The organism is Actinotignum urematis (assembly GCF_051264595.1).
GTDB classification, from domain to species: domain Bacteria; phylum Actinomycetota; class Actinomycetes; order Actinomycetales; family Actinomycetaceae; genus Actinotignum; species Actinotignum timonense_A.
Genome location: NZ_JBOZBG010000017.1, coordinates 1 through 45,490 on the forward strand (window position 1 = coordinate 1; position 45,490 = coordinate 45,490).

Sequence of the window (45,490 nt, forward strand, 5' to 3'; positions counted from 1 at the left end):
GGTGAGGAGGTAGCGGTCCCGGCCCACCTGGATTAGGAGACAGGCCTACCTGCGTCGTCGTACCTTTAAAGACGGCCGCGAAGCCGCTTGTTCCCGCAAGCAGCCTTAGCTACGCGGGTGGCAGCGCTCGTATTCCGCCGTGTATGCGGCAATAAGGGAACGCAGCCGGGGGTGTTCGCCCAAATCCTCGGTAAGGACCACGGATTCGGTGCCGTCGGCCAGCGGGATCTTCCAATTCGGGTACTCGGTATCGGTCCCGGGCTGGTTTTGGGTGCGCCGCTCGCCCACCGCGTCCACCAGGGCGATGGCCTGGAGCTGGGCGGGGGTGCGGGCAATATAGCAGTGCATCGCCTCGATGAGCTCACGTTCGGTGGGATCGTGGCTCTCCAATAGCCCGCAGCCGCACAGGGTGTCGATAAGCACGCTGCGCTCGCGGCGGGCTTCTTCGCGCACCTGCTCGACCGGCTCCACCAGGATATTCAAGGATGCACGCAGGTCCACGTGTTCACCGGCCAGGTAGCCGGCCAGCGGGGGCAGGTCGTGGGTATCCACCGTGACCAGGGAGGCGCTGCGGTAGTGTTCGGGAGCCCGGAAAGCCTCCCCTTCTTTTTCGAAGAGCATGACGGAGGTGCCGAAAATCCCGCGTTCGGTGAGGAAATCACGCACCCAGGGTTCCACATTGCCCAGGTCTTCCCCGATGAGGAAGGTGCCCGAGCGCACCGCTTCCAGCATGAGTACGCCGATGAGGGCTTCGTGGTTGTAGTAGACGTAGGTGCCGTCCACCGGCTTATTGCCCGTCGGGATCCACCACAGTCGGAAGAATCCCATGACGTGGTCGATGCGCAGCGCACCGGCGTGGCGCATGACGGTGCGGGCCATATCGCGCACCGGTGCGTAGTGCTGGCGGTCCAGCTCCACCGGGTTGAAGGGCGGCGGGGACCAGTCTTGGCCGAGCTGGTTGTACATATCGGGCGGGGAGCCCACGCTCACGCCGCTGGCGAAGGCATCCGGGTTGGCCCAGGCATCCGCCCCGCAGGCCTGCACTCCCACCGCGAGGTCGTGCACCACGCCGATGCCCATACCGGCATCGCGCGCCACCTTCTGGGCGGCTTCCAGCTGTTGGTCCATGACCCACTGGCACCAGCAGTAGAAATCAATGCGTTCGCTTAGTTCAGCGCGTTCGCGGCGCGAGGCTAGGGTATCGGGGCGCTCGCATCCGACCGGGAAATGCTTGCCGTAGCGCTCAAACATCGCGCACCAGAACGCGAAATCTTCCAGGCCCTGCCCTTCGGCGGCCCGGAACGCATCGAAATCGGCTTGGCGGGCGTGGCTGCGAGGTTCACGGTAAATCACTTCGAGGGCGCTGCGTTTGGCTTCCCAGCAGGCGCTGCGATCCAGCAGGGTGTTGTGCAGCGAGGATTCCTTGGGTGCCTGCCCCGCCCACGTAACCATGGAGCGCTTGCCGGACTCCATATACGCCACTTCGCGGATGTCTTCTGGGCGAATGTAAAGGGGGTTGAAGAAGCGGCGCGACGTGGGCAAATACGGCGAGTTCGTGAGCTGCCCGCACGGTTCAGCGGCGTGCAGCGGGTTAATGAGAACGAATTGCGCCCCCAGCCCGCCGAAGAGCGAGCCGAGTTCGGCCAGGTCCGCGGTGTCCCCCGTCCCCCAGGAATCGCGCGAGCGCACCGAGTAGAGCTGGCTCATCACGCCCCAGCCGGCCACGCCTTTTTCTGCGGGGGCGGGAAGGCGTGCGGGCACCACGATAAGCGCCCCGCTATGCCAGGTGGCGGCTTCCTCCCCCGCTGCCGGCGGGGTGACCTTGGCGCGCACCGTGTGGTAGCCCAGCGGTAGATTGCCCGGGATGATGAAGGCGGCGCGGCCGATCATGGCGCCGTCGATGAGGCGCGGCAGTTCGAAATCTTCGGCCTGTACTGCGGGAAGTTCTCCGCCGTCTTCTAGTTCGTAGGTGAGGGTGACGGCCGCGCCGTGGGGCACGTGCACGCGGATGATCTGCTCGTTACCTTCGCGCACCACCGTGGTGGCGGGCAGCACGTGGCGCCATTCTCGGCTATCGACCGTGTCCAGCGCCGCCTGCGCCGCTTCCGGAGTGGAGGTGTCAATCCCCATGGCCGCGAGCACCGCGACAAGCGTATCGGCCTCCACCGTCACGTATTCGCCCGCGAAACTCCAATAATGCGTTGCCACTCCGTATGCATCAGCGATGCGGTTGAGCATATCCTGCGGTGGTGAACCCGCCATGGTTCCCTCCTTGTGTCTCCCCGTGTGTCCCCGGTTGCTCGCCTCCGGTGGCGAGCCCGGTTACTAGAATATCTGCTCCGTTGCCTTTGCGTGGAATCTGGCGCCACGGTGGGGATGGTGCGACGACGACGGCGCAGCTGGCGCGGGCACCCCGCCGCGCGCCGTTGGCACCGGGCCGGGCACCGTTACCACCCCACAGCTGCGGAAATTCGCTCCGCGGGTAGCTATGCCCTTCGCGCGGGCTACGCTGGATACGCGGGATGAGCGGGATACGTGTGCCGGAGGTAACCGAAAGAGAGGAAAATACTCACCGCGATAAGCAGCCAGGTTATTCCGTAGGGCAGCGTAGAAACTCCATCCCCCGATACGAAAGCCAGGGCCACGATGGAGGTGGTCAGCGGGATGAACATCGTGGATGCCAGAGATTCCACGATCACCGCAGAGCTGGCCATCTCCTCAATGGTGATGCCGTCGGGTTCATCCGGGTCGTCGAAGAAAATATTGAGAGTGTCCAGGTACGCGATGCCTATACCTATCCCGGCAAGGGTCCACGCGATGCAGAAGACAGGCGTAGCTGATACCGGGCGCCACCCGGAGAAAATCCACGCCGCGAAGAAGAGCGCCGCGAGCGCGATGAAACCGAGGCTAAAAATAACACGGAGCTGATATCCGCGCCGGGTGGTGGCCGGTTTAATACCGCAGACCACGCCCACAACGGCCCATCCGAGACCACCGCCCATAATAATGACGCCCAGGGCATCCGGGCCGGCCTGGTAGAGGTCGTGCGCGGTGAGGGAAACAAGTTCATTTCCCGCAAAATAGCCACCGGTCAAGAAGAGCATTCCCGCCAGTGCGGCGCGGCGGGGTGTTTTTTGCGTGAAGGTGCCCTGCGGCATGAGGAGCACGGCCACCCGGCCCAGTACCGCCACCCCGATGACCATGAGCACGATCTTGAGCGGGCCGGCCGCGGGGATAATCGTTATTCCCACGCCCGCCACGATAAGGAGAAGCGCGGTATAGGAGAAAGGTGATTCTTTGCGTTCCCCTGCGGTTTGAAGATTGAGGGCGATAACGAAACGGACTACCAGAAGGAGCGGGAGGTAGAGGAGCATGGCCCAGCGCCAGGACAGCAGGTGCGTCACCCATGCCGCATAAGCCGGGCCTACCACGGAGGAAACCACCCAGCTCGCGGAGGAAAAAGCTAGGGTGAGGCGCCGGGCACGCCCGGAAAGGCCGAGTGCCACCGCACCGATGGAGGTCATCGCCAGGGTGGAGCCGGCCAGGCCTCGGATCACCGCCCCGAGAAGATAGATCGAGATATGGGGCGCCGCGGCGCTGGTGCACGCACCCAGCACCAGGAACACGGTGGCACCCATGAGGAGGCGCGGTAGCCGCATCCGATTCATCAGCGCCGCGCCGATGGGCAGCCCCGCCATGGAAGCGATCGCGGATACTCCCATAATCACGCCGTAGAGGTTTTGCGCGTGCAGGTCCTTCGCCAGGATCGGCAAAATCAGCTGGTTGAGGTAGGTCTGCATTCCCCCGATAAGTTCGAGGATAATGACGGCAATAGCAATAACCAGCCCGGCGCTACGTTTTTTCATGGTTTTACTGTAGCGGGGTCGAAAGTCCTAAAAAATACCCGAGCCGTCACAAGATCTCACCCTAAGGTCCTGTCTCAAAACGCCACCAAAAAGACGCCCCGCGCGCGACCGCACACCGCCGTCTCAAAATATGGACATATATGCTATGGTGGCTTCGTTCGACCAAGCACGCATCTTGACGCCCACCGCTATAAAACAGCGCGATCGGTGCGAAACAGCACTATTTGCGCGCCACTCTCTCCACGTATGCGCGATACGGCCTGTTCAGATGCTGAGATTGTGAAAGGTTTTTGTGCCCACTTTTATCACGCATCTGCGTTCCCTGCTGCCCTGCGCCGATGACCTGCGTGCCACCAAAAAATATTGGCGCCAGGATATTGCCGCGGGCGTCACGGTGGGAATCGTAGCCCTCCCCCTCGCCCTCGCTTTCGCTATTTCCAGCGGCCTGAGCGCGGAAGCCGGCCTCATTACCGCGATCGTGGCGGGAATCATCGCGGCAATCTTCGGCGGCTCTAATTACCAGATCTCCGGGCCCACCGGCGCCATGGCCGTTATCCTGGCGCCCATCGTCACCACGCACGGTGCGCGAGTAGTGCCGCTCCTGTGCCTCATGGCGGGGCTCATGATTCTGCTGGCCGGAGTGCTGGGTTTGGGGCGCGCCGTCTCCCTCATCCCCTGGCCGGTTATCGAAGGTTTCACGGTGGGCATTGCCGCCATTCTTTTCTTCCAGCAGGTCCCGAATATTATCGGCGTGGAGGCACGCGCCGGGCTAAGCACCCTCCCGGCCGCCTTCGAAGCCCTCACCCGCATAGCTCCCGCAACGGCGCTCACCACGGGGCTGCTCTGCCTGACCGCCATCATCATTATCGCGGTGTGCACGAAGATCTCGAAGAAGCTCCCCGGTTCCCTCATCGCGGTGCTGGTGGTGAGCATTATCGCCTGGGCCGCCGGCCTCACGGTGCCCACCATCGGCACCATTCCCTCCGCTCTCCCCGCCCCGGTCGTCCCCGAAATCTCCGTTGCCCTGCTCAGCGCGCTGGCGCCGGGCGCGCTCGCGGTTGCGGCCCTGGCGGGTATTGAGTCGCTGATCTCGGCCCGGATCGCGGCGGGGATGGTGCGCGGCGGTAGCTATTCTCCGGATCGGGAACTGGTGGGCCAGGGCCTGGCTTCGGTGGGCTGCGGGCTTTTCGGCGGTATGCCCGCCACCGGCGCCATTGTTCGCACCGCCGTGAATGTGCGTTCTGGTGGGCGCTCGCGCCTGGCCGCGATTATTCATTCCCTGGTTCTTATCGCGGTGGTCTATCTGGCGAGCGCCGCGGTCTCAGTCATTCCGCTCTCGGTTCTTGCCGGTGTGCTGGTGGTGACCTGCTACCGCATGATTAATCCGGATACGGTGCGCCAGGTCATGCGTTCCAATCGCTCGGACGCTTCCGTTTTCGTGATTACGGCGATTATTACGGTGGGTCTGGATATTATTTGGGCGATCACCGTGGGAATTATTATTTCCGGGATTCTGGTGTTGCGGCGCATGGCGAACCGTTCGGGTATTTTCCGTGAGGATCTTCCTTCCGATCCGAAAATTGCTATTTTGCGGGTGGATGGCACCATGTTTTTCGGTGTGGGTGACCGGATCGAGCGCGAAATCCCGCGCCTGGCGGGCGTGGATGTGGTGATTTTGCGTCTCTCCCGCGTCGGAATCGTGGATGCCACCGGGGTGCGAGCCCTGGCGCAGGTGGTGGACCGCCTGGTCGATGCCGGCAATACCGTACTGGTCAAGGGCCTCCCCAAGCAGGTGCAGGAGATGGCCCAGCGCATGGAACTGGGCCAACTCAGCATCGATGACTATCTTTTCGCGGATATGGACAGCGCAATGGCGCAGGCCCGCCATATCGTGACCGCGAATGGCAGTTCCACCGCTACCGGCCGTTTCCGCGCGGTGGAAGAATAAGTACGACGCCGCCGCCTCCCCCGCTACTGCCTAAACGAGGGATGCACCGCACTCATGAGAATGCCCAATGCCAGCAGCACCACGCACACCGCAATCGGTAGCCACGGCGCGATGCCATAGAGCGCCGTGGAAGCAACGGGGGCCAGCACATAGGCCATGCCGTTATTGGCGTTGATGAGTCCGGCCATGCCGCCTTGCTCATGCGGCTCCATCTTCAGGGTGGGCGCGGTGTTATAGCCCGGCATCGCTAAGCCGGAGCCGAGCCCCGCTAAAACGCAGGCCAGCACGAAAATCCACAGGTGGGTCGGATGAAGCAGCAGGGCTATCGCTACGAAGAAGATCACCAGGCCGCGGCGGAAGAGCTGCACCGCGTTCCAGCCGAGCCGGGGCGCCAGCGCGGCCTGGGCGATAATCATGACCACTCCCATAATGGACATGCACAAGGCCGTGAACCCGGCGGTGGCCGCCGCTTCCAGTCCCAGTGCGTCTTGGAGCAGGAAGCCGAACACGGTGGTCAGGGTGGAAAATACGGTGAACATGAGGAAGCCGCAGGCCAGGAAAGCGAATGCCCGCGGGTCGAAATAGCTGACTTTGGCGGGCTTTTCCACCCGTTTTTCGCCCCGGGTGGGTTTGAAGGTCACCAGCAGCACCACAACCCCGGCCAGGATCATGAGCGGCATAACTACCAGTGGCAGCATAAATCCGCCGAGGGCCGCCAGGCTCCCGCCCACCAGTGCGCCGAGGATGGTCGCGAAGCCTTGTGCGGCGCCCAGCATGCCCACGCCTTTGACTCGCTGCCCCTCACTGTAGGTGTGGGTGATGATGTAGGTCTGTGCAGCGGGCGTGATCGCGGCGATGGATCCGCCGTACAGCAGGCCGCGGGTGAACACCACCCCGATCACCAGGGCGCTCCCAACCAGCGCGCCTTGGAGTCCGAACCAGGCCACCACCGCGAAGGCCGCGAGCGCGGTGGCCGCGCCCAGCATGCCGGTCACCAGAATGGGGCGGGTGCCCCGCCGCAGGGAGACTCTCCCCCACGTGGTTGAGCTGAGTGAAAGCACGATGGCAGCCAGGGAGATCGTCGCCCCGATATGCCATTCTTGCAGGCCAATTTCACGCGAGAGCGGAGCAATAATCGGGTTGAGAATCATCTGGCCCATATAGGCCAGCAACACCGTCAAAAATAGTGGGAGCAGGCCCGGTATCTGGCCTTTCTTCGAACCAGGTTCAGGCGCGGCTTCCGTTTCGGGTTTCGATGCGGCTTCCGATCCGCTTTCCGATACCGGCTCCAATTCCGGTTCCGCTGCCGGTTGCGGGTGAGTATTCGCGTCGGTCATAGCGCTTCCTTGTGAGAAGTAATGGGTGAACGGCACACACACTAGAACACTGTTCTAGTAATGTCAATGCAGGGTGGCGATATGCTGGGCGTATGCACGCTAAATCCGTGAACACCGGCCGGCGCGTCGGTCTGACCCAGGATAAGATTCGCCACGCCGCCCAGGGCCTCTCCCGTGACCGCGGCATCGAAAATTGGTCGATTCGCGATTTAGCACTCGAACTCAAAGTCTCTCCCTCGGTGATTTACCACTACTTCGCTAACAGGGATGCCATCGTCGATGCCGTGATCGCGCATCTCATCGGCTCCATCGCCCTGCCCGAAGTAAGCCTGGAGTGGAAAGAATGGTTCATGGCGCTGGCGCAGAACGCCCGCCCGGTTCTGCTTGAACATCCGGGGGTGACGGAGCGGATGATGCACGGCAATTTCAGTGCGGAGATGCTCCCCCTCCTTGAAGCGTCGTTCGAAAAATTGCACGAGGCCGGTTTCCACCATCACGCCCCGCAGGCCTACACCATGATTATCAATACGATTCTGTGGGCGATCACGGCGCGTAATTTGCGCAGCCCCACTCGCCGCGAGCAGCGCCACGACCTCGTCGGCATGGTCGCCCAGGCCCAGCCGCTGGCCGCCACCTCCACCGCGCTCGCCGATATGCTCACCAACTACCTGCTGCCTCTCACGGATCCGCAGAACGAAAACCAGATGAGCCAGGAATACTTCACCATCATGGTGCAAGCCCTCCTGGTGGGCCTGGAACAAACGCTCCTCCCCCGCGAAAGCTGCAACTAATACCAGCGGCGCCGGGCTCCTAATACTCCGCCCACGCCAAGAACCACAAGAAGGGCCGCGAGGAAGGCGGCATGGGAACTGTGAGCGGCCCCGGTTGCCGGCAAAGCTTGAGCCGGCGTTCCGCTTGCGTGCGGCATTGGGGTGACCGCAGTTGTCGGAGTGGGTGGAGGTGTTTGGCTCGGCTCCGGTGTAGGAGATGGAGGAGTTTCTGCCATTGAGGGCGTCGGAGAAGGCGTCGGATCGATGCCATCTTCAGACGGGCACAGATCTTTCTGCTCCAGCGTGAGCTGTGCAGCAACGTCACTACCGTCGGGCCCTATTGCGATAACTTTGACGTTCTGCCCCGCTCTAGCATCAGGAGCAGGAAGCGTCATATTCACATCTCCCGCTGCCACCGGACGCTCAAGAAGCGGCCGGTCCTCCAAAGTGACTTGATACATCGGAACCAGGCTCGTTAAGTGCGGAGTGTACGTAGCGATCGAGCGCCAATGACCGATTGCAGTTTCCCTACCAAAAACCTCGACTTTTACAGGAGGTTCCTCCGAATCCGAACCGCGATTAATGCCCGCCTGACCCCTGCAGTCAAAGTGGTAACTCAAGCCAAGCACGATCTTCGGATTCCCCTCCACATCCTTAACGGTTGTATATTTCCTCCCCGAATCGGCCGGCGTCCATATGCAATTAAAACTGTCATTGACTCGCAGCTTCACGAACGGTGCCGTAAAGTGAGGCGGTCCCATTTCGCCCGTGAGGCGAACCTTGCCGGAGAAATGAACGCGATATTTGACTTCCCTTTCTGTCACCGATATCTGCGGTTTGCCCGCCACGCATTGCGAACTAATGGAAATCTTCGAGGACTTCTCGATGTGACCGCTGCCGGGGTCCACTGCGAACTCTGAGCCTATCGCGTGCGCAGCGGCTCCGAAACCACACATCCCACCAGCCACAACGAGCGTGGTGACTATTCGTTGCAAGATCTTCTTCATGGCGATCGGGGAGACTAGCCCAAGAATCACCCCCCCCCCCCCCCCCGCAAGGGAGGCAATCCCGAGGATCACGCTCTTTTTCTACACTATTGAGAAAGGAATTCGCAATACGTTTCTAAATATCTACACGTATGAACTTATTGGTAGCGCGCGGGCAGTACCAGAAAACTTCGGGTGAATGCCCGACTGCTTGCCTCTGTACTGCCGGCTGCCGCGTCACACTCCTAGCCAGCGGCACCCGCCGGTGAAAAACTGAACAAGCTGACCATAAAAAATACCCTAGTAGTGCTCGTTCCGATGTCTGGCATTGGTGTCTCCCCAGACCATCCGAGAACTCCGTGCACTATTGGTCATACGGATATAATTCCGTTTAGAATCCAGGCTCTATTGATTCGACTCAAATGCGTAGGTATTCTCTCTTACGACAGGACTCCCCGCACCTCTCACTGAAGTGTCCCAGGGGAGACGTTTTTTATCTGGGAGTTACGGTCTATAGGCCGAACCGGAACATCTGGGTCTCCCCGCAGCTTGGGTGAACTGTTATCACCAACTGCTCTCGTCGGGAATTCACATGTATCCACCCCGTCGAAACGCACCGCCTAAGATAGTCCCATACCACCCGGCCGCACCCGCGCGCCCGGGCCCGCCGTGAAAGGAGCCGCGCGTGGCACTGACCCTATCCACCATCGAGGAAAGCGTGCGCGCGCTGGCCGGCCAACCCAGCTACACCCGCGATTTCTTCTTTGACCTGCTGCGCGCTTACGGCATCTCAAAATCCTCCATCGCCCGTCTGCGTTCCACCACCGCCAGCTCGATCAACGTTGCGGCCGACCGAGAACACGAAATCGCGTGGAAAAACAAGCTGTATATCCGCGAAACCACCGGCGACCTCGCCGCCGCGGCCCTCGACCTCAAAACCAGTGACACCGCGATCCGCTACAACACCCGTTTCGTTATTGCCACCGATTACACCAGCCTCGCCGCCTTCGATACGAAAACGGGTGATTCCCTCATCACTCCGCTCGCGCAGATCGACAAAAACATCACGTTCTTCCTGCCGTGGGCGAATATGGAGCGCCGCGATTTCGCCTCGGATACCAAAGCGGACCGCCGCGCCGCCGAACACATGAGCAAGCTCTACGATGACCTCCTCGAAGCCAGCCCCGATATGCTCACCGACGCCGCGTCCCGCCACGGCCTCAATATTTTCTTCACCCGCCTCCTTTTCTGTTTCTTCGCGGAGGACACCGGCATTTTCGCGCGCGGCCAGTTCACCAGCGCCATCGGCTCCTTCACCGCCCGCGACGGCTCGGACACCGCGGAATTCCTACGCACCCTCTTCCGCGCCCTCGACACCCCGAACGCCGCGGATAAACCCGTCTACCTGCAAGACTTCCCGTACGTCAACGGGCGCCTTTTCCGTATTAATAACGACGACGACGCCTCTTTGGCTGTCCCCCACTTCACCATGGCGGCCCGGGACTCCCTCTTGCGGCTCGGCACTCTGGATTGGTCAGAAATCAACCCGGATATTTTCGGTTCTATGTTCCAGGGTGTGGTCGATAAGCAGCAGCGCGCCAACCTGGGCCAGCACTACACCTCGGTTCCAAATATTCTCAAAACCATCCGCCCGCTCTTCCTGGACGAGCTAGAAAAGCAATACGATGCCGCCGCCAATTCGGTGAAGAAACTGCGGGATCTGCTGGCTCGTATCCAAAGCATTAAGGTATTCGATCCCGGGTGCGGCAGCGGCAATTTCCTTGTTATTGCTTATAAAGCGCTGCGCCACTTGGAGCATAGAATCCTGGCGCGCATCGATAGCCTCTCCACCTCGGGCTCCTGGTCGCTGCTGGGGATGGGTGAGGAAGAAAAGCTGGGTGCGGCTACCCTGGGCTTGGCTTCTTCGGTGATCAATATTGAGAACTTCTACGGCATCGAAATCGATGACGTCTCGGTCGAAATGGCGATCCTCTCGCTCTGGATTGCCAAGCACCAAATGAATGAGGAATTCGCAGAGAAATTCGGCGTGGATATTCCCCTCATCCCTCTCAAGGAAACCGGGCATATTGTGCACGGGAATGCCACCCGCCTCGACTGGAATGAGGTCTGCCCCAATAACGGAACAGATGAGATTTACATTATCGGAAATCCACCCTATGTGGGAAGTACGTACCAAACCAAGGATCAGAAGGAGGACTTCGCCTATGTTTTCGATAGCGCGAAGTACCCGAAGAAGCTTGATTATGTTGCCCTGTGGTTCATTAAGGGCGCGAATTACATTCGCGGCACCCAAGCCAAGCTCGCTTTCGTGACCACGAATTCCATTACCCAGGGCGAGCAGGTCGCCCTCCTCCACCCCCATGTATTCACGGGCGGTATTGAAATCGGCTACGCCTACACCTCTTTCAAGTGGAGCAATAACGCCTCCCATAATGCCGGGGTGACCGTGGCCGTCATTGGCCTCCGTAATGAATCCTCCGAGCCCAAATACCTCTTCACCGGCCTCGTTCAAAACAGGGTGGAGAATATAAACGCCTACCTTATCAACGGGCCGGATATTTGTGTCCCTTCCCGGCGTACAGTCCTTTCACCCACATTGCCGAAAATGACCAACGGTTCAAAACCTACTGACGGAGGAAACCTCATCCTCTCCCCTGATGAGACCGAAGAAGCTTTGACAACAAACCCTGAACTCGACCAAGTTATCAAAGCGTTTGTAGGGGCTGATGACTTCATTAACGGGAAAGATCGCTTCTGCTTCTGGATCGAGCAAGAAGATGTCCCGAAATTCGGCGACATCGCTTTCGTGAAGAAGCATCTTGATCGCGTCGCGAAATTCCGGTTGTCAAGCAGGAAAACAGCAACTCAAAATCTCGCTAAGTACCCGTGGAAATTTGAATTCACGAGCTACAAGCCAACCGACTCAATCATCGTTCCACGGCATTCTTCCGAACGGCGATCCTATGTACCCATCGGATATCTTGATTCGAACACTGTCATCTCCGATGCTTCCTTTGCTGTTTATGATGCTGAGCCGTGGTTGTTCGCCTTGCTGACCTCGAAGATGCACATGGCCTGGCTACGCGCTGTTGGCGGGAAGATGAAAACCGACTTCCGGTACTCGAATACCTTGGTCTATAACACTTTCCCCGTGCCAGAGTTGTCGGCGTCGTCGAAAGAAGAACTCACGAAACGCGCGCTACGCGTACTCGATGTACGCGAATACCACTGCGAAAAAACACTCGCGGAACTCTACGATCCGGACCTCATGCCACGCAACCTCCGCGAAGCACACGAAAAAATTGACGAGGCAGTCGATAGACTTTATCGCAACAAGCCCTTTGCCTCTGATGAGGAGCGGCTGGCCATCCTATTTGAGAAATATCAGCAGCTCGTTTCGGCGGAGGGGAAGTAGCGTGGCGCGCGCCGCCGGGAGTGAGGAAGATATGCACCGCATCGATATACCGGAAACGCACACCGAGCCCTTGGCGTCGATTCTCAATAATCTGCGGCTGGAGCGCTGCGGCACGGGGCGATATCGCGGCCAAAACCTGGTGCAGATTACCGGGAAAGTCTACGGCGGGCAGGTGCTCGGGCAGGCTACGATGGCGGCGGCTGATGATGTGCAGCGCTCGCTCGGCATCGGTGAGGATGAGCGGCTGGCGCATTCCATTACCGCGGCTTTCCAGCGGGCCGGGCACCTGGATGAACCTATCGAGTTCCAGGTGGAGGAAATCAACGACCTGCGCTCCTTCTCTACCCGGAATGTCACCGCGTATCAGGGTGACCGTTTGATTTTCACGGCGCGGGTGTCGTTCCAGTTGCGCCAGCCCGGGCCTACCTTGGCTTCCCCGATGCCGGATGTTCCCGGGCCGGAAGGGCTGCCTTCGTCGGTGGATTTCTTCGGGGCGCTCGATAATGTGTTCGCGAAGGTGATGTCGTCCACGAACGGGATTGATATGCGGCGGGTGGAAGGTGATATCTACCTGCGGCCGGATCCGGGGCGGTCCCCGCGCCAGCATCTGTGGCTGCGGGCGCGTTCGCCGATGCCGGAGGGAACCTCGCGTACCCTCCAGCGGGCGATGCTCGGCTATTCTGCGGATCAGTTCATGTTGGAACCGGCCTTGCGGGCCCTCGGCTTGGCCTGGCTTTCCCGCGGGATTTCGGTAGCGACCCTCGATCATGCGATCTGGTGGCATCGCAATTTTGATATGTCGGAGTGGATTTTGGCGGAGATGGAATGCGTTTCCGCGCAGAACGGGCGCGCCCTGGTGAACGCAAAGTTCTTCCAGGACGGGCGCCATATTGCCTCCATGAGCCAAGAAGGCATGGTCCGGGTGCCGCTACCGGCCCTCAACTAAGGAAAGCAATACACCTGATTCCAGGATGGCCTGTCGTAATCTCGCGCCTTGAGGGGAGAACATCAGGAGGCAGGTGCCGGCTACGCGCGATATTTCGCCATATTCGCAGCGAAAACACTACGAGCTCCCTCCTTCCCTAGCTGTAAGCAACGACGTAGAAATTATCCACAAAATCGGCTCACGTTGCGCTTTTCCACAGGTCGGTAAATAGCTCTTTTTTGTGGCTCTGTGCCATGCAAGAATGGCGGAAAAGGAGAAGTAACCACTTCGCCACTAGGCGATTGAGGGAGTGACACTATGAGTTTTGATAGGGAACGTAAATTGTTTCCAGATCTAACGTTCACATCGCTTGAAGATGTTCTCAAGCGCAAGGAAGAGATCTTGCAGGAGGTCAGAATGACCCGCGAAGAATTCGACCTACGCGCTGATAACTACCAGCTCGGGCCAAAAGAAACTAACGCCTACTTCGAAATGGTAGGTCTGGATCGCTTCGAGGAGTTGTACCGTGGTGAACGCACGATTGGATGAGCGTGCTAATGAATTTGCCGCACACTTACAGCGGATCGGAGAGCTGATTGAGCCCGGGTTCTCGCTGTCGAGGCAATCGGTCGCAAAAGCAGCCTTTCCGGCAATAAGACTGTCGGGTGATATTCACGTTGCTCATTTGCTCACTATCCGTTTCGATTACGAAGTTTTCCTCAATCAGGAAACCGGTTTACTAGCTGTCAATGAGTCCACGTTCTCGGTGATTCATGGCAGGGTTGGAAAAGAGCCCCTGGTGCGCTGGGATTATATTCGCTCACCACGCTCAAATATCCCCTGCGCACATGTCCAGGTACATTCCCACCGCGATGAATGGACGCACGCTTTACTCCTGGGTGGTAATCATTCTCGCCGCTCACGCCGGCGTACTAAGAATAATGCTCGCACTCCGCGTATTGCTGATGTTCATTTCCCGGTGGGTGGGCGCAGGTTCCGGCCCTGCCTGGAAGAAATCATCCTTTTTGTTATTGATGAATTCGGAGCAGCGTGCACGCCGCAAGCACGCAAAGCACTCCAGCATGGTATCCAGGAATGGGATGAGAACCAGCTGAGAGCCGCGGTACGCAATAACCCCACCATCGCACTCCAAGCCTTCGAAGCATGAACCACCCGCACTTAAATCGATACCTGACCATAACAGCGAATGAGGTAGCTGTTCGGCTATCACAATAACCGAACAGCTACCTCATATCCGTATATTTATCGCTGCTAACCGGCGGAACTAATCCGCGCGCTCCCGCCTGCATCCAGCAGGCTCCTACGCATTAGCGTGGCGCGGGACTCGCCTGCGTCGCACGCTATCTGCGAGCGGGCCGAATAGCAGCTAGATTTTAGCGCGTCAGCTTACGATGAGCACCGGCACCCGGGTTGAGTGCGGCTTCACCCAGGCGTTCCACCTTGTTCTTCTCGTAGCCTTCGAAGTTGCCTTCGAACCAGTACCACTTCGAGGGATCCTCATCGGTGCCTTCGTAGGCGAGGATGTGGGTAGCCACGCGGTCAAGGAACCAGCGGTCGTGGGTGATGACCACGGCGCAACCCGGGAACTGCAAAAGCGCGTTTTCCAGGGAGGACAGGGTTTCCACGTCCAGGTCGTTGGTCGGTTCGTCAAGGAGCAGCAGGTTGCCGCCCTGCTTGAGGGTGAGGGCGAGGTTGAGGCGGTTGCGTTCGCCACCGGAAAGCACCCCGGCCTTCTTCTGCTGATCCGGGCCCTTGAAGCCGAATGCGGAAACGTAGGCGCGCGAAGGCATTTCCACCTGGCCGACCTGGATGTAATCCAGACCGTCAGAAACAACTTCCCACAGGCTCTTCTCCGGGTCGATACCGGCGCGGTTCTGATCCACGTAGGAGATCTTCACCGTTTCCCCGATCTTCAGCTCCCCGCCATCGAGGGGTTCGAGGCCGACGATGGTCTTGAAGAGGGTGGTTTTACCCACGCCGTTCGGGCCGATAATACCCACGATGCCGTTACGCGGCAGCGAGAAGGACAGCCCATCGATAAGCACGCGATCCCCGAAGCCCTTCTTGAGGTTCTTCGCTTCGATAACCACATTGCCCAGCCGCGGCCCCGGCGGAATCTGGATTTCTTCGAAGTCGAGCTTGCGGGTACGTTCGGCTTCCGCTGCCATTTCTTCGTAGCGTTCCAGACGTGCCTTCGACTTGGCCTGGCGGCCCTTCGCCGAGGAACGCACCCACTCAAGTTCATCCTTGAGGCGCTTGGCGAGCTTGGCATCCTTCTTGCCCTGGATTTCCAGACGATCCTTCTTGGTTTCCAGGTAGGTCGAGTAGTTGCCCTCATAGGGGTAGAGGCGGCCGCGGTCCACTTCCGCAATCCACTGCGCCATATTGTCCAGGAAGTAGCGGTCGTGGGTGATGGCGATAACCGCGCCCGCGTAGGACTTCAGGTGCTTTTCGAGCCACAGCACGGATTCGGCATCCAGATGGTTCGTTGGTTCGTCAAGGAGAAGCAGGTCCGGGGCTTCCAGCAGCAGGCGGCACAGGGCCACGCGGCGGCGTTCCCCACCAGAAAGCACGGACACCGGGGTATCCCCCGGAGGGCAGCGCAGTGCGGCCATGGCCTGCTCCAGCTGGGAGTCCAGATCCCAGGCGTTCGCGGCATCAATTTCCGTTTGCAGCTTGCCCATTTCTTCCATGAGGGCATCGAAATCCGCATCCGGATTCGCCATTTCTTCACCGATGGCGTTGAAACGGGTGATCTTCTCCAGGATGTCCTTACGGCCCAGCTGCACGTTTTCCAGAACAGTCTTGTCCTCTTCGAGGGGAGGTTCCTGGAGGAGGATACCCACCGTGTAGCCCGGGGAGAGGCGCGCTTCCCCGTTGGAGGGCTCATCCAGCCCGGCCATGATCTTCAAGATTGTTGATTTACCGGCACCGTTCGGACCGACCATGCCGATCTTGGCTCCGGGGAAAAACGCCATGGTGACGTCGTCAAGGATGGTCTTATCCCCCACACGCTTGGAAGCGTGGATCATCTGGTAAATGTATTCAGCCACTTATCCCGTCCTGATTCGCGATTCAGTGCCGCGCATCGCGCTAGGTGTTGCGCGAGCGGCCCAGACCAGTGTACCGAGCCGCCCGCGAAAAGTCCCCCCGATGTGACTGGAACCGGGATGGAATGGGATTTTCTCAAGTAGATAAGTATGCCATCGCGGCACGCTGCGGATATCTACGTGGTGGTAAAAGAATCGCTAACGAGTCTGGTAGACGGATCAAGGCGGCCAAGACTCTTTCCCGCCTCGGAGGTGACACTAATCTTCCAACCCAAGATGACGCACCACCTCATCAAAAGGTATGAGCCGCTCTTTGCCGGACTCAACATCCGCCCAGATCTTCTCCGCCTCAATGAGGTCGAGGGCATCTTCAACGGCCTCGTGTGCCACTACTTCGGCGTTGTCACCCGCAAGCTCTTCAAGGCGATCAAGCATTTCTTCACCAATATTGATACTCATCATTACATCCCTCCCCTCAATAACTAGGCGCGGAAATAGTAAAGTGGTCCGGGGTTTGTTCCAAGGAATGAAACCCGGGCATGCTTGTAGTGTACCTATCAGAACAACAGGTGAGTAGAGGCATTTTCAGCATCACCATGCGCCACCTGACGGATCCGAGCGCAAAGCTTCATCCGCTGACATCACGTCAGGAGAGATTCCGTCAGGTGACATCGCCGGAGGCGGCACACCTATTCCCGCTGGCCCGAGCGGTTCACCCGACGCTTCAGAAGAATCCGATTCCTCGATGAGCCAGCGGCTATCCCCCGGCGTGCTTTCCCCGGCCGCTGTATCCGCGGAGCTCACCGTGCCAGCCGATCCGCCATTTGTTTCCGCAGCTGGATCGGGGCGAACTTTAACGAAGCTGGCCCGCCCGGTGGTGAGCTCGACTCCCACGGCATCGGCAAAGAGAGTGAGACCGCGCATGGTGGAACCGTCCTTACCGGTCCATTCGCGCATATCGAGCCGCCCGCGCACCAGCAGCGGAGTGCCGGTAGTCACCGATGTTTGGATATTACGGCCGAGGGTACCGCGCGCCCGCACCGTGTACCAAATAGTATTGCCGTCCTCAAAGCGGTTAGTTTCTCGCGAGAAATAGCGCGGGGTCACCCCAAGATTGACAGTGGTGACATCCCCACTGGTGGCATTCTCATAAACTTTCGGGTTGCCGCCGGCATATCCACGTACCGCGACGATGGTGTCATTAACCATGATGCTGTCCTTTCCACCGCCACGGGCGGGCGGTGGACACCATCATGACCCGCTCACGCTCGCCCGGCTATCCGCATGAGCCTGCTTGTGGATAACCATGACATTTCAGCGGCCTGTGAATAGCTCACCAGTTACTCCCCGCGCACCACCTGGCGCACGCGCGCGTACTGGTCGAGCACCTCCCGCGCCGGAGCAACGCAATGCTTCTCCACCACCGCGCCCAGTTCCTTATTCACCGCGCGCTGGTAGGCCCGCGCCCGGGCAGCTGCGCTGCGGCGTCGTGCCCACCATCCCAGGGCGAAACCGCACAGCACCGCAACCACCGCACCAAGAACCGCCCCCCACCACGGCGCCACCGCCGCGACGCCCGCGCCAACGCACGCCGCAGCAAGCAGTATCCCGGCGAGCACACCACCGAGCAGGGCCCCGCGCCCGCCACCGCGCACCGGAACGGCGCGCAAAGCCCCACCAATGGCGCGGCGTAGGGACGCGGCGTCGCTCACCTGCTCATCCACGCGGCGCGCCCACAGCTGGGGCAGGCCGCTGCTCGCGTGCGCGAGCCAAGCCTCGCGATGCGCGTCCACCACCGTGGCGGCGGGCTGCTCGGGCGGCGCCACCGCGCGGGCATGCCAGCCCACCCCGGCAATTGCCTCGGCCACCGCCGGCACCCCGGAAGCCACCGAGAGCCCGCGCGCGATCTCCTCCGCCTTTTCCGCCTCCAGATGCACCGGCGCGGCCTCGAGGCCCTCCCCCAGGCGCGCCCCGATCTCATCAAGGTACGCACCGGTGGTCTCCAGCGCGGCATTGGTAATCCCAGCTGCCTTCTCCAGGGCGTCGCGCAGCGGCTCCAGCCCGCGCCGCCGCAGCGCCGAAACCGGGAAAATCGGGACAGAATCAGCGATGCCGTCCGCGCGCAGCAGCTTGCGGATATCCGCGGTGATGGCCTCCGTGCCGCCCTCCGGGAGGGTGTCGATCTGGTTGAGGACCACGATCATGCGGTCGGCGCGTTCGCGCATCGCCGCGATATAGGAATCGTGAATGAGGTGGTCGGCGTATTTTTGCGGGTCGAGCACCCACACCAGCACGTCCACGAGCGGCAAAATGCGGTTGACGAGCGCGGAATTACCCAGGCTTACCGAATCGTGATCGGGCAGGTCAAGGAGCACCAGGGAATCAAGCTCGCGCTTCGAGCTGCTCAGCAGCGAATTATGGGAAATGGTGCGCTCCGGTTTCACGCCGAGCGCCTCGAGCACGGGGCGGGCCGCCGCGGACCAGACGCAGGCCGTGATATCCATGGTGGTGGGCCGCACGTCCCCCGCGTCCGCGAAATTGAGCTCGGTAAGCGCATTGAACAGCGTGGACTTACCCGAACCGGTGCCACCCGCGAGCGCCGCCACCGTCAGGCCGAGCCCCGCCTCCAGACGCCCGGAGATTTCCTTCAGTTCCCGCTCGGCGCGCTGCAGCACATACGGATCGAATAGATCTTTTCCTTGAGCGACGACGCCGCGCAGCTGCTCCAAGCGCGCGGTCACGGTGGCTGTGTCCATGAGCTTCTTCCCTTCCTCCACTAGAACCTGTCTTTAAATTCGACGGCACGCAGCCGGAGCGTGCGCCCCGAACCGAGCTCCACATCGCCAAGCTGGTTACGAAATACTTTCGTGACCTCGGTGATTGCCCCGTCGAGGAGCCGGGCTAGTTCTTCGCGGGCCTCGCGCACAGCCGCGCCCCGGTAGAGCCCGTCGGCTAGGCTGCGTGCCCCGTTCACTCCCCCGGCCGCGGCCCCGAGTACCGCGGCCATCCCTGCGGTGCCGAACCAGCGATTGCGCGGTGCGGCCTGCGCGGTAGCCTTCAGGTAGCTCATCCACGCGGAGAAGGCCCGGAAACGGATGGCGTCCAGATCGAGGGCGGCGCGAGCGCTTGCCGCGAGTTCGCGAGTGTCAATCACCCCGCCCGCCCAGGAGCTAAGAATTGCGTCGCTGGCATCGCTGAGCTGCTGGGTGAGGGTGACATCCGCGGCGGTGCGGACCGCTTCAAACACGGTGGTCATGGCGGCGTCGCGGGCCCCGATACGTCCGCGCGCCCCCAGGCCGGGGGTGGCGGCCGGGTTAATACCGGCGAGCGGCCCCCCGCTGGAGGCGGCGGAAAGCCAGGCGGTGGTGGGCGCCCCGGCCCCGAAGCGTCCGCTGAGGGCGGCTTTGCGCAGGGCTTCGCGCGGGGCGGTGGCGGACTGCTCCACCACGGAGCGCAGGTACTCCACGGCTTCCGCCTGCATTTCCACCGCGGCGGCTATATGTTCCAGGCGTTCGCCCATATGCGGGAACATGGCGGCATCCGCCCGGGTGATGAGGGCCTGGCCGAAGCCGGTTTCGGACATGGATTCGAGCCACTGGCGCAGCTCGGCCACGCTAGCGGGGGGAAGGAGCCCGGCGGTGGGGCCGTTATCGGCCACGATGAGGAGCGGTGAGTCCCCCAATCCGGAACTTTCCATCCGGCGCGCCAGGTCCGCGCGCACCGTGGGGGCAGCGCTGGCCGGGACTCGGTTGAGTACCACCGCGGTGGTCACCCCGCGCCCGTGCGCATCGGTAAGCACCGACCAGGCGGTGGCATCCCCGTAGCGGGAGGCGGTGGTCACAAAAATCCACAGGTCGGCGCTATTGAGGAGGGTACGGGCCAGTGCGCGGTTATCCGCGTCCACGGAATCAAGATCGGGGGCGTCTACCAGCACCAGCCCGGGGATTGCGCCGGCACTTTCACCTACCTCGGCCAGGGTGGTGAGCACGTGGCCTTCCAGGAGCGGAGCATCATCCGGGTGCACGGCGATCACCGGGGTGCGGGTGGTGGGGCGCAGCACCGAGGCTGCGGAGAGTTCTTCCCCGAAAAGCGAATTGAAGAGAGTGGATTTTCCGGCCCCCGAGGAGCCGCCAAGCACCACCACCGCCGGGGTGGCTTCCCGTTCCATCCGCGGGAGCACCCGGTTTTTTAGCTGGGTGATGAGCTGGGTGCGCTCGGCTTCGATATCGCGCGAGCCGGGCAGGGCAAGGGGAAAGCGCGCTTTATCGAGCGCGTCGATAGTGCGAGCGATGAGACGAGGAACATCACGATATTGAGCCACCCCTCTATTGTTCACCATTTTGACGCGGGCGCGTAGTTTTAACCCCGCCGCCGATTCGGGTACATTAAGAGCGCCGCTTCTGCGCCAGGCGCAGCGCGCCAGGCCCCTGTAGCTCAGTGGATAGAGCACCGGACTTCTAATCCGTCGGTCGAAGGTTCGAATCCTTTCGGGGGCGCTTTTGTTTCGGGCTGTTCCGCGGCACCACCCGGCAGCACCGGGTGACCGGGTCGCCCGGCAGCACCGCCCGCGTGGCCACAGTCCCCGCTGCCAGCTGGCGGCGTCGTCGTACCTCCCTTTCCCCACGCGGACCGCAGCCGCCCGCTCGCGCACGTGTGCTTAGAATGGAGGGGTGAGTTACCACGATCTAAACGATCCGATTGTCTGGATCGATTGCGAAATGACAGGCTTGGATCCCCGCGTCGATGAGCTGGTGGAAATTTCCGTTGTTGTGACGGACGGCAACCTCCACCCGGTGGACGCGGGAATCGATATTATTATTAAGCCCTCCGCTGCGGCGGTCGCGCAGATGAACGATTTTGTGCGCGATATGCATACGTCCTCCGGTCTCATTAATGAATGGGAGACCGGGGTGAGTGTGGCGCAAGCGCAGAGCCAGGTGCTTGCTTATCTCAAGGAGCGGGTGCCGGAAGGTAAGGCACCGCTGGGCGGTAATTCGGTGGGTACCGATAAGACCTTCCTCACCGCATACATGCCTGAGCTGGTCGATTACCTCCACTATCGCATTATTGATGTCTCCTCCATTAAGGAGCTGACGAAGCGCTGGTACCCCAAGGCGTATTTTGTGTCCCCGGAGAAGTTCGGGCACCACCGGGCCCTCGGTGATATTTACGATTCCATCGACGAGCTGCGCTATTACCGCGCGGTACTCTTCCCGGAAAGCGTGGACACCGAGGTTGCCCAGCAGGCCGCACGCCAGGTAGAAGGCGAAACGAAACGGCTGGCTGCCGGCGATACCGGCGATAGCTGCGCTACCGGTACCGCAGCCGCCGAGGCCACCGAATAATTACGCGTCCACGCCTTCCCCGATAAAGCCGCCAATGGCGCGCAATTCGGGCAGGTGCGGATTCCGGCACGAATGCGCCGGGCACAGATCGAACCACGGGCCCATCTCAGTGAGGTGGGCCCGCTGCGCGCGCGGACGCCCCTCCAGGCGTTCCTCCACCAAATCAGCCAGACCGGCCACGAAAGCCGGATGCTCTTCCGGGGTAGAAACCCGCGCGAAAGCCAGGCCGCACTGTTGCGCCGTCGCCCGGGCCTCATTATCGAGGTCCCACAGCACTTCCATGTGATCGGATACAAAACCGATAGGAACGACGACGACGGCCCGCCGCCCGCGCCCCGGCAACGTTTCAATAACATCATTAATATCGGGTTCTAACCACGGAATATGCGGCGGGCCCGAGCGGGACTGGAAGACCATCTGCCAGCTCAGGTGAGCCCCCACCTGATCCTCCACCGCGCTGCGGATAGCATCCCGCACCGCTTCGTGCTGACGCAGGTAGAGCCCACCACCCAGTTCGGGCGGGCCGGAAAGCTCATTGGCGCGGTTGGGAATGGAATGCGTAGTGAAGAGGACTTCGATTTCTTCCGCCGCGAAACCGCGTTCCCGCATCTGCGTATAGGCAGCCGCGAGGCCCTCAATAAAGGGGATCACGAAACCGGGATGGTCGAAGAATTCCCGGAGTTTATCCACCCGCATATCCTCGGGGATTTGCGCGTATTCGAGCGCGTCCGCGAAATCTTCCCGGTACTGGCGGCAGGAGGAATATCCCGAATACGCCGAGGTGGGAACGGCCAGCAGGGTGCGGTGGCCATCTTCATAGGCATCGCGCACCACTTCCCAAATATAGGGCTCCCAATTGCGGTTGCCCCAGTAAACGGGAATATTGTGGCCGCGCCGGGCAAGTTCGCTTTCCAGGCGGGCACGCAAGGCCGCGTTTTGCCCGTTAATGGGCGAACTGCCCCCGTTGAGCCGGTAATGCACCGCCACTTCTTCGAGGCGATCATCGGGGATGCCCCGCCCTGCCGTGACATTGCGGAGGAAGGGCAGCACATCTTCCTGGCCGTTGGGCCCGCCGAAGGAGGCGAGCACGATAGCGTCATAGGCGGTGGGTTCACTCACCCAGTGCTCCCCGCGCGCGGCGGCGTGCTGCACGGCGGGGCTTCCCGCAAGAATATGCTCGCCCGGGGCGCGGGTGATGCGCGTGGCACGCGGAGCTTTCCGTTCGGCCACCAGGGCGGCGCTGGTCTGTTGACTGGCTTGGTAGTCCATGAATCTCCTGTGTAAGCGCTGCTTATCCGTGCGCGTTCCGCGGTGATAAACACCGCTCACGGAATAAGCACTGTTTAGGCTTCGTAGCGCAGAATCTTGGCGAGCTCGCTGATTTCGCACCGACGCCCGAAGAAGAAGGGCGTTTCACGCTTCATCCAGCGCCGCGCCTGGGTGTAGCGCATGGCGCGCATAAGGTCCACAATCTGGGTGGGATCTTCGGCTTCGAAGGCGAGCATCCACTCGTAATTCGACATCCCGAAGCACGCGACGGTATTGGCGAGGATCCCCTCAAATTTCGAGGCGGCCATCCCGTGTTCACGCAGGTGCACGGCGCGTTCCTTGCCGTCCATAAGGTACCACTCGGCATGCCGCACGAAGGGGTAGGTGCACAGCCAGGTCAGCGGCTTATCACCCACCAAGAAGGCCGGGGCGTGCATGCGGTTGAATTCGGCGGCCACGTGCACGCCGGGAACCTGCCAGGTCACATCGAGATTCTCAAAAAGCGGAGTGGTGCGCAGGTCACGCATGAAATCCTGCAGCGGGGCGAGGTCCTTCCCGTGCACCCACACCATGAGATCGGCATGCTCGTGCAAATTGGAGAGATCGTAGAAGCCACGCAGGGTGACATCCGGGTGCGCGGCAATAACTTCATCAATGCGCGCCGTGGCATCGGAAAGATCCGCGGGGGCCGGGCTGCCGGCCGGGCGGTGAACAACTGTGTAAATCGTGTATTCGGTATCAGGATGGTGGTCGCCGCCGGAGACGCTCCAGTTCGGTTCCACATCTGCGGGTCGTTGAGTCATGTCCCCCATCGTACTGTCTCCTAAGTCTTTCGTCACTTGACACGCGCAGAAAAACTGTATCAGATTTCGGAGATTCCCGAGTTTCGCCCGGGGTGGTGCGGGTAGCTCGCCTCCAGTATGCGCGAGCATCACTGCGACATACGATTATTTTGCGGGGCGCCGTACATGTGGGTGTCGCCATCTTGGTACGACGACGCTGCCCCGCTCCACTCCCCACTGTCCAGCAGTGTTCACGTGGCGCGCGGCTTCGCCCTGATTTTGAGCGCCGGCTTCGCCCTGATTTTGAGCGCCGGCTTCGCCCCGGCCTGGCGTATTACCCCTCGGCTCGCACCTCGTACTGGCGCACCCCGGAACTCACCCCGGCGAAGCGGAAAGGTGCGGTGGTCTGCGGCGGCGTCGAAAAATCGGCGGAATCCGTGCGCAGAGCCCCGTGTAAAACTCGGTAGGTGGGGAAATCGATAGTTTCCCGCGCGGCGAGCAGCGCGGCGATTCCCGCGGCATCCGCCCCGGTTTCCCGCAACCGCTCCCGGTAGCCGGCCACCGGGATACCTGCGAAGAATTCCGCCACCGCCCCCGAGCCGTAGGAGAAGAGCCCGATGGGGGTATCGGTCAGATCGGCCGAGTCGGTACCGAGGAGGGAAAGAATGCCAATGTACAGGGCGGCCGTATAGGAGTTGCCGATGTGGCGCCCGTAGGCAAGACCCGTCTCAATCACCTCATCCCCGCGCGGGTCGCCCGTATGTGCCATGAGGCGGGCGTGGGCTTTGCGGGCCATTTTCCCGAAGGGCTGATGGTGCACGAAACGAGCCAGCTGAGCTGCGGGAATGCCACCTTGGGCGAGGTAGTCATCATAGGCCCCGGTGAGGGCATCCATATAGGCGTCCATGGAGAGGTGCCCGTCCACCAGCGGGGTGCTGGAATCATTCGGGCGCCAGAAATCGTTGATGTCCGCGGTGTAAACACCGCTCACGGCGGGGATAGTCAGCAGCCGCGGTTCCGCGCTGACCAGGAAAGCCACCGCGCCGGCTCCCTGGGTAGGCTCCCCGGATCCGCCCGCCGCGTACCGCGCGATATCCGCGGCAATGACCAGAACTTTTTCTTTCGGGTGGCGCGCCACAATGCCGAGGGCACTTTGCAGCGCCGCGGTCCCCCCGTAGCAGGCTTCTTTCATTTCCACGGTACGTACATGACGCGGCAGCCCGAGGAGAGCGTGGAGGAAGACCCCGGCGGATTTCGACTGATCCACCCCGGATTCGGTCGCGAAAATGACGGTGCGGATCCCTTCGGTTCCGGTGGCGGCCAGGAGGCGCGCCCCGGCCTGAGCCCCCAGGGTGACGGCGTCCTCATCGAGGGCCGGGATGCTCATATGTTCTTGGCCGAGCCCCACGTGGTACTTGCCCACGGGCACGTCCAGAGCCTCCGCCATATCCGCGAGCGGCAGGCAGTAATGCGAAGTAGCGCAGGCTAGTGCGTCAATACCGATATTCACTTAGTTCTCCTTAACGCGTGGCTGCTGCTGAGCCGCACGGGGCGCGGGTGCTCCGCCGCGTTCAAATTTACGGTGCGCGTGCATGAGCTCACCAGGATTCGTTTGCGCGGCCAGCAAGGACAGTTCCCCGCACAGCACGGTAGCCGCAATCATGGCCGCCAGGCGCCGGGAGTTCTCCCCGGCCGGCAGGCTCCGATCCGCCAGATCCATACGTTCCATAACCGCTTCAATACCGGGCAGGTCCTTGCCATTCCCCACAGTTCCCACGATGAGATTCGGGAGAGTACAGGATACATAGAGCCCGCCTTCGCGTTCTTCCACGTGGGTGAAGCCCTGGGAACCTTCCACGATATTGGCGGCATCCTGGCCGGTGGCCAGGTACACCGCGAGCAGCATATTGGCATAGTGGGCGTTGGCCGAGCGCACCGCTCCGGCGAGTGTAGAGCCCACCCAATTCTTGCGGTAATTCAATTCGGCGATCCGGTGCGCATCACTGCGCAAGCGCCGAGCGATCACCTCATCCGGAATGAACATATCCGCGATGGTGCGCCGCCCGCGCCCCAGAATCCCGTTCACGGCAGAAGGCTTCTTATCGATGCAATAATTGCCGGAAATAGATCCGTAGTTCAGCTCCGGGCACACCGCTGATATTGCGCCCATAAGTGCTTCTGCTGCCTGGGTGGCCATATTGTGACCCGAGGCATCCCCGGTGGAAAATTCGAAACGCACAAAAAGTAAATTCCCCACCACTTCGGGGTGGATATCCAGCAGGCGCGCGAAGCGCGACTGCCCGGCCACCACCCGTTCCCACTCGGAACGCCGCGCCGCGATGTCGGTGACCGCGCGGAGAGCCGCCGCGGCGTCGTCGGCAATAAAAAGCACCGAACGGGACATCCGCTCATCGGCCACGCATACGCGGATGCCGCCCTCCACCATCCGTGAGACATCCGCACCGCGGTTGCACGAAGGCCACAGCGGCGTTTCGTAGGTGGCGAGCGGGACCTCCACGGCGCCGCTCACTACGGGGCCGGAGATGTGAATAGGGCCCACCCATTTGGTGGGGATGGGGGTCTGCGAGTCCGGGGTGATTCTCGAGTCAGTCACGCCGCTCAGTCTACCGGCTCAAAAACGAATGTCTTGAGGAAGGCACGGGCACGTTCCGAGGCGGGGTTGGTGAAGAAGCGCTCGGGGCTATCGATTTCCACGATTTTACCAGCGTCCATGAAGACCACGCGGTCCGCGATTGCCCGCGCGAAACTCATTTCGTGGGTGACGAGCAGCATCGTCATCCCGCCGCCGGCCAGCTCCAAAACCACGTCGAGCACCTCGCGCACCATCTCCGGATCCAGCGAGGCGGTGATTTCGTCCAGGAGCAGCACCTCCGGCTCCATCATGAGCGCACGCACAATCGCCACCCGTTGCTTTTGCCCGCCGGAAAGCTGACTGGGGCGCGCATCGGCCCGGCTCGCCAACCCCACGCGTTCCAGCAGCGCCAGAGCACGTTCACGGGTCGGAGCGATAGGAGCCTTGCGCACCACCCGCGGGGCAAGCAGCAGATTCTCGAGGACAGACAGGTGCGGGAACAGCTCGTAGTTTTGGAAAACCATCCCGATACGGGCGCGCGCCGCGGTCCAGTCCGTGCCCGGTTCCGCGAGGTTCCGCTCACCGTAGGAGATGCTTCCGGATTGGATATGCTCCAGTCCGTTAATGGTGCGCAGTAGCGTGGATTTGCCGCATCCGGATGGGCCGACGACGACAACAACTTCGGAAGGCGCCACCTCAAGCGAGATACCTTGGAGGGCATGCACGCCATTCGGGTAGGTTTTGTCCACATCGACCAAACGCAGCGTTTGCGCATGCCCGGCCGCGCCACGCAAAGCGAGCGGGCCGGGGGCGGCGGCGGGATCGAGGGGCTGGGAATATACCGGGCTTGTCATAGTGCCAGTTTCCTTTCCAAGTGGCGTGAATAAGCGGAAATCGCGTAGCAGACCACGAAGTAGATGAGGAAGACCGCGCCGTAAATCCACAGGGCGGCATCCGGATAGTCGAAACGTTCCCGGTCGATAATCGACTGGGCAACTTTGAGTATTTCGATGACGCCGATGAGGGAGACAAGCGCCGTCGTTTTAATCATGCGGGTTGTGAGATTGACCGTGAGGGGGATGAGCTGGCGGATCGCTTGCGGGAGAATCACGTAGCGCTGCAGCTGGCGGGTGGACAGCCCGAGCGCACGGGCCGATTCGTATTGGTGGGCGGGTACGGCGGCAATGGCGCCGCGCACCAGGTCCCCCATCTCCGCCGTCCCCCACAAGGTGAAAACGATAATCGCGGCGAGCTCGCCGGACATATCGAGGTGGAAGGTGCGAGTGGAATCAAAGTAGACGATGAAAAGGAGAACCACCTGCGGGATAATGCGCAGCACCTCCACGTAGGCGCGGGTGAGGAAACGAACCAGGCGCGAGCGCACGTCCATAACCAGGCCCAAGAGAGTTCCGAAAACGAGGGACAGCGCCATGGCAATGAGGGCAATGCGTACCGAGACCCACAATCCTTGGAAAAGGAGCGAGAGATTCTCCGGGTCGAGGAGCGGGCGCCAACCTTCCCCGCCGCTAGTCGGATTGGTGGGCGCGAGTGCTGAGGTAACGCGAGCGGGCAGGGACGCGAGGGCGCCGGGCGTCGTCGTAACATATGCGGATACGGAAGCGAGGGTGGCGTTAGCGAAGGGCAGCATAGCGGCGCATCCTCCTCTCTAACCAGCGTGCCCCGAGGGCCACGGGGAGCAGAATAATCGTGTAGCACACCGTGAGGAGAAACAGCGCTTCCTGCGTGGTGGATTGCAGACCCATATGTTCGCGGGCCAGGTACATGAGGTCCGGAACGGCAACCACGTATACCACCGAGGTTTCCTTGACGAGGAAAATAATATTCGCGGTGAGCGCCGGCATCGCTACGGCAACCGCCTGCGGAAGCAGGACCCGGGTGAGGGTCTGGCGGCGGGTCAGCCCGAGGGCGAGGGCGGATTCACGCTGGATCCGCGGCACCGAGTCCAAGCCGGAGCGGAAAGCTTCGGCCATATAGGAGCCACCCAGGAAGGTCAGCCCGATAATCGCGCAGGTTTCCCCGGTGAGGGTGAGACCGATTTTCGGGAGACCGAAATAAAGGAAGAAAAGCTGGACAAGGAGCGGGGTATTGCGGGAGAGCTCGATGTAGATGGCCACGAGCTGGCGCGCGATAGGAACCCGGAAATGCGCGAGCGCCGCGCACACCCAGCCGAGGAGGAGGGAGGCGGCCACGCCAATGGCGCCGATGCGGAGCGTGACAAGCATGGCCTGTAAGTACAGAGGCCACGCTTCGCTCAGTACTGATAGATCCATAGGTATCCTCGCTTGATGTTCACTCTCCCCCGGCGCGGGCCGCCCGGTTGGTGAGCTGAAGCCGGGCGGCTTTTGGAGCCGGGCGGCTTTTGCTGGAACCGGGCGGCCCGCGCGTGTGGGAGGAGGGAACTCTTAGCGAGCCCCTCCCTCGATGACGAGTTCATCGGGAGAGATCGCGGTGCCGTAAACCGGGGCGAGGGTCTGCTCGAAGTCCTTGTGGAAGAAGTTCTCCTTGCCGAGATCCACGAGGTTGTTATTGATCCAATCCCGCAGCTCGGTATTACCCTGCTGGACGGCCGCCGCGATGGTGGATTCTTCCCCGAAGGAGGCAATTCCGGTCACGAAGTCCTTGTTCTGTTCGGTGAAGGCGAGGGCTTCGGTGTTGTCCGTGATCCACACGTCCCCGCGCCCGTCGGTGAGGGCATTGGTGGCCTCGGTGTACTGCTCGTACTTGGTCACCTTCCATTCCGGGTGATTGGCGGTAATCCACGCATCCTGGCTGGTACCCTTGACGATAATAATATTTTTATTCGCGAGCTCCGCTTCGGAACGCACCGGTTCCTTCGCGCTGGAGACGGCACCGAAGGAAACCTTCATGTACGGGTTGGCGAAGTCCACCTGCGCGGCTCGCTCCGGAGTCACCGTGAAGTTTGCGAGGATAATATCGACTTTCCCGGACTTGAGGAATTCCACGCGCGAGGAGGCATCCACCGGGACCCACTCGACCTTGACACCCAGGTCTTTGCCGATGCGGTCACCGTAAACGATGTCGTAGCCTTCGTAGGTATTATTCCCGACGAGTGAGCCGAAAGGTGCCTTATCCGCGAAGGTGCCGATGCGAATCGAGCCAGCCTCTTTGATCTGTTCGGGGGTGCGGGCCCCCACGATGGCGCTCTCCGCGCCGGCTCCGGAACCGGCGGTGGTACCGGCGGCGGAGTCACCCGAGCCGGATAGATCCGGGCTGGAGCACCCGGTAAGGGCCATGGTGAGCGCCGCCAGGGCGGAAAGCCCGCCCAGGACGCGACGACGAATACGTGAGGTTTGTGCAATTGCCACGGTTCTTCCTTACTTGGTGTTGGGTTGACCGTGGATAATGCGGGATTTTGGGAACGAGACGCAAGGCCGTGCCACCGCGGACATCGCATTATCCACATTTGTGTTAGTCCCCGGGAATTGAGCGCCGGGGGACCGCTTGTCCGCGCTGGCTTATCCGAAAATGCCCGGTCTTCAGTAGGAGGCGACTAGTTTTTCGGGTTCCGCTGGCGAACTAGCGACAGCAACACATGCAACACATGGGGCACATGCAGGTACGCACGCAGGCACCGCGCATCGCGGTGTGCATCTGAGTGGTCCTGTTCGCCATGTGGATTACGTTAGGCGCTCACCGTGCAGAAATCCAGTTGATAAAAGAACAACCCCTGTGGGACATCTCATAAGGCAGTGTGGGAGTGGGGTTATTAGGGCAGGTCAGGTGCAGTTCGGTGCACCTTTTTCGACACGGACACCACGCTAAGGCGCGGCAACCTCACGTATCTCGGCGGTCACATGAGCCTCTGCGGCAGGGGGTATGTTTTTCACAGCTGTACTTCACATGTCGTACGAGCGCAGTACAGTTCCCGAGAACTACCACACGAAAAGAGCGGCGTAATATCATCCTCTACGTCGCGTCAAAGAGAAGAGGATTTGACGGTCATCACATTACCTTTTGATCTGAATGGATTACGCGCCATGCTTGTACGCAGATCTCGGCCTTTACTATCTTTTACTTCTTATACATCTTCTACTTCTTATACATCTTAGGAAGGCAAATCATGAGAGACAGCATCAATATCGCACGCCCAGACACTGTCTCCGCGTGGGTAACCATTAAGGGGAAATAACCACCTTAGGAACCAAATACTTAGTTCGTTTCATAGCCTTCAACCGCGCCGCAATAGGACGGTTAGGGCGATAATGAAATTCCTCAGCATGGCCGGTGTGCTTACTTACTAGGAAATTGGGCCGTCCCCTTGCCTCGGGTTCCATGGAGAGTATTGGAACATAGTACTCGTCATCTTCGTACCACCCTCGAGAAGCGATCTTACAATTCGGACTATGCTCACGCAGGCGTTCAGCAGCGATGCGTTCTGCTTCCTTTGCCGTAATCACGATCTCATCCCTCCCGACCAATTTGAGGGCGAATAATCACCTTAGGAACTAAATACTTCGTGACTTTCATTGCGTCCAATCGTGCAGCAATAGGAAGATTAGGACGATAATGGATTTTCTCAACCTCGCCGGTCTGCTTGTTCACAAGAAAACGCGGTGCGCCCTTCGATATCCTCCCCCTTGATAACATCGGGTTATAATATTCGTCATCTTCTGCCCACCCGCAGGAAGTAATTGTATCTTTCGGGTAAAACTCATGCAGACGCCTTGCCGCGAGATAAACTGCTTCGTCCCCCGTAATCACGACCTCATCCCTCCCGACCCGATTGAGGGCGAATAATCACCTTAGGAGACAAGTGCTTCGTCCGCTTCATTGCCTTCAACCGGGCCGCAATAGGTCGATCAGGGCGATATTGGAATTCCTTAACTTCGCCAGTTTGTTTATCTACGAGAAAACTTGGTTGCCCCTTCGCTATGCGACCTCTGGATAGCATTGGAGCATAAAATTCGTCGTCTTCGCCCCACCCACGACAAGTGATTTTGTCCTTTGGATAAAACTCATGCATGCGCTCAGCAGCGAGGCGTTCCGCTTCCTCCCCCGTAATCACATCACTCATCCCCAAAACAAGGTATTCCACACGGGATCCGTCGGCTCACAACCAGCCAAACCAAACGCCTAGACAGAACCGGGATCCGCACCTTCACTTTGCTCCACTATATCTGGATTCGGGCCCGGTGTGAGGAGTGATGAGCGGTCTGATTCGTTCACCGAACTATTTACGAAATTCAGTTATCCGCCGCAGCACCACGCCGCGCGTACGCCTCAAGGTCGACGCCGCGCAGCCGGGCCCGTTCGGCCAGCTCCCCGGTAATGAACACCTGGCACTGCCGCGCCGTACTGACCGTCTGCGCACCCAGGAGCGCCAGCAGTGCACGCACCTGATCCCGCCAGGAACGCAAACCTGCCACAGCCGCTTCCTCCCCCTGAACCGCCAGCTCAAGGAATTGGCGAGCCACGCCGGCCGCACGCGCCCCCAAAATAAGCGAACGGACAACGTCCAAAGGAGTGCGCACCCCGCCCGAAGCCAGCAGATCGAGCCCGCTTCCGGCATCAGCCTCAAGCAGGCACAGCGCGGCAGACTGCCCGAAGCCCGCCATATACGAGTATTCACGCGCTTCCCGCCGGGAATTCTCAATGCGGGCGAAATCCGTGCCGCCCACTCCCCCGACATCAACCACCTGCACCCCAAGATCCGCGAGCACACGCTGTGTTTCCCGCGAAATCCCGAATCCCACTTCTTTGACGATCACCGGCACGCCGGCCTGCGCCACGATCTCCTCCACCGAGGCCCGCCAGCCGGAAAATTCCCGCTCGCCTTCCGGCATAACAATTTCTTGCCCGGCATTGAGATGCAGCTGGAGGGCATCCGCGTCCAGAAGCTCCACCACGCGCCGAGCATCCGCGCCGCTGCGCCCCACCCCAATATTGCCCATAACGAAGCCGCGCGGATTTTCTTCCCGAATCACGGTGAACGAGGGAGCCGTGGCCGGATCATCCAGCGCCACCGAGGCCGATCCGCTCGCCATCGGCACGCCCACTTCCCGCGCCGCGATCGCCAGCACCCGGTTAATGCGCCCGGTCGCTTCCGTCCCGCCGGTCATCCCGTTGATATAGAAGGGCACCGGCCACGTGAAGGGCCCGACCTGCGTGGACAGGTCCACCGCGGCGACGTCGCACGCGGCAAGCGCGTGATGAACCGGCGCCACGCAATCAAAATCATTACGGCGGATCTCCTGAGCTCGCGCGAGGGCCACATGCTCATCTTTGCGCACCGCCCGAGAAGCATCCTGCTGTGCCCTGGCTCCGTGGCCCATACCGCGCGAACCGCTAGTCTCAGCCCCGCCAGCAGCATTCACCGTGCTCATCCTTCCACCACCGCAAGATTCAGCGGTTCGACGCCGCCCGCACACCAACCCCGATATACCGCGTCTTTATCCACATCGCTTCCCACCAAGGCAATCCCGCAGTCACCCCCGCCAGCTCCGGATGATTTGGCAGCTCCCCCCAGCTCGGCGGCGACGTCGCATAAATGAGTCAGGCGCTCGGTTTCGATAGTGATACCCGAGCTGGCGCCCAGCTGGCGCAGGAGCCGGCGTGCGGCGGTGATCTCCGCGCCGATGCGGCCCCCGGTACGCAACTGGGTGGCCAGGCGTTCCACCACGTCCTCATATTCATCCAGGAAACCGGGGAAATAGGCGCCGCGCGAGCGCGCCTGCACCCCGGAAACCAGGTGCTCGGTGGAGGCGGGCAAACCGGTCCAACCCACCAGAAGTTCTTCGCGGGCGGGAGCGGGCAGCGATTCCACCGCCCACGGATCCCAGGCCGGTGCGCTCAGGGTCTCGGTCACGCTGTGGCTGCGCGCGTATTCGCTCAGGCCCGCCCGGTCCGGGGAACGGTAGTAAACCCAGCCGCGGTAGGTGGAAGCGGCAATATCCCCACCCGAGGCCCGCGGAGCCCGCTCGAGAACCGAGAGGAGCGCAAGCTTATAGCGTTCCTCCAAGGTGAGCTTGAGATGGTAAAAACGGTTGAGCACATCCACGATGGCCACCGTCACCGCGGCTGAGGAACCCAAGCCGTATTTGCGCCCGTCCTCTTCGACCAGGCCAGAGGTGATATCGAGGTTGTAGTGGCGGGCCTCCAGACCGCGTTCGCTGCGCAGCGCTTCCACGGTGCGGATCGCATTGGCAGCGTAATCAGAGCCGATATCATCAAAAACAGGGAGCGCATTCTCGTGGCGCCAGTAGAGAGGTGCGAAGCCGTTGCCGTGCGAACGTACCAGGCCAGAGCCTTCCGCCGGGGTGAGGACCACATCGATAAAACGGTTCACCGCAATAAGAATCGCCGGGCGGCCAGCCTCCACCACGGCGTACTCCCCCGCGATGTAAAGCTTGCCTGGCGCATTGGCGTGGATGCGCGCGGAGGCCTGCTCTGTATCTGCTCCGCTCAAGCTATCTGCTTCGCTCACAGCACCTCCCGGTGAGACTCCGGTTCGGCCACAAGGTAAGCACCGTTCCCCGCGTGAGCAATGCCTACTTTGCCGAGGGCTTCGGCGTGGCGCGCCACTTCAGCAGCGAGCTCCGGGCGGGTCAGGAGCACTACATTCGGGCCGGCATCCGCGGTGGCATACACATCCAAACCCACCCCGCGCAGGGTGCGTGCCAGCTCAAACACTCGCCAAGACCCGGAAGTGAGGTAATGAATGGGCGGTTCGGAGCTCATAATGAGAGCGTGCATGCGCAGCGCGGACAGCTCGGTAAGCTCGCCGATACGCCGCATATCCCCCGCCTCACAGGCTTCCACCATCTGCCCGGCCATATCGCGAGTGGATTCCACCCAGCCGCGGTAATACGGCGAAGTAGCGCGGGTGGTAACCATCGCTTCCCGGGAAGTAATTTTCTTGTGAGCAGTGTTGAGTACCACCGAGACCATGGCCAGCGGCGGTGCCGGAATTTCTTCAGCGAAAGACTCTTCATCCGTGCCAGCATGCCAGAGCGCCACCCCGCTAATAACCGAACGCGCGGCGGATCCCGAGCCACGCCGAGCAAGCCGAGAGAGGTGAGCGGTGTTCACATCCATCCCGTATTCGGTGGCGGCCGCGAGCGCCAGGGCCGCGAATCCGGAAGCTGAGGAGGCCATTCCGGCGCCCGTCGGTGCCTCATTATCGCTGATGACCAGCAATTTTTCGCTGCGCCCGGCCTGTTCGCGGATGACGTCAAGCACCCGTTCTACCCGGCGCAGCGCCTTGTCGCTTGCTTCGCGGCCGTTGAGAATGAGTCGGTCACGCTGGGCGGTGGGGGCGAGGCGGGCTGTCGTCGTCGTCGGAAAAATATCGAGGGTGAGGGAAACAGAAGGTGCGGCGGGAAGCATGAGCTCGTCATCCGCTTTGCCCCAGTATTTGATGAGGGCGATATTCGGGTGGGCGCGGGCAGTGCTCATTTGCTGGCCTCCACCCAGGTGGACCAGGCGTTGGCCGCACCTGCCGCGCTCAACGCCGCGGCAATGTCTTTCGCGTGAGCACTGCTTTCCGCCAGGGCGATAACGCACCCGCCAATCCCGCCGCCGGTCATCTTCGCGCCGAGCGCTCCGGCACCGTGAGCAGCGTTTACAAGAGTATCGAGTTCCGGGGAGGAGACGCCTAATCGCGCGAGGTTTGCGTGGGCGCGCCACATATTCTCCCCCATGCTCGCCCAATCCCCCGTCGCGAGCTGCATTTCCGCATCGGCGGCGTATCCGGCCAAGCGCGCCACTAGAGTCTCCACCTTCGCCGGGAACTTTTCGCGCAGCTCCCGCACCGAGCCGACAGCTTGCCGCGTGGCTCCAGGCACCCCGGAATCGCCGATCACCACGTGCAGGGGGCGCGCCACGATGAGCGGAGTGACGTCCGGGCGCTGGAATTTAATGACAGTATCGGCGACGACGCCGTGGGCATCCATCCCCGAAGGGCGCCCGTGCGCCACCCGTTCGGCTACCTGGATGAGGAGGAAACGCTCGGCGGGCGAGAGGCGCACCCCGGCGGCGTCGGCAATGGCCGAAACAATCGCGGCAGCGACCGCGGCCGAGGAGCCGAGTCCGCGCTCATAAGGAATATCGGAATAAATCGTGACGTGGGCGGAGCTGCCCGGGGCCACGAAATCGAGCCCGGCATCGATAGCGGCCACCACGGGACTCAGGCGCTCCGGGGCGGAAGCGGCCGGCCCGCGGTAAAGCTCGGAACTAATTGTTGATTCGCCAGTGGTGATGGTGGCATTGGCTATAACGGGAAGCACATGAACGGGAAGGGAAATTGCCGGGGCCCCGTAAACCACGGCATGTTCGCCGAATAGGATCGCCTTGCCGTGCGCGCGACCGACCCCGATGCGTACCTTGGGGATACGGGTTTGGGTATCGAACGCGAAGGATTGCGATTGGCTCAACTGTGCGGCTCCTTATCACGGCCGCGAGCGGCCTACCTGTACTTGCCCTGCTGCGCGGGGCAAGGCTCCGCGCTGGTCATTCCCCTATCGTACCGAGAATTTAGTGGCATGACGGTTAGGATAGCGCGCGCCACGTTATGCCGAGCGCGTTGAGCTTGCCGAACAGGCGATCTGCCAAGCACGAAAGTCACGCCGCCGGCGAAATAGTTCACCAGAAAAGAGGTACGCGGGCCGGAGCCGTAACCTTCACCTACCCCGTTTATGAGGCGATTTTCCGCTGCGTTCCTCACTCCGCCCTAGCCAGGCGAAACACCCGATGCCAAGGAACCACAGCGGGAGGGTGTAGAGAATATAGCGGGAGCCATTATCGAAGAAAAACAACACAAAATCCGCGATGCTCGCGAGCGCGATGGCCAGGATTCCCACCCAGGTCAATACGCCGCCGCGATCTTTCTTCTTACGCTTCGCCATCAGGGCTCCTCTCTGCGCAGATAGGGCTCACAAGCAGCCCCAGAAACGGCATCTCCGCCATCCACTACCTGCGATACAACTCAGGCTCGTTTCGACTGCTTAGTACCAAACATTCAAAACGAGCCTGAACTCTGGGGTGGCCAACGGGGCTTGAACCCGCGACCTCCTGGACCACAACCAGGTGCTCTGCCAGCTGAGCTATGGCCACCATTTCGGCGAAAGAACGCCGATAAACAACTATAGCCGGTCACCGCGCGCAAAGACAATTCCGCGGCGGTGATAGCGGCCACGTTGTGAGCCGGATCGGCGCGCCGCCCGGCTGCGCCGTCGTACCTCAGTCGCGTTTATTAGCGGGAGCGAAAGCTGCGCCGTCGTGCTACAACCGCGCCGCCCGTGACCGAACTACCAGGCCGTGCGCACCGCAATCGCGTCCGCGAAACGGTTGAGGTGACTCTCATCCAGCGACAGGTACAGCGAGCCGTCGATAAGGGAAATCTCCATAACGTAAAACTCGTTCGGGTCCCCCGGAGCGGCCGGCACGATGTCCACGCGGTTGAAGAGCAGCAGGTGGTCACGCCCGGTATGCTCGCGAATGAGCCCGTGCAGCACATTGCGCACCCGCTCACCCCAACGCCATTCCGATTCGCGCGCCTCTGAAACAGAGACGACTTCTTCCTGGATTTGATCCGCGCTACGGAAACGCGGGTGGAGCAGCGGAGCCTTTTCCACCCGGTAGGAAGCCAGGCCGTTGAGGAAGATCAGTGAAACCTCACCGGTGCGGTCAATATTCTCCAGGTAGCGCTGCACCATGACGCTGCGGCCCTTCGCAAGCTCGTGCTGCGCATGCAGAATCGCCTGGGAGCGCGAAGCCGGATCGGTGGCGGTATAACGCCCCGTACCGCGCCCACCCGAAGACACCGCGGGCTTGACCACGAAATCACCGTGCGCTGGGAAACGGGTATGAACCTGGTGTTTCGTGAGGTTTTCCTCTGGTTCCAGCCAGGTAGTGGGAATGGTGGGCAAACCCGCCGCTTCCAATTCCCGCAGGTAATGCTTATCGGAATTCCACGCCATAATATCGGCGTGGTTGAGAATCCGCGGAACTGAGCGGGCCCACGAAATGAAGGCCTGCGGATCGCGCCCGTAATCACGAACTGAGCGGACAACGACAACTCCGGCGTCGTTCCAGTCGTAATCGGGATCGTTCCACGCTACAACGCGCGGTTCGATATGGCGCTCACGCAGGGCATCGGGCAGACCGGCCTCGTCCACGTCGAGCTTCGGTAAGTCTTTGCTCGTTGCAAGAGTAACAATGGGATCAGACACACTCTTACTCTACCCCGGCTAGTCTTATGGCGTGGCGATCCTTGACTCTTCCCCGTTACTAACAATTTTCGTTGTGGTGGCCCTCGGCTCCATTCTCGGTGCGATTCCGCTGGGTCGGATACGTATCGGCGCGGCCGGCGCACTCTTTGTGGGTTTGGCCATGTCCGCGCGCTTCCCCGAGCTCGGGGCTGGTATGGACGTGGTGCAGTCCCTCGGGCTCGCGCTTTTCGTCTACACCGTGGGTATCGCTTCGGGCGCGGCGTTTTTCGCGCAGCTGCGCCGCAATCTCTCCTTGCTTTTAGCTTCTGTGGTAGTGGTTTTCCTCGCCGCGGGCACCGCCCTGGTGATGGGCATTCTTTTCGGCATCGAACGGCCGTTTTTAGCGGGCCTTTTCACAGGTGCGACGACGGCGGCACCGGCTCTCGCCACCGCCACCCGACTCACAGACGGCTCCACGCAGCCCGCCATCGGGTATGCCTTCGGGTATCCCCTGGCTGTCATTATCGGCATTATCCTGGTTTCCCTCATCGTGGGCCGTGCTTGGCCGGGACTGCGCGATACTCCTTCTCTGGCCGGGACACTGCTCGATCCGCGCACCATCACCGTGGAACACCCCATGAACCTGCGCGATATCCCCGAATGGGCCGACGGGCGGGTGCGAGTATCCTACTTGCGGCGCGGCGAACGCGTGCGGGTGGCCCTGCCCGGTGAGGACCTTGAGATAGGGGACGACGTCGTTGTTGTTGGTTTGGCGGCAGATGTGGAGGCGGCCGCCGCGCACCTCGGGCATTTGCGCAGCGAACACCTGGCCGATGATCGCAGCCACGTGGATTTCAACCGCCTGGTGGTGTCCAATCCGGACGTGGCGGCGCGTTCCATCGGGGAACTCAATCTGCCCGCTAAATACGGCGCGGTGGTGACCCGGGTGCGGCGCGGAGACCTAGAGCTGCTGGCCCGCGATGATTTCATCCTGGAGCCGGGCGACCGCGTCACCGTGGTGGCCCCGCGGGAACGCTGGGATGCCATCGCGGATCTTTTTGGGGATTCCGAACGCTCCATCTCGGAGATTGACGTGCTGAGCCTATCGGTGGGGATGGTGGCCGGGTTGCTGCTCGGCTTCGTGACGTTCCCGCTGCCGGGCGGTCAGGTGTTCCAGCTGGGTACCGCCGCCGGGCCGCTCATCGCGGGAATGTTCTTGGGGGCGGCCAGGCGCACCGGGCCCTTTGTGTGGGCCATGCCGGAGGCCGCGAATCTGACGATGCGCCAGCTGGGGCTCACCCTGTTTTTGGCGGGCCTGGGGCTCACGGCCGGGCCCGGTTTCGCGCAGATCGTGGTCTCCCCGCAGGCCGTGGGCGCGGCGGTGACGGTCTGCGTGATCACGCTGGTCTCCTGCGCGGCTCTGCTGGTGGCCGGCGCCTGGGTGCTGCGCCTTTCCGCGCCCCGTACCGCCGGCGCCATCGCCGGTTTCCTGGGCCAGCCGGCGGTCCTGGATGCGGCCACCTCCCGGGTGGGCGATGAGCGCATCGATAATGCCTACGCCACCCTCTTCGCTTTCTCGATTGTGGTCAAGATTTTCCTGGTGCCCGCGGTCTTGGTGTTGTAGCGAGGCTGGAGCGGTGTGGCGGCGCGCCGGAGATCGGCGCGGTGGTGCGGTGGCGCGGACGCGAACGTGGCGGTTCCCTAGCGCGGCCGCGCGAACGTAAGCCGCGGCGTGGAAGCGAGTGGGCGGGCCGGGCGGCGGCGTCGTACCGCGGCTAAAGTAGGGACGAAGATACGAAACCGTTTCCGGAAAATACGGGAAGTGAGGCGTGAGATGCGCGATATGGTGCGCAAGGTGGCGGCGAGCGCGGCGGCGCTGGGCCTGGCGGGCGCGGGGGCGCTGCTGCTGGGCGGCTGCGATGCTGGCGAAACCACCGAGGCCGGGAGTTTTATGCGGCAGGCGGGGGCGTCTATGTACGTGGTGAGCGTGGATGGGCGCGAACTGATCTCCAAGGTAGTGGATTGCAACGGCGGGGAATCCCAGGTGATGACCGGGCTTTTTGAGCCGGCGAATAACCTCGTGACCTGGAAGGATATCGACGGTAAGGAGATCGGCACCTCGGTGGCGCATTTCGCCGAGGACGGGAAGAGCATCACGCTGGCCAATGAGGCCACTCCGAATGCCGGAGCCACCTACGTGCGCGAAGGCACGCCGGAAGCCGAGCTCATGGCGCGCGGGCAGAAAAGCGAGTGCGCGCCGAAGTAGAGAGCTCGGCTTATCCGGCGTGTGCTACCGGTTTTTAGGATGCTCGTGGCATTCCGGGTGCGACCGGTATTCCACGGACTACCGGCATTTCAGGTGCTACCGGCATTCGAGGGCGAAACGCTTGAGGTCGCTCAGCACCTCACGGCTCTCCTCTAGCCACACCTGCCCCACCGGGAAAACGTGGCCCAGGGTTGCCCCGCGCGGGGGCCGGTAGGAATGGCATTCCACCGGGATTCCCTTGCGGGAAAGATAGCCGGCAAAGAGCAGGGTCTCGAATTCGATAAAGTCATCCGAACTCGTGACCAGATAAGCCGGCGGGAGCTCGCAGCGCGAAACGAGCTTTTCGGCACACAGTAGCTCTTCGCCGAGCACCTGCACGGCGCGATCGATGAAGCCACCCATCTCCGTCAGATAGGCGAGAGTGGGAGTGGCGGCGTCGTCGTTCCCACCATCGCGGCGGCCGGAAACGAAAGGCACCAGGTCCGAGAGGTCGAAAAGACCGGAGACGAAAGCCATGCCCGCAACGGCGAGCCGCTCCTCCCCCAGAACGGAAGGCGCCGGGGCGTGCGGCGCGCTGCCCGGCGCAACCGGCGCAACGGCAGGCGTGTCAGGCGCATCCAGGGCCGCGAAAATTTCAGGATTACGCAAAGCCGCAACCGCGTACAGCCCCAGGGTGGCGCCGGCGGAATCCCCCGTGATCACAACGGAATCCGGATCAACCGGGTAATCATCGAGGTGGCGCGCAATCCAGGCGCAACCCGCGAGCACATCGCGGAGCTGGTCGAGGAAATCAGCAGCCGGGGCGAGCCGGTAGCTCAGCGAGAAGACCGCGCATCCCCGCTCCGCGAGATGGACTCCGAAATTCTTGTTGAGATCCTTCGTTCCGTACACGAAACCGCCACCGTGAATATCGATGTAGACCGGCAGCGCTTTGCCGCCGCGCAGGTACGCATCGTGGGGAAGGTAGAGATCCAGGCGGTGGAAAGGATTGGTTTCCCCGTCGGGAAGATAGGGAATATCCGCGATCACATCCACCGTGTCCGGGGTGTGCCAACGTTCGCACCGCACGATATCAACATCGAGAACGAAAGATTTCCGCACCTCGATGGCGCGTTGCCGGATCGCGGCATCAACGCCGGCCAGATCCTCATCAATAGGCGTCCACGTGCGGGCCCGGGCAATATTCTCCGGGGTATCAGGATGCATGTGTTGTCCTCACTACTTGGTTCATGAGCGCTCGGCTATTTAGCGCGCGGCTCATGACACTTGAGTTAATTGCACTCGATTAATTGGCACGCGGCTACTCCGCCGGCATATCTTCGAGCTCAACACCGGCAGTTTCCGGAAGGGCCTTCATCACGAAGATCAAGCTCACGGCGGCGAAGACGGCGTAAAGCAGGTAGACGTTACCCGTACCGATGGCGTCTTTCAAGGGCGGGAAAGTGGTCGAGACCAGGAAGTTCGCGATCCAGTTGACCGCGCTTGCCACCGCAACGCCGAGGGCGCGGATGTTGTTCGGGAAAATCTCGCCGAGCACAACCCACATGACCGGGCCCCAGGTGAAGCAGAAGGCCAGGTAGAAGATGTAGACCGAGACCAGGGTAATCGGCCCCCACATGCCCGGCAGGGTGATGGATGCGCCGTCGACTTCGGCCTGGTAGAAACCGAGGGCGGCAACTCCCAGGAAGATCGTCATGACGGTGGAGCCGGTGATGAGCAGGAAACGGCGGCCCACCTTGTCGACGATGAACATCGCGAGGATAGTCGCGATAATCGCGCCGATGGTCCGGTACACCGAAATATTCAGGGCGAGCTGTTCGCTGAAACCAACCGACTTCCAGAGCGAGGAATCGTAGTAAAGGATGATATTGACGCCGGAGAGCTGCTGGAGGGCGGCGACCGCCATGGCGATCCAGACCACCTTGCGCAGCCCGAAGGTCTTGCCGCGCAGGTCGGAGAGCTTCGCGGCTTTCTCGCCGGAGAGGGTTGCGCGGATTTCCCGGACTTTGCCTTCCGGATCCTGTTCACCGGTGAGGCGCTTCAAAATCGCGGCGGCTTCCTCATCGCGGCCCTTCATAACGAGGAATCGCGGGGATTCGGGGAGTTTGAGGGAGACGATGAGCATAATGAGGGCCGGCACGATCATGCTGAGGAGCATGATGCGCCAGGTGGGCATCCCGAACCAGAAGGTTTCGTCGGCGCCGCCCGAAGCCTTCGCGTAGCTGGCGTTCACCACCACGGCGGCGAGGATACCGAAAGCGATGGCCATCTGCTGGAAGGAGCCGAGGAATCCTCGCATCTGAGCCGGAGCTACCTCAGCGATATAGGCCGGCCCGATCACCGAGGCGAGGCCAACGCCAAGACCGCCAATGAATCGGAAAATAATGAAGATCCAGACGCTCGGGGCGATCGCGGAGAAAATCGAGCACACCACGAACAGGATTGCCGCGATGAAAATTGTGGGAACACGGCCCAGGCGATCAGCAATATGGCTGGTGAACCAGGCGCCGATCACGCACCCGAAGAGGGCGCAGGAAACCGAGATACCACTCATGAAGGCGCTCAGGTCCCAGCCGGTTCGGGAACCGGCAATGGAATCGACCGCGCCGTTAATAACGGATGTGTCGTATCCGAACAAAAAACCGCCGACGGCGGCGGCCAGGCAAACAATAATAATGCGGCGTTTGATGACCGGGTCCAGCGGGGCTTTTGCGGTAGTACCGTGCTTTGCCGCTGGTGCCGGGGTGCCGCGCTGTTCTTTATTACGCGTCATTGCGCATCTTCCTCTCTATCAACCGCCCCCTTCTCCCATTCGAAGGAGGCACTGTCGAAAGCCGGGGTAAGTGCGGAGCCGAAGCGCATGCGTGCTACTTCCTGCTTCGCGTGAATCTTGGCTGGTGTTGTGCTTCTCAGCCGTTTTGATTCTTGGCTGTTCCTTACCCCTCGCGCCACTGAGCCTAGGCGAAATTTTCCGGGCGGTAGTGCCGAAATGTGGCACACTCTATGCTCAAACGTGACATGGTTGGCGGCCCCGCAGCTTTTCTCACGAAGAATGGGGCCATCCCCTCATACCTGGGAGCTATCCCCTCATACCTGGGAGCTATCCCCTCATACCTGGGAGCTATCCCCTCATACCTGACCAGACTCCGGGGCGGCTCGTTACTATGAGAGATGAATCCGCGAGGAGTTAAGCATGATGGATAACCGCATACACACCCCGAGAGAGCCCATCCTCAATCGTGCTTTTTGTGAGGTGGGTTCCATGCCTGCCGAATATCCCGCTCTGGTGCTGGTCCATCGCCACCCGGAAGTGGTTCCGACCCACTGGCATTCGGGCGTTGAGGTCAATTACGTTGTGGAGGGTGGCGGGAGCGTGACTATCGATTCGCGCGTTGAGGCCCTCCACCCGGGAAAACTCTGCATTATCAGCCCTTATACTCCCCATTCATTTATTACGGAATCACGCGGCGGGAAAGCTCCGCTCATTCTGTCCATTACGTATGACAGCAGCCGTATTGAACGGATTTATAAGAAGGCTGATCTTTATGTGATGTCCGTGGATTCAGCGCGGGCACGTGATGAGGATCGCCAAGCTCTCATTGACTTATGCCTACGCATGATCGACACCACCCGCATGCTCGGCCCGGAACGGGTTTTCGGAATTAACGCGATCCTTTTCGACATCCTATTTTTGCTCTACCAGAACTTCGTTGTTCGGTGCCGCCCGCGCGGAGTTCGCCGCGCTACCGACACCACGATTCTCGCGATTGTGAGCGATATCGAGCGCCGCCACAAAGAACCGCTGACCGCTGCGAGCGTGGCCGAAGCGCACGGCTATTCGCGCGAGCATTTCAGCCGACTTTTCCGGCTTAGCACCGGTATGACCTTCAAACAGTACGTCACGCAATTGCGGGTCGAGGACGCGTATTACCTGCTCATGGAGGAGCAGGTCCCCACCCTGGAAGATATTGCCCAGCGGGTCGGTTTTCCCAGCACTCGGGCGCTCAATCGCGCTTTTGTGGAGCGGCACGGGATGACGCCGCTGGAATATCGCAGAACGCGGTTAGGGAAGAGCAGGTAAAACGCGCGGGGAAGAAAACGCGGCGAGGCAAAACGGTTGGCAAAACGGTTGGCAACGGGCAGCCACAGGGAGGAATAATCCCGGGGCTGCCCTTCACCTCGATTTTTACGGTTAGCGGCGCGTAGGCCGCTTCAGCCGGCTAGGCGGCCGGGGTTTCAGCCGGAGCCTCTGCCGCGGTTTCTGCCGGAGCTGCCGAAGCCGGCTTAGCCGAACCAATCTGAACCTTGCGCCCCTGCGCACCCGCGGTGGTCTTCACCGAGACGGTGAGCACGCCATCACTCAGATCCGCATCCACCGTGGTGGTATCCACCGCCTGATCGAAGCCGAGGCTGCGGGAGACGGAGCGCGTGCGCGTACCGCCCTCAATTTCCTCTTCCTGCGAGGCCTTGAGGGTGATGTGATCCGGGTAAACATTGAGGTCAATATCCTCCGCGGCAAACCCGGGAACATCGAAGAGAACTTCGTAGCCGTCCTCAGTTTGCTTGAGCTGCGAACGGTATTGCAGCGCGAGATTCTCCAGATCGGAGCGCCGCCCGTTCACCATCCGAGTGGGAACGGCGAAAAAGCCATCAAAGGGGCTGAGGAACCGGTCCACCGCGTTGGACACTGTGCGATCAATATCGTATGCCATGGTCAATCCTTCTTTCACTTCTATGAACGACGACGCCGCGCGCCTTGCGGCGCCCGGGGCCTATCGCCTTGACATCAACTTCAACCTCCACTGCCCTGCATTTGTTCCACTCAGGGATAATTGTTCACTCTAGGCTCAATAGTAGTTGAGTCAGTAGCACTCAGGTTTAGAGAAGGTGCGTACCGCGACCGCCGCCTAACCCGCGCGGCGCGCATCGCGGACGAGAGCCGCGAAGAAAAGAAGACCAGCTCCGGCGAGCGCGGCACCCAGGCCCGTATAGAAGAAAGCAATGAAGGAATCAGGCAAGAGTCCGCTGGCGCGCAGACCAATTCCACCACCCATCATGATGGCCATAACGAGGTAGGAGCGTGCATCAAAGAAGTGCCACAAGGGCCGTGCCGGGCGCGGATGGGAGCGAATACGCCGAATGTGTTTCCCGGCAACTTTGGCAAACATCGCCCCGAAGGCGGCGAAGACGAGCAGAGGAAGCAGGCAGATCCACGGCGCGCCCATAGTGGAGCCCGCAATACTCTCCACTCCGATTCGCACGACGTTCACCCCCGCCAGGCACCACACCCCGCCGGCAAGCACAATCAGCCCGCTCTTAGAAATCCGGAAATAGGAACAGTCGCTCATGAATACTCCTCTGCCGCAGTCACAGCGGTCGGGCGTGCGAATCGCAACGTTTACACAGTTGGCTCCGCTCAGCTCGCGCTACTAGTTCGCGCCGCCCAGTTCGCACGGCTCGCGCCAACCACACCGGTCCGTTCACGCCGGTCGCGCCAACCTCTTAGTTCGCCACCAAGAATAACGCGACAGGTGTCGCTTAGATAGTTGCGGGACGGATCCGCAATTTCGCCCTACGCGTAGCCCTAAAAGGCTCCTATGGCGCAGTGCTGAAAAATGGTGGCGTAAAAACGGGCTAATAGACAAATGGTGGGTCTTATACCGGGAGTTTGCCCTGTCATACCAACGAAAAGTCGGCCTTATTGAGG

At 61.2% G+C, this 45,490-nt stretch carries 39 protein-coding genes and 2 tRNA genes; 11 read left to right on the forward strand and 30 right to left on the reverse strand.

Translation table 11 applies throughout. The features are described 5' to 3' along the window. Positions 1-105 precede the first annotated feature (105 nt). Together malQ and ACRQDJ_RS07440 are read right to left on the reverse strand one after the other, a co-directional pair. Positions 106-2,262: a 4-alpha-glucanotransferase gene (gene malQ / locus ACRQDJ_RS07435; protein ID WP_394532717.1), complete on the reverse strand. Its 2,157-nt coding sequence runs from the start codon at positions 2,260-2,262 to the stop codon at positions 106-108. A gap of 242 nt (positions 2,263-2,504) precedes the next feature. Then, positions 2,505-3,866 (reverse strand): MFS transporter, encoded by a 1,362-nt coding sequence (locus ACRQDJ_RS07440; RefSeq protein ID WP_394532715.1) that lies wholly within the window; start codon positions 3,864-3,866, stop codon positions 2,505-2,507. Positions 3,867-4,158: 292 nt separating this feature from the next. On the opposite strand from ACRQDJ_RS07440, the gene ACRQDJ_RS07445 reads away from it, so the two are divergent. Then, entirely contained in the window at positions 4,159-5,814 is a 1,656-nt protein-coding gene (locus tag ACRQDJ_RS07445) for a SulP family inorganic anion transporter (RefSeq protein WP_016442398.1), read from the forward strand. 23 nt (positions 5,815-5,837) lie between these two features. Here the strand turns inward: ACRQDJ_RS07445 and ACRQDJ_RS07450 are convergent, their stop codons facing one another. After that, positions 5,838-7,151 (reverse strand): MFS transporter, encoded by a 1,314-nt coding sequence (locus tag ACRQDJ_RS07450; RefSeq protein ID WP_016442397.1) that lies wholly within the window; start codon positions 7,149-7,151, stop codon positions 5,838-5,840. Positions 7,152-7,243: 92 nt separating this feature from the next. On the opposite strand from ACRQDJ_RS07450, the gene ACRQDJ_RS07455 reads away from it, so the two are divergent. Next, positions 7,244-7,942 (forward strand): TetR/AcrR family transcriptional regulator, encoded by a 699-nt coding sequence (locus ACRQDJ_RS07455; protein ID WP_016442396.1) that lies wholly within the window; start codon positions 7,244-7,246, stop codon positions 7,940-7,942. Here ACRQDJ_RS07455 and ACRQDJ_RS07460 read toward each other — a convergent pair. Continuing rightward, positions 7,939-8,928, reverse strand: coding sequence for an LPXTG cell wall anchor domain-containing protein (locus tag ACRQDJ_RS07460; protein WP_155875832.1), 990 nt, complete (start codon positions 8,926-8,928; stop codon positions 7,939-7,941). The genes ACRQDJ_RS07455 and ACRQDJ_RS07460 overlap by 4 nt on opposite strands. Before the next feature lie 664 nt (positions 8,929-9,592). Between ACRQDJ_RS07460 and ACRQDJ_RS07465 the strand changes: the two genes are divergently transcribed. The 4 genes from ACRQDJ_RS07465 to ACRQDJ_RS07480 all read left to right on the forward strand — a co-directional run bounded on the left by ACRQDJ_RS07465 (position 9,593) and on the right by ACRQDJ_RS07480 (position 14,436). Next, entirely contained in the window at positions 9,593-12,343 is a 2,751-nt protein-coding gene (locus tag ACRQDJ_RS07465) for a DNA methyltransferase (protein ID WP_394532713.1), read from the forward strand. Position 12,344: 1 nt separating this feature from the next. Continuing rightward, a complete protein-coding gene (locus ACRQDJ_RS07470; protein ID WP_016442392.1) occupies positions 12,345-13,289 on the forward strand; it encodes an acyl-CoA thioesterase in 945 nt (314 codons plus the stop codon). Positions 13,290-13,586: 297 nt separating this feature from the next. Then, the gene (locus ACRQDJ_RS07475) at positions 13,587-13,817 is read left to right on the forward strand and encodes a hypothetical protein (RefSeq protein WP_016442391.1); all 231 of its coding nucleotides are present in this window, start codon (positions 13,587-13,589) and stop codon (positions 13,815-13,817) included. Positions 13,818-13,953: 136 nt separating this feature from the next. Next, positions 13,954-14,436 (forward strand): hypothetical protein, encoded by a 483-nt coding sequence (locus ACRQDJ_RS07480; protein WP_051106966.1) that lies wholly within the window; start codon positions 13,954-13,956, stop codon positions 14,434-14,436. Positions 14,437-14,662: 226 nt separating this feature from the next. Here the strand turns inward: ACRQDJ_RS07480 and ettA are convergent, their stop codons facing one another. From ettA to ACRQDJ_RS07505, 5 genes are all read right to left on the reverse strand, one after another. Continuing rightward, a complete protein-coding gene (gene ettA, locus ACRQDJ_RS07485) occupies positions 14,663-16,342 on the reverse strand; it encodes an energy-dependent translational throttle protein EttA (protein ID WP_016442389.1) in 1,680 nt (559 codons plus the stop codon). A 255-nt stretch (positions 16,343-16,597) separates the two neighbouring features. Then, complete coding sequence (locus tag ACRQDJ_RS07490) at positions 16,598-16,801, reverse strand: hypothetical protein (RefSeq protein WP_016442388.1); 204 nt, start codon at positions 16,799-16,801, stop codon at positions 16,598-16,600. A gap of 129 nt (positions 16,802-16,930) precedes the next feature. Next, entirely contained in the window at positions 16,931-17,548 is a 618-nt protein-coding gene (locus tag ACRQDJ_RS07495) for a single-stranded DNA-binding protein (protein WP_016442387.1), read from the reverse strand. A 131-nt stretch (positions 17,549-17,679) separates the two neighbouring features. Beyond that, positions 17,680-19,095 carry a GTP-binding protein gene (locus ACRQDJ_RS07500; RefSeq protein WP_155875830.1) on the reverse strand — a complete coding sequence of 472 codons (1,416 nt, stop codon included), beginning with the start codon at positions 19,093-19,095 and terminating at the stop codon, positions 17,680-17,682. 20 nt (positions 19,096-19,115) lie between these two features. After that, positions 19,116-20,660 (reverse strand): GTPase domain-containing protein, encoded by a 1,545-nt coding sequence (locus ACRQDJ_RS07505; RefSeq protein ID WP_394532709.1) that lies wholly within the window; start codon positions 20,658-20,660, stop codon positions 19,116-19,118. A gap of 102 nt (positions 20,661-20,762) precedes the next feature. Here ACRQDJ_RS07505 and ACRQDJ_RS07510 point away from each other — a divergent pair. Both ACRQDJ_RS07510 and orn read left to right on the forward strand, forming a co-directional pair. Beyond that, positions 20,763-20,835: transfer RNA gene (locus tag ACRQDJ_RS07510), tRNA-Arg, on the forward strand. A gap of 174 nt (positions 20,836-21,009) precedes the next feature. Next, entirely contained in the window at positions 21,010-21,684 is a 675-nt protein-coding gene (gene orn, locus ACRQDJ_RS07515; protein WP_394532707.1) for an oligoribonuclease, read from the forward strand. Here the strand turns inward: orn and ACRQDJ_RS07520 are convergent, their stop codons facing one another. From ACRQDJ_RS07520 to ACRQDJ_RS07600, 17 genes are all read right to left on the reverse strand, one after another. Then, on the reverse strand, positions 21,685-22,953 hold the full coding sequence (locus tag ACRQDJ_RS07520; protein ID WP_435717951.1) for a ferrochelatase: 1,269 nt from the start codon (positions 22,951-22,953) through the stop codon (positions 21,685-21,687). Between the two features lie 74 nt (positions 22,954-23,027). Continuing rightward, positions 23,028-23,756, reverse strand: a complete 729-nt coding sequence (hemQ, locus tag ACRQDJ_RS07525; RefSeq protein WP_435717952.1) for a hydrogen peroxide-dependent heme synthase — start codon at positions 23,754-23,756, stop codon at positions 23,028-23,030. A gap of 313 nt (positions 23,757-24,069) precedes the next feature. After that, positions 24,070-25,245: a hydroxymethylglutaryl-CoA synthase gene (locus tag ACRQDJ_RS07530; protein WP_435717953.1), complete on the reverse strand. Its 1,176-nt coding sequence runs from the start codon at positions 25,243-25,245 to the stop codon at positions 24,070-24,072. Then, on the reverse strand, positions 25,246-26,349 hold the full coding sequence (locus ACRQDJ_RS07535) for a hydroxymethylglutaryl-coenzyme A reductase family protein (RefSeq protein WP_435717954.1): 1,104 nt from the start codon (positions 26,347-26,349) through the stop codon (positions 25,246-25,248). A gap of 5 nt (positions 26,350-26,354) precedes the next feature. Continuing rightward, on the reverse strand, positions 26,355-27,182 hold the full coding sequence (locus ACRQDJ_RS07540; RefSeq protein WP_435717955.1) for an amino acid ABC transporter ATP-binding protein: 828 nt from the start codon (positions 27,180-27,182) through the stop codon (positions 26,355-26,357). Then, on the reverse strand, positions 27,179-27,976 hold the full coding sequence (locus ACRQDJ_RS07545) for an amino acid ABC transporter permease (RefSeq protein WP_435717956.1): 798 nt from the start codon (positions 27,974-27,976) through the stop codon (positions 27,179-27,181). The genes ACRQDJ_RS07540 and ACRQDJ_RS07545 overlap by 4 nt, the downstream gene beginning before the upstream one ends. Then, a complete protein-coding gene (locus ACRQDJ_RS07550; protein ID WP_435717957.1) occupies positions 27,960-28,619 on the reverse strand; it encodes an amino acid ABC transporter permease in 660 nt (219 codons plus the stop codon). Before ACRQDJ_RS07550 ends, ACRQDJ_RS07545 begins: the two co-directional genes overlap by 17 nt. Before the next feature lie 132 nt (positions 28,620-28,751). Further along, positions 28,752-29,675: a transporter substrate-binding domain-containing protein gene (locus tag ACRQDJ_RS07555; protein WP_435717958.1), complete on the reverse strand. Its 924-nt coding sequence runs from the start codon at positions 29,673-29,675 to the stop codon at positions 28,752-28,754. Positions 29,676-30,771: 1,096 nt separating this feature from the next. Beyond that, entirely contained in the window at positions 30,772-31,071 is a 300-nt protein-coding gene (locus ACRQDJ_RS07560; RefSeq protein ID WP_435717959.1) for a hypothetical protein, read from the reverse strand. Between the two features lie 4 nt (positions 31,072-31,075). Next, positions 31,076-31,405, reverse strand: coding sequence for a hypothetical protein (locus tag ACRQDJ_RS07565; protein ID WP_435717960.1), 330 nt, complete (start codon positions 31,403-31,405; stop codon positions 31,076-31,078). A 148-nt stretch (positions 31,406-31,553) separates the two neighbouring features. Continuing rightward, positions 31,554-32,693 carry a type 2 isopentenyl-diphosphate Delta-isomerase gene (fni, locus tag ACRQDJ_RS07570; protein WP_435717961.1) on the reverse strand — a complete coding sequence of 380 codons (1,140 nt, stop codon included), beginning with the start codon at positions 32,691-32,693 and terminating at the stop codon, positions 31,554-31,556. Beyond that, positions 32,690-33,793 carry a phosphomevalonate kinase gene (locus ACRQDJ_RS07575; RefSeq protein ID WP_435717962.1) on the reverse strand — a complete coding sequence of 368 codons (1,104 nt, stop codon included), beginning with the start codon at positions 33,791-33,793 and terminating at the stop codon, positions 32,690-32,692. The genes fni and ACRQDJ_RS07575 overlap by 4 nt, the downstream gene beginning before the upstream one ends. Continuing rightward, positions 33,790-34,764 (reverse strand): diphosphomevalonate decarboxylase, encoded by a 975-nt coding sequence (gene mvaD, locus ACRQDJ_RS07580; protein ID WP_435717963.1) that lies wholly within the window; start codon positions 34,762-34,764, stop codon positions 33,790-33,792. Before mvaD ends, ACRQDJ_RS07575 begins: the two co-directional genes overlap by 4 nt. Then, entirely contained in the window at positions 34,761-35,741 is a 981-nt protein-coding gene (gene mvk / locus ACRQDJ_RS07585) for a mevalonate kinase (RefSeq protein WP_435717964.1), read from the reverse strand. Before mvk ends, mvaD begins: the two co-directional genes overlap by 4 nt. A gap of 246 nt (positions 35,742-35,987) precedes the next feature. Then, a complete protein-coding gene (locus ACRQDJ_RS07590) occupies positions 35,988-36,212 on the reverse strand; it encodes a hypothetical protein (RefSeq protein ID WP_435717965.1) in 225 nt (74 codons plus the stop codon). A 132-nt stretch (positions 36,213-36,344) separates the two neighbouring features. After that, positions 36,345-36,420: transfer RNA gene (locus tag ACRQDJ_RS07595), tRNA-His, on the reverse strand. A 194-nt stretch (positions 36,421-36,614) separates the two neighbouring features. Continuing rightward, the gene (locus ACRQDJ_RS07600; RefSeq protein ID WP_320755951.1) at positions 36,615-37,538 is read right to left on the reverse strand and encodes an ATP-grasp domain-containing protein; all 924 of its coding nucleotides are present in this window, start codon (positions 37,536-37,538) and stop codon (positions 36,615-36,617) included. A 31-nt stretch (positions 37,539-37,569) separates the two neighbouring features. On the opposite strand from ACRQDJ_RS07600, the gene ACRQDJ_RS07605 reads away from it, so the two are divergent. Then, entirely contained in the window at positions 37,570-39,141 is a 1,572-nt protein-coding gene (locus tag ACRQDJ_RS07605; protein WP_435717966.1) for an aspartate:alanine exchanger family transporter, read from the forward strand. A gap of 210 nt (positions 39,142-39,351) precedes the next feature. After that, a complete protein-coding gene (locus ACRQDJ_RS07610) occupies positions 39,352-39,783 on the forward strand; it encodes a hypothetical protein (protein WP_101595197.1) in 432 nt (143 codons plus the stop codon). A 96-nt stretch (positions 39,784-39,879) separates the two neighbouring features. Here ACRQDJ_RS07610 and ACRQDJ_RS07615 read toward each other — a convergent pair whose 3' ends face one another. Together ACRQDJ_RS07615 and ACRQDJ_RS07620 are read right to left on the reverse strand one after the other, a co-directional pair. Continuing rightward, on the reverse strand, positions 39,880-40,989 hold the full coding sequence (locus ACRQDJ_RS07615; RefSeq protein ID WP_284897079.1) for an alpha/beta hydrolase: 1,110 nt from the start codon (positions 40,987-40,989) through the stop codon (positions 39,880-39,882). Positions 40,990-41,083: 94 nt separating this feature from the next. Continuing rightward, complete coding sequence (locus ACRQDJ_RS07620) at positions 41,084-42,556, reverse strand: sugar porter family MFS transporter (protein WP_284897081.1); 1,473 nt, start codon at positions 42,554-42,556, stop codon at positions 41,084-41,086. Positions 42,557-42,976: 420 nt separating this feature from the next. On the opposite strand from ACRQDJ_RS07620, the gene ACRQDJ_RS07625 reads away from it, so the two are divergent. After that, positions 42,977-43,864, forward strand: coding sequence for an AraC family transcriptional regulator (locus ACRQDJ_RS07625; protein WP_284897082.1), 888 nt, complete (start codon positions 42,977-42,979; stop codon positions 43,862-43,864). Positions 43,865-44,003: 139 nt separating this feature from the next. On the opposite strand, the gene ACRQDJ_RS07630 is transcribed toward ACRQDJ_RS07625, so the two are convergent. After that, complete coding sequence (locus ACRQDJ_RS07630) at positions 44,004-44,495, reverse strand: Hsp20/alpha crystallin family protein (protein WP_284897085.1); 492 nt, start codon at positions 44,493-44,495, stop codon at positions 44,004-44,006. A gap of 195 nt (positions 44,496-44,690) precedes the next feature. Further along, positions 44,691-45,131, reverse strand: coding sequence for a hypothetical protein (locus tag ACRQDJ_RS07635; protein WP_284883184.1), 441 nt, complete (start codon positions 45,129-45,131; stop codon positions 44,691-44,693). Positions 45,132-45,490: the final 359 nt, after the last annotated feature.

Coding starts and splice junctions, on each gene's coding strand:
- malQ (WP_394532717.1), bottom strand. CDS start 2,262: ATGGCGGGTTCACCACCGCAGGATATGCTCAACCGCATCGCTGATGCA.
- ACRQDJ_RS07440 (WP_394532715.1), bottom strand. CDS start 3,866: ATGAAAAAACGTAGCGCCGGGCTGGTTATTGCTATTGCCGTCATTATC.
- ACRQDJ_RS07450 (WP_016442397.1), bottom strand. CDS start 7,151: ATGACCGACGCGAATACTCACCCGCAACCGGCAGCGGAACCGGAATTG.
- ACRQDJ_RS07455 (WP_016442396.1), top strand. CDS start 7,244: ATGCACGCTAAATCCGTGAACACCGGCCGGCGCGTCGGTCTGACCCAG.
- ACRQDJ_RS07460 (WP_155875832.1), bottom strand. CDS start 8,928: ATGAAGAAGATCTTGCAACGAATAGTCACCACGCTCGTTGTGGCTGGT.
- ACRQDJ_RS07475 (WP_016442391.1), top strand. CDS start 13,587: ATGAGTTTTGATAGGGAACGTAAATTGTTTCCAGATCTAACGTTCACA.
- ACRQDJ_RS07490 (WP_016442388.1), bottom strand. CDS start 16,801: ATGATGAGTATCAATATTGGTGAAGAAATGCTTGATCGCCTTGAAGAG.
- ACRQDJ_RS07495 (WP_016442387.1), bottom strand. CDS start 17,548: ATGGTTAATGACACCATCGTCGCGGTACGTGGATATGCCGGCGGCAAC.
- ACRQDJ_RS07500 (WP_155875830.1), bottom strand. CDS start 19,095: ATGGACACAGCCACCGTGACCGCGCGCTTGGAGCAGCTGCGCGGCGTC.
- ACRQDJ_RS07520 (WP_435717951.1), bottom strand. CDS start 22,953: ATGGACTACCAAGCCAGTCAACAGACCAGCGCCGCCCTGGTGGCCGAA.
- hemQ (WP_435717952.1), bottom strand. CDS start 23,756: ATGACTCAACGACCCGCAGATGTGGAACCGAACTGGAGCGTCTCCGGC.
- ACRQDJ_RS07540 (WP_435717955.1), bottom strand. CDS start 27,182: ATGACAAGCCCGGTATATTCCCAGCCCCTCGATCCCGCCGCCGCCCCC.
- ACRQDJ_RS07545 (WP_435717956.1), bottom strand. CDS start 27,976: ATGCTGCCCTTCGCTAACGCCACCCTCGCTTCCGTATCCGCATATGTT.
- ACRQDJ_RS07550 (WP_435717957.1), bottom strand. CDS start 28,619: ATGGATCTATCAGTACTGAGCGAAGCGTGGCCTCTGTACTTACAGGCC.
- fni (WP_435717961.1), bottom strand. CDS start 32,693: ATGAGCACGGTGAATGCTGCTGGCGGGGCTGAGACTAGCGGTTCGCGC.
- mvaD (WP_435717963.1), bottom strand. CDS start 34,764: ATGAGCACTGCCCGCGCCCACCCGAATATCGCCCTCATCAAATACTGG.
- ACRQDJ_RS07590 (WP_435717965.1), bottom strand. CDS start 36,212: ATGGCGAAGCGTAAGAAGAAAGATCGCGGCGGCGTATTGACCTGGGTG.
- ACRQDJ_RS07610 (WP_101595197.1), top strand. CDS start 39,352: ATGCGCGATATGGTGCGCAAGGTGGCGGCGAGCGCGGCGGCGCTGGGC.
- ACRQDJ_RS07615 (WP_284897079.1), bottom strand. CDS start 40,989: ATGCATCCTGATACCCCGGAGAATATTGCCCGGGCCCGCACGTGGACG.
- ACRQDJ_RS07620 (WP_284897081.1), bottom strand. CDS start 42,556: ATGACGCGTAATAAAGAACAGCGCGGCACCCCGGCACCAGCGGCAAAG.
- ACRQDJ_RS07625 (WP_284897082.1), top strand. CDS start 42,977: ATGATGGATAACCGCATACACACCCCGAGAGAGCCCATCCTCAATCGT.
- ACRQDJ_RS07630 (WP_284897085.1), bottom strand. CDS start 44,495: ATGGCATACGATATTGATCGCACAGTGTCCAACGCGGTGGACCGGTTC.
- ACRQDJ_RS07635 (WP_284883184.1), bottom strand. CDS start 45,131: ATGAGCGACTGTTCCTATTTCCGGATTTCTAAGAGCGGGCTGATTGTG.